The sequence below is a fragment of the Streptomyces sp. NPDC050658 genome (assembly GCF_044457025.1).
Taxonomy (GTDB): domain Bacteria; phylum Actinomycetota; class Actinomycetes; order Streptomycetales; family Streptomycetaceae; genus Streptomyces.
The window spans coordinates 54,199-109,354 of sequence record NZ_JBITGM010000004.1 but is presented as its reverse complement, the minus strand read 5'-3'; the positions used below and the strand labels follow the sequence as shown (position 1 = coordinate 109,354).

The window sequence follows — 55,156 nt, the reverse complement described above, 5'->3', positions numbered from 1 at the left end:
GAGTCGGTGCATCCGACCTCCGGGCGGCGCACGCGCGTCGACGAGGACAACGCGGAGGAGTTCGAACCGGGGGCCGTCATGTTCTACCGGCCGCTGCCGGACCGGCCGTTGACGCCGTTGGGCCTGTTCCGCTTCTCGCTGCGGGGCACCGGCACCGACGTACGCAATCTGGCGATCGCGGGTCTGGTGACGGTCGCGATCGGGGCGCTGGTGCCGATCGCGACGGGTCAGGTGCTCGGCGTGTACGTCCCGAACGCCGAGAAGAGCCTCATCGTCCAGGTCTCCCTCGCCGTGATGATCACCAGCATCGTCTCGGCGGCCTTCATGCTGCTGCAGAACCTCACCATCCTGCGGATGGAGGGACGCATGGAGAGCGCCCTGCAACCGGCCGTCTGGGACCGCCTGTTGAGGCTGCCGACCCGCTTCTTCGCCTCCCGCTCCACCGGCGAACTGGCGAGCGCGGCGATGGGCGTCAGCGCGATCCGCCGGGTCCTCTCGGGCATCGGCCCCGTGGCGCTCCAGTCGGGCACGGTCGGCGCGATGAACCTCGTCCTGCTGCTCTGCTACAGCGTCCCCCTCGCCCTGGCCGCGCTCGGCATGCTGGCCGTGATCGCCGCGGTGTTCCTCTCCCTGGGCCTGTGGGAACTGCGCTGGCAGCGGCGCCTGGTCGAACTCGGCAACAAGCTCAACAACCAGGCGTTCCAGACCCTGCGCGGACTGCCCAAGCTGCGCGTCGCGGGTGCGGAGAGCTTCGCGTACGCCGCGTGGGCGGGGGAGTTCGCGCACAGCCGCGAGCTGCAGCAGCGCGCGGGCCGCATCAAGAACCTGACGACCGTCCTCAACGCCGTCTATCTGCCGCTCTGCACGCTGATCATGTTCGTGCTCCTCGCGGGCCCGGCGCGCGGCAGCCTCACGGCGGGGGAGTTCCTCACCTTCAGCACCGCCGTGACGATGCTCCTCACCTCCGTCACCCAGCTCACCGGGGCGCTGATCTCGGCGGCCGCGGTCCTCCCCATGTTCGAGCAGATCAAGCCGGTGCTCGACGAGGCCCCGGAGGTGCGCGGCGCGAGCACCCAGCCCGGCGAACTCCAGGGCGAGATCGAGGCGCGCGGCGTCTCCTTCCGGTACACCGACGACGGCCCCCTGGTCCTCGACGACGTCTCCGTGGCGATCCGGCCCGGCGAGTTCGTGGCGATCGTCGGCCCGAGCGGCTGCGGCAAGTCGACGCTGCTCCGCCTGCTCATCGGCTTCGACAAGCCCGTCGCGGGCAGTGTTCTGTACGACGGCCAGGACCTCGCCGCCCTCGACCAGGCCGCCGTACGCCGCCAGTGCGGAGTCGTTCTGCAGAACGCGCAGCCGCTCACCGGCTCCATCCTGGACTGCATCTGCGGCGCCGAGACGTTCACGCAGGAGGAGGCCTGGGAGGCGGCGGCCATGGCGGGCCTCGCCGAGGACATCAAGCGCATGCCGATGGGCCTGCACACGATGATCTCCGGCGGGGGAGCGGTCTCGGGCGGTCAGCGCCAGCGGCTGATGATCGCCCAGGCGCTGATCCGCCGCCCGCGTGTGCTCTTCTTCGACGAGGCGACCAGCGCCCTGGACAACGAGACACAGCGCACGGTCATCGACAGCACCCGCGCCCTGAACGCCACCAGGGTCGTCATCGCCCACCGCCTGTCCACCGTCCTGGACGCGGACCGGGTGATCGTCATGTCCGAAGGGCGTGTCGTCCAACAGGGGCCGCCCGCACAGTTGTTGGCGGACACGGGGGGACGGCTGCATGAGCTGGTGCGCCGTCAGCTGAGCTGACGCGCTCCCGCAGGCGTGTGCCTCAGCCGCTCACCGCCTGCACGAAACGCCGAAGGTGCCCCCGCACGGCCTCCGGCCGCTCCAGCCAGGGCTCGTGCCCGGCGTCCGTGATCCGCGTCAGCGGCAGCGCGAGCCGGTGCGCCAACGCCTCGAGCGCCGCCAGTGGCCGGGGATCGTCGGCCCCGCCGAGCAGCTCCGTGTGCGCGGGCAGGCAGGCGCGCAGCTCCGCGAGGCGCGCGTCGAGCGGGTCCGCGTGCAGCTCCGCGCCCAGCTCGCCGTTCATGGCCCAGTTGACGGGGCGCCGCCGCCGGGCGTCCCGCGCGGCCCACTGCCACCCGCGCCCCGGATCGGAGTGGTCGGTGAACCAGGACAGCGCGAGCAGCTCGATCTCCTGCTCCTCCGTACGGTGCAAAACCTCCTGAAGGGCCCGGCGCCGCTCCTGCTGCGCCGCCGACATGCGCCGGCCGCGCTCCGCCCGGTACCCGGCACGCCAGTCGCCCACGAACGGCCCGCACATGAGCAGCGCCCCGGCAACCCGGTCGGCGTGCGCGAGGCAGAACCGGCTCGCCAGGTCGGCGCCGTACGAGTGCCCGATCAGCACGGCCTCGGGCGCCTGCCACGCGTCGAGCAGCTCGGCGAGATCGGCGACATGCCGGGCGAGCGAATGGCGGCCCCGCCACCCGGACCGGCCCGTGCCCCGCTGGTCGTACCGGTACACGGGCGTCAGGTCCGCGATCATGGGGGCGACATCGCCGAGATGGTCCGGCAGTCCCGGACCGCCGTGCAGCAGGACCACCGGTGGCCGCCGCGTCGCCGTGTCCCCCAGCGCCGTCCAGTGCAGCTCCGCCCCGTCGCTCGTCGTGGCGAGGCCCTGTGTCTCCATCAGCGCGCCGCTCGGTCGGCGTCCTTGGCCGCCTGCTCCAGGCGGTCCCGGTGCTTCTGCCACCACGCGGGGTCGTCCGAGGGCATGTTGTCGTTGCCGTCGTTCATCCCCACGGCGCCGTCCATGAGTTCCCTGATGATGTCGGCGTGCCCGGCATGGCGGTGCGTGTCGGCGATCACGCGGACCACGGCATGGTGCAACGTGATCTCGGCCTTGCCGGCGGGCCACCACGGCACCCTGCCGACCGTCTCCAGGTGCAGTGCGTCGAGCGTCGCGTCCGCGTGCGCCCAAGCCCTGCGGTACAGCCCCACGATCTGCTCGCGCGATTCGTCGGCGGTGACCCACATGTCCGCGTTGGCCTCGGCGTCCGGCCCGACCCAGGGGAGCGACTCCCCGGAGGGGCGACCGAAGGTGTCGCCGAGGTAGCCGAGTTCTACGGTCGCCACATGCTTCACCAGGCCGAGGAGATTGGTGCCGGTCGGCGTGTGCGGGCGGCGGACGTCGTACTCGCAGAGCCCTTCGAGCTTCCAGAGCAGGGCATCACGGGCGGACTGCAGATAGCGGTGCAGGTCGGCCTTGGGATCCAGTTCGTTCATGGCGTCAGTGTGCCTCTCGCGTGATCTTTTGGGGGATGCGCTCCAGGACACCGCCCGCGAAGACGTCGTACAACGGCAGCGTCTCCAGGTGCACATAGCCGATGTGGCAGTCGCACACGGCGAGCGGGCAGGCGCGCGGCTCCAGCGCGCGGCGGTACGAACCGTCGTACAGATTGCCCAGTTCGGCGCGGACGAAATGGCAGCGGCGGACCGTGCCGTCGCCGTCCACGGAGACGACCGATTCGCCGGTACGACAGGGCAGTCCCGCCGAGCGGTGCGGGTGCCGGCTGTAGGGGAACAGCGGGTCGATCGCCGTCCACCGGTCGGCCTCGGCGTCCGTGTAGGTGTGCCCCTCCGCCGCGTTCACCCAGAGGTAGACCTCCCCGGGCAGCGCGGACCGCAGCCTGCGGGCGTCGTCGAGATGCTCCGCCATGCCGACCACGCCGACACTGAACCGCACGCCCCGCTCGGCCAGTTGACGCGTCTTGGCGAGGAAGCGGTCGTACGGTGTCTGGCCCGGGTGGTACGTGCACCACAGCGCTACCGTGTCCAGATCGGCGTCCGCCAGCCAGTCCGTGCGGCAGCTGAGATTGGTCTGGACGGCCACCCGGTCGATGTGCCGCTCATGGGACAGCTCGACCAGCGCCCGCCGGTACCAGGAGCGGACCAGACCCTCGCCCCACGGGGTGAACAGGACGGAGAGCCGGTCCTCCGTCTGCTCCTTCGCCCAGCCCGAGAAGCGCTCCAGGGCCGCGCGGTCGGCGCGCAACTGGGCCGCGCTGTCACGGCGCTTGGCGAACGGGCAGTACGGACAGTCGTAGTCGCACGACGCCAGCGGGCCGCGGTACAGGATCGTCAGGTCCATGGCCGCCCGCTCACTTCAGCTCGTACGCGGCCATCGCGGCCCGCACCTCGGGGGAGAACAGCTCGGGGCCGATCGCGTCGGAGTGCGCGAGGCCCTCCGGGGTCAGCCGCAGCAGCTCCGGGGTCTGCTCCAGCCAGCCCCGGTCGGCGAAGCCCTTGAGCTCGGCGGGGAAGTCGTCGCCGGGATCGGCGCCGAACCGCTCGCGGTACTCCTCCAGGGCCATGCCGTCGGCCTGCAGCAGCGACTGGAGCAGATGGCGGCGCCGGGCCTCCGCCCCGTCCACCCGACGGCCGTGCACCGCGCGGGTGAAGTCCTCGGTGGCGGTGTACTCGTCGATGATCGTGCGGATCTCGCGGAGGTCGACCGCGTAGTCGAAGGAGTAGTGCAGCGTCGAGGTGTACGAACGGGCCCCGCACCCCAGGCCGATCATGCCGTCGGTCTGGCACGCGTAGTCGTCCGCGCCCTGCGGCGGCGCGTCCGCCCGGCGGAACATCCGCATCGACACCTGGACGTACCCCTCGGCGAGCAGATGGTCGCGGCCCTGCCGGTACAGCCGCAGCCGCTGCTCGTCCCACTCCTGGTCCGTGAGCGCCGCCCGGTGCTTGCCCAGACCCGTCAACGGGCGTACGTACAGCGGGTAGAGGTACAGCTCCTCGGGCCGCCAGGCCAGCGCCGCGTCCAGGGAGGTGCGCCAGCTGTCCGCGGTCTGGCCCTCGATTCCGTAGATCAGGTCGATGTTCAGCACCGGGATCCGGGCGTCGCGCACCCGGCCGAGCGCCGCCTCGACGTCCGCGCGGCGCTGCGGCCGCACGGCCGCCCTGGCCTCGGAGTCGACGAAGCTCTGCACGCCCAGGCTCAGCCGAGTCGCCCCGCGCTCGGCGAGCACCGTCAGCCGGTCGGCGGTGGCGGTCGCCGGGGACGCCTCGACGGACAGCGGAATCGCCCGCAGATCGGCGCCCATGCGCAGCTCGGCGATGTCGCACAGCCGCTCCAGCTCGGCCGCCTCCAGATAGGTCGGGGTGCCGCCGCCGAACGCCGCGTTGGCGAACCGGACGGGCGCCGCCGCCGTGCCCTGCTCGCCGAGCGCGTCCCGCACGGCGGTCGCCTGCCGGTCGAGGGCGTCCAGATAGCGGGTGGTCAGTTCGCCTGGGGCGCCGATCCGGGTGAACAGATTGCAGAAGCCGCAGCGGACCTCGCAGAACGGTATGTGCAGATACAGCGAGAGCGCGTCCTTCGGCTCCGCCGCCCACAGCGTGCACAGCTCGGGGCGGTCGTGGAGCGGGCGGTACGCCGTCTTGTGCGGGTAGGCGTAGACGTAACTCTGGTACGGGCGCGGGGTGCTCATGCGGACGGCTCCAGGAAGAAGTGGGCGTACGGCACCGTCCACACGGCCTCGTGTCCCAGGCGGTGGCCGGTGTAGCCGTCGTCTCCATAGGTCGTGCCGTGGTCGGAGCAGACGATCGCGAAGCAGCGGCGGCGCGAACTCAGCGCGGCGAAGAGCCGCCCGATGTGCCGGTCGATGTACTCCAGGGCGGCCGCGTGCGTGGCCCGGCTGTCGCCCGTCTCGCGGGTGGCGCCGGGCAGGTGGAACCAGTTCGGCTGGTGCAGCGCGGCGGCGTTGAGGAAGAGGAAAAGGCGCTGCTCGCGGGGGAGTCCGGCCACGACACGCTCGGCGCACGCCACCTGCTCCGCGAAGGAGGTCGGCGAGGCGACACCGAACTCCGGCTCCCAGTGGCTCTCCTGGAAGAGCCCCGGCAGTACGTCGCCCAGCGCGCCCTGCTTGTTGAAGAAGCCGACGCCGCCGATACAGACCGTGCGGTAACCGGCGTCCGCGAGGCCGGACACCAGGTCGGGGGTGTCGAAGACGTAGGTGCGCCCGGCGGTCGTCTCACTGCCCGCGAAGCGGGCGGCGAAGAGCCGCGGATGCGGGCCCGGCGCGGCGGGCGTGGGCAGGAACCCGGCGAACATCGCCTGATGCGAGGCATAGGTGAAGCTGCCCGGCGCGTGCCGCTTCTCCCAGGCCCCGCCCGGCAGATGCCGGGCCAGGTTCGGGATGCGGCCCGCGGCGGCCAGCTCGACGGCGACGTCGTACCGGAGGGTGTCGAGAGTGAGGAGCAGCAGGTCGTCACGGCCGACGACCTCGTTCATGTCGGGCTCGGTGGGCGCGGCCGGTGCGATGGGGACGTCAGGCGCTTGCATGGTGGTTCCTTGCGGGGTGGTTCGTCGGAGCGGGGTGGTTCGTGGTGCCGGTCTGCCGCCGTACGGCGGCGACCTGCGCGGCATAGGTGTCGAGGCCCTCGGCTCCGCTGTCCGGCAGCCCCGTGAGCCGCGGCAGCAGGTCCCCGAAGGCGTTGACCTCGCCGACGGCGAAGCGCCGCCAGCGGAGAGCGGGCAGCAGGTCGACGCCGACACAGAGCGTGCCGGGGAAACAGGCCGCCGCGCGCTCGCAGATGTCCAGGGCGTCGGCCCAGTGGCCGCCCGCGGCCTCGACGGCTGCGGCCAACTCGCCGCGTGCGCCGCCCAGATGCAGATTGGTCAGGGGCGAGCGGCTGGTCCGTACGACGGCGTGCGTGGCCCGGCCGCCGACGACCACGACCCGCAGGTCGGCCACCCGCCCCCGCAGCGACGCCTTCGGCAGCCAGCGCTCGACGTGCAGCCCGTCCGGCGCGAGCCCGTCGACGATCGCGGCGATCTCCCGCTCGTCCCGGTAGCGGCGCACCTGGAGGGAGTTGTGCAGCAGACCCCCTGACAGCTCGACGGACGTGGTCGCCTGGACGCGGCCCGCGCCCGCCGTCTCGACGGCGAGCACCCCCGACGCCGAAGACCCGTGGGCGAGCTTGACGAACACGCGGGGCATGCGGTGCTCACGCATCAACGCCCGTACGTCGTCCCAGCCGCGCACCGCCGTCGCCGCCCCCGACGTGGGCGAGGGCGGCACCGGAACACCCGCCCGGGAGAGCACGTCATGGCAGCGCCGCTTGTCGAAGAGCACGCCGAGCTCCGTGGGGTCGTCGAGCCGCATGCCGCCGCGCAACGAGCCGACGGCCGCGGTGAACCGCCCGTACCAGCGCGCGCTGCCCTCCACCCGCGTGGGATCGTCCGTCCCCCGGAGCAGCCGGTCGACCTCGCCGTTCTCACCCGGCGAATCGAGCCGCACCGTCTCGTCCGGGGCGAAGGCGGCGCCCCCCTCGCGCAGCACGTCCCGCCACGGCACGACACGGGGAGCCGGCAGCCCGGCCTCCCGTACGGCCGTGGTGAAGAGTCCCACCCGGCGGTTCTCCGGATTGCCGACGACCGCGAACCGGGGGCCCGCGCGGTGCCTACTCTCCGACGGCGACATAGCGGGACTCCGTCTGTCGGCGGCCCGCACCGAAGCGAATGAGGTTCACGTCGACCCCGTGCGGCTCCAGCGTGGCGCGGATACGCTGCGCCATCGGCGCGGAGAGGAAGTGGTGGTGCAGATCGAGCGTCCGAAGATGCGTCAACGGCTGCCCGTCGAGCAGCGCGGCACCGCCCTCGTCGCTCAACGCCCCCATGCACAGGGCGAGGGAGTCCAGCTGCGGGACCACGGGAGCGCCCGCCACCGCCGCCGCGATCTCGTCCTGGATGTCGCTGTTCTGGAGACCGAGATGGCGCAGCGAGGGCAGCCGGGCGCCCGGCGCGAGGAGCGGCGACACGTCCTCAACGGAGGCATCGCCCCCGTACCAGCTGGTCCCGAGCCACAGCTCCAGATGGTCGAGCGCGGGGAACTCGCAGGCGCCGAGCGCGCGGACCGGAGCCGCGGGCAGACCGCCGGACTCGAACCGCAGAGTGCGCAGGGAGTGATGGCGCAGCGGCTCCAGGGTCAGCCCCTCGCCGCCGCGCGCCCCGAGCTTCTCCAGGAGCGGGAACGCCTTCAGCAGCGGCGTCAGATCACCCAGCTTGATCCAGGAGATCTCGGACTCCTCGGAGAGCACGTCGCCGAGGAACAGCGCCCGCAGCCCGGTGAGCCGGTCCCGCTCGGCGCACAGCAGCTCGACGATCGGGCCGATGCCCACCTCGTCGTACTCCATCCACCAGGGCCCGAAGATCAGCGCGCGCACCTTCTCCGGCCGTACGGCGGCCAGGAACTCCTGCCACTGCGACTCGACCGTCCGCTCGCCGGCGTGGGTGTCGAACCGCCAGGCGACCGACTCCGGTGTGGGCAGCCCCCCTTCGAAGCCGGCACCCTCGTACGGATAGGTGAAGACCGGAAGCCCGTGAAAATACTTGAGATGCTCAGCCGCGTACCCCATGGCGTTCCCCCCTGCTCTCGGTCGTCCGCTACTCGCCCACCGCCACGTAGCGCCAGACCTCGCCGTCGTCCTCGTCCTCGTCCGCTTCGTCCGCGTCGAGGTCCACCTCGACGCCCGCCGGGACCAGCGAGTCGTGCACGCGCGTGCGCAGCGCCTCGCTCAGGTAGTTGTGGTGCAGGTCGAGCTTCTTCAGGTGGGTGAGCGGCTGCCCGGCGAGCAGCGCGGTTGCCCCCTCGTCCGTCAGGACACCCATGGACAGGTCGAGGACCTCCAGACGGGCCACCACCGGCGCGGACGCCATGGCCGCGGCGATCTCGTCCTGGATCTCGCTGTTGCGCAGGGCCAGTTCCCGCAGACGGGGCAGGCGGGTGCCCGCGAAGAAAGGCTCCAGGTCGCCGAGGACCGCGTCGCCGCCGTACTCGGACGTGCCCAGCCACAGGTCGAGCCGCTCGAGGGCGGGCAGATCGCTGGCCGCGACACCGCGCACCGCCTCCGCGGGCATGCCGCCCGTCTCGACGGTGAGGGTGCGCAGCCGCTCGTGCCGCACGGCCGGGAACGTGAGGCCTGTGCCGCCGCGTACGCCGAACTCCGCCAACTCGGGGAACGCGTCGAGGAGCGGGGTCACGCACGTCTGGTTGATCCAGGAGATCTCGCACTCCTCCATCACCATGTCGCCCAGGAACAGCGCCCGCAGGGCCGGCAGCTTCGCCCGCGCGCCGATCAGCGCCTCCAGCACCTCCTCGGGCCCGCTGTCGTACGCGTCGCTCCACGAGCCCACGACGATCGCCCGCACCCGCGAGAGATCGACGCTGTCCGCGAACCGGGCGAAGGCGTCCTCCCACTCCTCCTCGCTCTCGTACGAGTCGACGGAGATCCGCCAGGCCACGGAATCGGCCGCAGGCAGGCCGCGCGCCGCCTTCTCGTCCGCCTGCGGGAAGTCATGGGTGGGCAGACCGTGCAGCTCCGCCAGGTGGTTACCGATGGTCATGTCCGCCCGCTCCTGATGTCCTGAGCGCCGGTGCCGACGCTCGACTGCGGCGATCGCCTGTTCGCGGTGATCGACCGATGTGCTGAATTTCTACCAAGCGGCACTGACAACGCCCGCCGCAGGGCCGCGTGAAGCCGCCTCCCCGGCCGCCGGTCGACGGCCGTTGTCAGACCCGGCCCGTACGGTCGGTTCTCATGGGCGGCGCACGGTGTGCCGCGGGGAGGGGAACACCCATGTACCGGCAGGGAGATGTGCTGATCGTGCCCGTGGCGGAGTCGGCACTGCCCGCGCACGTCGCTGATGCGCCGAGGGAGCCGAGGGACGGCCGGGGCAGGCTCGTGCTCGCCCTCGGCGAGGTGACCGGGCACGCGCACGCCGTCGTCGGACCGGGGCAATTGATCCGCGAACCCGGCCCGTTCGGCCCGATGCTGCTGCATCTGCCCGACGGCGGACGCGTGGTCCACGAGGAGCACGCCGCCATTCCGCTGCCGAAGGGCTGGTACCGCGTGGTGCGCCAGCGCGAGTACGTCCCGGGGTCGGTCCGCATCGTGGCCGACTGAGCCCGCGCGGGCGGGAGGGGGAGCAGGAAGCAGTGAGCGGGATCGACAAGCAGGCGAACGGGGACGGGACATGGGGACGACGTACGACATGACGACGGTGAAGCAGACGGGACCGAAGCAGCCGGGGCCGGACGTGGCGCACTGGCGGCGGGTGACGGCGGCGACCGGCCCCGCGGACCGCGTCGCGGCCGAGGCCGGGGTGCGCCTCGCCTACCGCAGGGCCGGACTCCCCGAACCGGACCGCGTCCGCTGGGCGGCCTCGCCCCGCGAGGCGGTGCGGCTCGTGACGGCGGAGCGGGAAACGCTCGGCAGGAGCGTGCGCGACGCCGTCCGCAGTCACCCCTGGGCGGCCGAACGCGACCGTCTGCACGGTGAGTTGGGCCCGGCCGGATGGGGCGAGCGGTGGAATGCGTCGGGTGCCCGCCTCTGGGAGACGACCCAGGCGCTCACCTCCCGGATCCGCACCGGCGTGGTGGAGGAACTCGCGGACGAGAGCGGCGAGGGGCCCGTTCGCCTCGCCCTCCTGGACGCCGTGCTCGGCCAGCACGACGCGGCGTGGCTGTGCGCCTTCGACACATCGGGGGGCAGCCCTCTGGAAGGCCTCGCCGCCGTCGCCCGCGCGGCGGGCTGGTGGTGGCCCTTCGAGCGCGAGGCGATCGTCTGCGAACGCCCCACGGAACTCCACCGCGACGAGGCGGGACGCCTGGACCGCGGCGACGGCCCCGCGCTCGCCTTCCCCGACGGATTCGCCCTGCACGCCTGGCGCGGCATGCCCGTACCGAGCGAGTTCCTCGACGAACTCGGCGCGCTCACCCCCGAACGCATCCGCGCCGAGGAGAACGCGGAACTGCGCCGCGTCATGCTGGAGCACTACGGCTACGACCGCTACCTGGACGAGTCGGGCGCGGTCCCCGTGCACCGCGACGAGACGGGCGTGCTCTGGCGCATCGAACTCGTCGGCGACGAGGACGTGGTGATGGTCGAGGTGGTCAACTCGACCCCGGAACCGGACGGCACGAGCCGCACCTACTGGCTGCGCGTCCCACCCACGACGCGCACGGCGAAGGAGGGCGTGGCCTGGACGTTCGGCCTGCACGCGGACGCGTACGAGCCGGAGCGGCAGACGTGATCCAAGGAGGCGGGGCATCCTGCGCACGGAAGCGTGGTGGCAAACACATTCGGCCGCGGGCCGCACAGCCTGGACCTGGCCAACAGCGGTACGGCGGTCTTCATCGACGCGCTCACGCTCGCGGTGTCCGATCTGGCCGACGAGGAGTGGGACTTCCGGTTCGCGGCCCTGCTGACGCTGCAGAACCAAGAGGTCATGGGGCGGGGCGCGGTCGGGTTCGACCTCGAGGACATCGAATGGGGTGGCACACCGCAGGAGCGTTCCCGGGCCAGGGACTTCGTGCTGCGCGCCACCGAGCTGGCCATGAGCGGCCACCGCTGGAGCGAGCTGGACTACGAATCGCCCACGGTTCATGGCTATCTGCGGCAGTTCAGGGCGATGGTGGAGGAATTCACCCCGGCCGAACGCACCGACTCCGTGGGTGTGTTCCCGCGCCCCGCCGAGCGAGCGGTGGCGTCCTGCGCCCGGCATCGGATCCTGACGGCGCTGCCGTACTGGGACGGATGCTTCCTGTGCACGCGGCTGCCGTCGGAGCAGGGGTGACCCCGCCCCCGTACCGTGATCGACGTACCCTTGCCGCGTGACCATGCACCAGGGCGGTGTCGGCTTGAGTGTCGACGCGATGATCGAGGACCTCAGGACGCTCGTCGAGATCGAGTCTCCCTCGCGCGATGTCGAGGCTCTGACGGCCTCGGCCAAAGCTGTCGCGGCGGTCGTCGAGCGCCGTCTCGGCGGGCAGGCCGTCCTCGTGGAGAGCCCGGCCGGACCGCATGTCCACTGGTCGGGCGGTGGCGAGCCGAAGGTCCTGATCCTCGGGCACCACGACACGGTGTTCCCGTTGGGCACCCTGGAGCGCCGTCCGTTCACGGTCGCCGACGGGCGGGCGACCGGCCCCGGAGTGTTCGACATGCTCGGCGGTCTGGTGCAGGCCGTCCATGGCATCGCGGCGCTCGACGACCGTACGGGCGTCGAGATCCTGGTGACCGCCGACGAGGAGGTCGGCTCGCGAGCCTCCCGTGCCCTCATCGAAGAGCGGGCCCTGGCCTGCGGCGCTGTCCTCGTCTTCGAGGGCGCCGCCGACGGCGGGGGTCTGAAGACCGGACGCAAGGGCTGCGGCACGTTCGAGGTCACCGTCACCGGCCGGGCATCCCACGCGGGCCTGGAACCGGCGGCCGGTGTGAACGCCCTGATCGAAGCGGCGCACCAGGTCCTGGACATCGCGGCGCTCGGCCGCCCCGACATCGGCACGACCGTCACGCCGACGGTCGCCACGGCGGGAACCCTCGACAACGTCGTCCCGGCGGAGGCGACCGTCGTCGTCGACGTCCGCGTCGAGTCGGCCGCGGAGAAGCAGCGCGTCGAAGCCGCCTTCGCGGCACTGACCCCGCGTCTGGCCGATGCGGAGATCACGGTCGAGGGTTCGGTCGGCCGCCCCCCGATGCCCGAGTCGGCGTCGGCGGGGCTCTTCGCGGTGGCGCAGGGACTGCTCCCCGGCATCGAGGGCGTGGCCGTCGGCGGCGGAAGCGACGGCAACTTCACGGCGGCGCTGGGCGTGCCGACACTCGACGGCCTGGGCGCGGTCGGGGGCGGTGCGCACGCGGATCACGAGTACGTGGTGATCGACGCGATGGCCGAGCGGGCGCGCCTCGCGGCGGGCCTGGTGAGCGCGATCCGGCAGAAGTAGAAGCAGAAGAAGCAGTGGGTGGGTGACCGGTGGGTGACCGTCATCCGGCAGCAGCACCCCGCCTCGTGAGCAAGATCCCCACCCCGCCGCATAACATGCCGGCATGTCTGGCGAAACCGACCTCAAGACGCTCCTGAGCGGCATGCGGCCCCAGCTCAATCCGGGGCGCTACGTCTTCACCGTCGCCACGGGGCGCACCGTCCCCGACGGCGTCGAGCCCGTCGTCACGGTCCTGGAGGCGGAGGGGCTCACCCTCGTCGTGCGCCAGGAGGAGGCGGACAACGCCGGTCTCCCGTACGACTATGTGGCGGGCTGGATCACCCTCCGCGTCCACTCCGCGCTGGAAGCCGTCGGCCTCACCGCCGCGATCGCCACCGAACTGGCGGGCGCCGACCTGAGCTGCAATGTCGTGGCCGGTTTCCACCACGATCACCTCTTCGTGCCCCACGAGCGGGCGCAGGAAGCCGTCCGCCTCCTGGAAGCCATGTCCATGCGCTGAGCGACGGCGCCGTACCCGACCTCCGGAACCCGATCACCCGTCACCGCGTCGTAGCAGGGGTGGAACGGATCAACTGGCCGCGCTGGGGCAAGGAAGCGACCGGCACTTCACCCTGGGCGCGCGGCAAACTGCTCGCAGCCCTCGCCGTGCTGACCGCGGGCCTGCTGGCGTTCCACTCCGCGGTTCCGAACGCCGTCGCCCGCATCGGCAGTCTCCTGGAGACGTTCCTTCCGTGGCTCGGCCTGGCCGTCCCGCTGCTCCTCGTCCTGGCCCTGCTGCGCCGCTCGGCACTCGCGCTGGTGGCGCTGTTGGCGCCCGCAGCGGTCTGGGGGTTCCTCTTCGGCGGGCGGCTGGCCGCCGACAGCCGTGGCGCGCACGACCTCACCGCGGTCCAGCACAACGTCAGCGACGTGAACGCGGACCCGGCGGCCACGGCGCGCACCCTGACGGAGTCCGACCCCGACCTCCTAGCCCTGGAGGAACTGACGCCCGCCGCCCTGCCGGGATACGAGAGGGCGCTGGCATCGGCGTACCCCTATCGCGCGGTGCACGGCACGGTCGGACTCTGGTCCAAGCAACCCCTGTCGGACGTCCGGTCGTTGGACATCAAACCGCAGGGCATCGAGGAGGACTGGAACCGCGGAGTCCGCGCGAAGCTGCGTACGGGAAAGGGGGAAATCGCCGTGTACGTAGTCCACTTGCCCTCCGTCCGCGTCCGCTGGAACGGCTTCAGCTCGGGCCGACGGGACGAGAGCGCCCGCCTGCTGGGCGCGGTCCTCGCCGCCGAGAAGCTGGACAGGGTGATCCTGCTGGGCGACCTCAACGGCACGACGGACGACCGTGGTCTCGCCCCCGTCACCTCACGGATGGACTCGCTGGGGGAGGGCTTCGCCTTCAGCTGGCCCGCCGCCTTCCCCGTGTCCCGCATCGACCACGTCATGACCCGCTCGGCGACGGTCACCGGCATCCGCACCCTGCCGGCGACCGACAGCGATCATCTGCCGGTCGCCGCCGACATCGAACTCCGGGGCTGAACAGTTCGATCGACGCGGACCATGCCCTACCGCTTGGTGCGGAACAGCAGATACAGGAAGTACGGCGTCCCGACCACGGCCGTCATCAGGCCCGCGCCCAGCTGCGCCGGCGCGATCACCGTGCGGCCCAGCAGATCCGCGACGCCGACGAGTACCGCGCCGAGCAGCATCGCCACCGGCAGCACCCGGACATGGCGGCGGCCCACGAGGGCCCGTGCCGCGTGCGGTGCCACCAGGCCGACGAAGCCGATGGTGCCCGCGGCGGCGACCGCCGTGGCGCTCAGGAGCACGCTCAGGAGGAGGAAGCCGAAACGGCCGCGGGAAAGACGCAGGCCGAGGAGGCGCGGAGTGTCGTCGTCCAGGGACACCAGGTCCAGTTCCGTACGCCGGACGAAGGCCACCACGACGCCGATCGCGAGGACGACGGCGACGGGAGCGATGTCGGTGAAGGTCCGCCCGTAGGTGGAACCCGACAGCCACGTCAGCGCCTTCGTCGCGTTGAACGGGTCGGTGAGGACGATCAGGAGGCTGATGAGCGCGGTCGTTCCCGTCGACACGGCCATGCCGACCAGGACGAGCCGGTTCTGCTGGAACCCGCTGCGCGCCGCGAGGCCGAAGACGAGCCCGGCGGCGATCAGCGCGCCGGCGAACGCCGCACCGGCGACGCCCCACGTTCCGACGGCCGGCACCGTCGTCACCAGCAGCACCGCGCCGAGCGCGCCGCCGCCGGAGACACCCAGGGTGCCGGGCTCCGCGAGCGGATTGCGGGTCACGGCCTGGACGAGGGTGCCGGACAGGGCGAGTGCCGCGCCCGCGCTGAGTGCGGCGACGACCCGGGGCACGCGGGTGTCGAGGACGAAGGAGACCGTCTGGCCCGCCTGCCCTTGCACCCAGTTCGCCACGTCTCCGAGCAGCAGCTTGGCGTCACCGAGGAGCACCGCGGCGATCGTCAGGCCGACCAGTACGGCGAGCAGGGCGGCCAGCGTGATCAGGAACGCGGTCCGGCCCGGGATGCGCAGCCGGTCCGTCGCCGCCGCGCCGCCGGTGTCCCGGACACGTACGGCCATCACCATCAGGAACACCGCACCCACCAGGCTCGTCACGACACCCGTGGGCACCGCGACCGCCGACTGGGCGCTGATCAGGGAGCGCAGCAGCACGTCCGAGCCGAGGACGAGCGCCGCGCCGACCAGACCGGCGAGCGGCACCATGCCGCGCGACCGGACGAACAGCTTGAACCTGCGGCCGAGTGGCCGTACGAGCGCCGGGGCGCAGAGCCCGACGAACCCGATGGGCCCGGCCAGCGTCACCGACGCCGCGGAGAGCAGCGCCGCGAGGACGACCGCCGTGACGCGGGTCGAACGGACCGGCACGCCGAGCCCGCGCGCGGCGTCGTCCCCCAGGGCGAGCGCGTCCACGCGGCGCCCGATCAGCAGCAGGCCGACGAGACCGGCGACCGCGATGGGCGCCATCTGCAGGACGCCGTTGAAGCCGTTCTGCGCGATGCTGCCCTGGTTCCACTGGTAGAGGCCGTCCGTCTCCTGGGGGAACAGGAGGAGCAGCCCGTCGGTCACGGAGTGCAGGCCCAGGGTGAGCGCGCTGCCGGCGAGCACGAGGCGGACGGTGCCGGTGCCGAGCCCGGAGAGGCCGAGCACGATCGCGGCGGCGACGAGCCCGCCGACGAACGCGACTCCGGAGGAGGCGAGCAGCGGCAGCGAGACGCCGGTGGCGGCGAGCAGCCCGAGCCCGAGGTAGGAACCGGCGTTCACGGCGAGGGTGTCCGGCGCGGCGAGCACATTGCGGCTGACGGCCTGCAGCGCCGCGCCCGCCATGCCCAGGCTGACGCCGACGAGCAGTCCCGCCGCCATCCGGGGCAGGCGTGACGCGATGACGACGGAGGCGTCGCCCGCGTCGGCCTGACCGGTGAGCGCCTTGGCGACCTCGCCCATGCCGACGTCGGCGGTGCCCTGTGTGACGTCGACGACGGCGAGGACCGCGACCAGGAGCAGCAGTCCGGCCGTCACCGCGGCCGCGCCCGTCCTGGACGCCGTCGGGATCCGGGGCGCGGTGGTCGTTGCGGTGACGGTCATGGCGCTACTTCTTCAGGGCGTCGACGACGGCGTCGATGTACGCCTCCATCGACTCGGGGCCGCCGAACATCCAGATGCCGTCGGGCAGCTGGTGCACGTCGCCGGCCTTCACGAACGGCAGGGACTTCCAGACGGAGTTCTTGGGGAGGTCCTTGGCGAACGGGTTGCGGTCGCCGCTGCTCTCGCCGCCGATGTAGGCGAACTGGACGCCCTTGCCGAGGCCCGTGAGCCCCTCGACGTCGGTGGTGGCGAGGCCGTAGTCCTTGTCGCCCTTGACCTTCCAGGCGTTCTTCAGGCCGATTTCCTTGTTGACGGCGCCGATGAGCGAGCCGTCGGTGTAGGCGCGGATCGAGACCTGGTTGGAGGCGACGTACCCGTCGGCGAAGGCGATCTCCGTCCCGGCGTGACCGGCCTCGGCGAGCGCCTTCTTGCCCTCGGCGACCTTCGCCTCGAACGACTTCTTGACGGCGGCGGCCTTCTTCTCGGTACCCGTCGCCTTGGCTATCAGGTCGAGGTTCTCCGTCATCTGCCCGACCGGGTCGGACGCGTCGGCCGACTGGATCTGCAGGACGGGGGCGACCTTCCGCAGCTGCTTCATCGCGGAGGCCGAGAGGTCGGACGAGGCGACGATGAGGTCGGGGTTGAGCGAGGCGATGGTGTCCATGCTCGGCTCGCCGCGCGTGCCGATGTCCTTCGGCGTGTTCTTCAGCGGGACGACGGAGTCCCAGGTCTTGTACCCCTTCACATCGGCGACGCCGACCGGGTCGACGCCGAGCGACACGAGGCTCTCGACCTCGTTCCACTCCGTGCCGACGACCCGCTTGGCGGGGCCGTCGAGCGTCACCTTGGCGCCGGACGCGTCGGTCAGCTCGATCTTCTTGGCGGACTTGTCCTTGCCGTCGTCGGCGGACTCGGTCGTTCCGCAGGCGGTGAGGGAGAGGGCCGCGGCGGTGGCGGCGGCAGCGATGACGAGGTGGCGTCTCATGAGGTGGTGCGGAGCCCTTCGGTACGGGTGTGATGCCGGCCGATGGCGCGGGTGCGCAGCCGGCCGGTCAGCGGGTCGGTGTCGACATCGATGCGGATGCCGTACGTGTCGGTGAGGCGTTCCGGTGTCAGTACGTCCTCGGGGGCGCCGTCGGCGATGATCCGCCCGGCGTGCAGGAGGGCGATCCGGTCGGCGACGGCCGCCGCCTGGTCGAGGTCGTGCAGCACGACGCCGACGGCGATGGCGTGGTCGTCCGCCAGATCACGGATGAGGTCGAGGAGTTCGACCTGGTAGCGCAGGTCGAGATAGGTCGTGGGCTCGTCGAGGAGGAGTACGCCGGTCTCCTGGGCCAGGCAGCTCGCGAGCCAGACGCGCTGGAGCTGCCCGCCGGAGAGCTGGTCGGCGCCACGCCCCGCGAGGTCGTCGACACCCGTCATGCGCAGCGCCCGGTCCACCGCGTCGCGGCCGCCGGGATCGGCGCCGCCCCACCGGCCGCGGTGCGGATAGCGCCCGAACTCGACGACGTCCCGCACGGTCAGACCGCTGGGCGTGGGGCGTGCCTGGGTGAGCAGCGCGACGCGCCGCGCGAACTGGCGGGAGGTCAGGGCGAGGCCGTCGGTGGCGGTGTCGCCCGCCCCGTCGATCGTCAGCGTGCCCGTGCGCGCGCTCTGCAGCCGCGCGAGCGTCCGCAGCAGCGTCGACTTGCCGCTGCCGTTGGGTCCCGCGAGCGCGGTCACTTCACCGGGCTTGAGCGAGACGGCAGCGCCGTGCACGACGTCGACACCGTCGTAGGCCACGGTCACGTCTTCGGCAGTCAGTTCATGCCCACGCGTACGGTCGTGCCCCCGCTGACGGGGGACGCCGACTTCATGATCACCAGCTTTCACAAAGGCAAGGTTAGCCTAACCTTAACGTGCTGGACCCCGGGGGTACCGGGATCGCTCCCGGCCGGCCCAGGGACCGCCAACGGAGGCGAAGACCGTCGGAGTGCCCGGCCCCTGTCGGGGGTTCCCGCTACCGTGGCCGGATGGCCACCATCAACGCCAACGGAGTCGCCCTGGGCGTCGAGTCCTTCGGCGACGACGACGCACCCCTGATCCTGCTCGCGGGCGGGACGACGATGCTCTCCTGGCCCGACGCGCTCTGCGAGCGGCTCGCCGCGGGCGGGCGCCGCGTGGTCCGCTACGACCTGCGGGACAGCGGCGAGTCGACGACGGCCGACCCGGACGCGCCCGCCTACACCCTTCGCGACCTCGCCGCCGACGCGGCGGCCCTCGTGGCGGAGCTGGGCGGCGGACCCGCGCACCTCGCGGGGATCGGTGTCGGCGGCATGGTCGCCCAGGTGGCCGCGCTCGACCATCCGGCCGCGTTCTCGGCGCTCACCCTGGCCGGGACCCGCGCGGTCGCGCCCGGTCCGGCCGACGACGACCTCCCGGAGCACGACCAGGCGGTGATGGGCCGGCTCTTCGCGCGGCCGATGCCCGACTGGACCGACCGCGAGGCGATCGCGGAGTTCGCCGCGGCCGGCGCGGAGGTACTCGGCAACGACCCCGCCGCCGCGCGGGCGGCCGCCGCACGTGTCTGGGACCGCACACCCGGCACCACCCCCGCGGTCCAGGCGGCCAACCAGCTCGGCATGGTCTTCTCCAAGCTCGACTGCAGGCCCCGCTGGCGCGAGCGGCTGCCCGGGATCGCGCTCCCGACGCTCGTCGTGCACGGCCGCCGCGACCCGTTCTTCCCCGTCGGCAACGCCGAGGCCATCGCCCGCGAGATCCCCGGAGCGCGGTTGCTCGTCCTGGCGGAGGCCTCCACCGCGATCCCCGGGGCGGCGGTCGACGAGGTCGCCGCGGCGATGCTCGCGCTCGGCTAGCGGACGCCCTCACGCAGGGGGAGCTGTCGGCACACAGGGGGAGCGGTCGGCGCCGGGCCGAGTGTCGTCGTGCCGGGGGCCGCCGCGTGGCCGAGGCCCGTGCGGTAGGTGTCCAGGGCCTCCTCCACCCGGCCCAGGCGGCGCAGCAGGTCACCCAGGAGGCGGCAGAGGTCCGCCAAGTCCCCTGCCGCGTCGGCCTGTTGGAGGAGGGGGAGCGCGGACCGGTAATGCCGCTCGGCGGCTTCGGTGTCGCCGTCGTCCTCGGCGATCAGGCCCAGCAGCCGGTGTGCCCCGGCCGCGTGCACCGCGCCGCGCCCCGCCCGCAGGGAACCGGCCTTCTCGTCCGCGTGCAGCAGCGGATGCAGCAGCGCCCGCGCCTCGTCCGTCCTGCCGCGCCGCCGCAGCACATCCGCCAGCTCCACCTCGACCTGCTCGGTGAAGAGCGCGGCCCGCTTCGACGCCAGCATCTCGCGCGCCATGCGCAGCTCGTGCTCGGCGCGTTCGAGGTTGCCGTCCTGTGCGTGCACATAGCCCCGCATCCAGTGGCAGTGCGCCAGGTCGGTGCGGATCTGGAGCTGGCGGTAGAGGTCCTGCGCCTTGGCCAGCGACGCGTCGGCCTCGGCGATCCGGCCCTCGGTGATGAGGGTGCGGGCGACGCCGCGGTGCATCGCGGCGACGAGCGCCGGATCGCTGACGCGGGGCGCGAGCGCCAGGGCGAGTTCGGCGGCGTGTGCCGCGCGGGCGTGGGCTCCCATGTCCATGTACGGCGCGATGGCCGCCGTGTAGAGGAGCAGCAGGGAGTCGGGGTCGGGCAGGCCCGAGGCGTTGAGTTCGTCGAGTGTGGACTCCAGGAGGTAGCAGGCGTACCGGAGTTCACCGGTCAGCAGGTGGACGGTGGCGCGGCCGCGGACGGCGGGGACGCGGCGGGGCAGCGGCTCGTCCGCCAGGAGCCGCTCGACCGCGGCGAACTGGTCACGGGCTTCGGTGAGTTCGCCGCACTCCAGCAGACAGTCGCCGAGGCCGAGGAGCGCGGCGGCCTGTTCGTCCACCAACTCCTCTTGTGCGGCTTCGGTGTGCAGCCGGCGGAAGAGTGCGGCGGCGTCCGCGGGATCGCCGGTGGCCAGGGCCAGCCGGGCGTCGGTGAGGCGAAGCCGCAGATCGGCGGCCACGTGCGGCGGGCGGCCCGTGGCCAGCTCCTCGAAGTCGATGCCGAGGCGCCCCGCGAGGTGCCGGAGCGCCGCCTCTGAGGGCCGCACCTTCCCGGACTCCAGCGTGGACACGTACGCGGGCGTGTAGGCGGGCTCGGCCAACTCCCGTTGGGTGAGGCCGCGTTCCCTGCGCATCCGCTGGACGCGGCGGCCGATCGCGGCCGGGGTGTCGGTCACCGGGCCCTGCGGGCTCTTGCGTTCCACTGCTGCCCCTTTGTCGGTTCTGCCGGACGCGGCGTGAACTCACCCGCCCCTGGCGCCACATCTGGCATGCCCATTGCCAAACGCCCCATGAGTCCCTACGTTGAGCCACGCCTTAACTCGACTTAACCCCCCACTTATACACCGGACTTCGGGAGGCGCACCCCCATGCGCAGACACACGTCAAGGCACGCGTCCAGGCACCCCTCCGCCGCCCGCGGACGCATCCGCGTCGCCCTCGGCGTCGGAGTCACCGCGGCCCTCGCCCTCGCCGCAACCGGCGGAGCGAACGCCGTGGGCACGGACGGGGCCCCGAGCCCCGAACCCACCCAGCGGGTCGAGCACTTCACCGGCCCGGACGGCCACCCCCGCCACACCGAGATACCCGCCGCGGCCCCGCTCTCCCCGAGGGAGAAGTCCACGATCAAGGGTGACGGCGACGTCACGCCCATCGTCGAGAACGGCCCCGTGGACAAGAAGGTGGACGTCGTCTTCATAGGAGACGGCTACGACGCGGCGCAGCAGGAGGACTTCCACGCCGACGCCCGCGCCAAATGGGAGAAGGTCTCCGCGGTCGAGCCCTACGCCTCGTACAAGGACCTCTTCAACGTCTGGACGGTCGACGCGGTCTCTCAGGACTCCGGCGTCTCCGGCGATCCGACCAGCGACGTCGTCAAGAACACCGCCCTCGGCTCGTACTTCTTCTGCGACGACATCGAGCGGCTGCTGTGCGTCGACGAGAACAAGGTCGAGGCGTACGCGTCGAAGGCCGCCGACCCCGACCTCGTCATCGTCCTCGGCAACTCCACCAAGTACGGGGGAGCGGGCTACAACGCCATCAGCTCCCCGTCCGGCTACGACGGCATCGCCACCGCGTCGTCGGACAACGCCGAGTCCGACCAGGTCGTCGTGCACGAGACGGGCCACTCCTTCGGCAAGCTCGCCGACGAGTACTGGTACGACGAGACCAGCACCTATCCGGGGGCCGAGCCCGGCGAGGCCAACCTCAGCAAGCTGTCGGCCGACGAGATGTCGGCGCAGCAGAAGAAGTGGTACCGCTGGATCGGCGAGAGTTCGCCGGACGGCGGCACGGTCGGGGCGTACGAGGGCGGCGGCTACTACGCGCACGGCCTCAACCGGCCCACCGACGACTCGATCATGCGCACCCTCGGCCGTGAGTTCAATCTGCCGGGGCGCGAGGCGATGATCGCGGGCTTCCACCGGCACGCGCCCGTGCTCGTCGGCGCCACCTCCACGGACCGCGAAGTCCGCCGCGACCAGAGGATCAGCGTGCGGGCGGCGCACGGTGTCCAGTTGCGCTGGTCCGTGGACGGCCGCCCCGTGAAGTCCGCTGCCGGCGAAGCGAGTCGACCGACGCCGCGTGCGCTCGGTGTGCCCGCCGACGGCCGCGCGCACACCGTCTCGGTGCGCGCCACCGACCCGACGGACGCGGTGCGGGACCCCGCGCTGCGTGCCCTCCTGACGGAGACACGCACCTGGCGGGTCGCCCGCTGACCCTCGGCCGGCAGCCGGCCCGGCATCCGGAACGCCGTCCCGTATGCACCCGCCGGGTGCTCCGGGGCGGCGTTGTCAGTGGCGCCCCGTACGGTCGACTCATGGTTGATCGGAACCCCGCCGTGCCTTCGGTCCACGACTTCGCGACCTGGGGGCCGGTACTGGAGCTCATGCTGGCCGCCAAGTCGGAGCGGCCGACTGCCGCGCCCACCCGCCTGGCCGGGCGCATCGGCCGGGACAGCTGGAATCTCGCCCTGCGGCGCGAGGCGACGCCGCAGGAGCTGAAGACCGTGGAGCGGGTGCGGAGCGCCGTGGCCGACACCGGTGTCGACGACGTCTGGTTCACGGCGAAGATCGAACCCACCGGGGAGACCGCGCTCCGTCTTCGCGGGCCAAGCCCGGCCGTGGTGTCCGGGACGGGCAACTCGCATCCGGGGACGCTGATCCTGGTCGAGGGCGCCCTCTCCGAGCCCTGGCGCCGCCTCCCCGATCCGGCGCCCGGCGCGGTCAAGGCCCCTTCCGCGGACCCGGAGTTGCTCGAGCGGACGCTCCGGGAGCGGCTGCCGGACGCCATCGGCGCCACGGAGGACGAGCTGGCGCAGGTCGAAGCACGCCTCGGCTTCGCACTGCCCGAGGAGCTGCGCGTGCTCTACGGAGTGACGCGGGGCCGGTGGTGGGAGGACTGTGACGACGGCGAGACGGCCGACCGCTTCTGCGAGGCGGTCGGCTGCGAACTCGCCCCCGTGGACCGGCTGTACGTCGCCGGCTCCTCGACCCGCGACCACCACTGGGAGTTCGCGGCCACGGAGGCGGTCGACACCCCGCCCCACGCCGCCGTACAGGGCCTGGCCGGCTCGCCCGGTTGGATCGTCTTCGGGGAGAACGGCGGCGGCGACGGGCTGGCCGTCGATCTGACACCGGGCCCGCGCGGCCACATAGGGCAGATCATCCTGATCGGCCATGAGGGGAACATCGGCGCCGAACTCATCGCCGACTCCCTCACGGACCTGGTCCTGAACAGGGAGAGGGAGGAAGAGCACCGCCCCGCTCACGGGGAGCCGCCGCTGGTGGCCAGGGTCAACGCAGCCAGTCTCCAGAGCATCGCGGAGGCCGCTCACCCCGGTCTGGAAGTCCTGTGCGTCGGCGTGTGGGAGGCGGCGCCCCTCAGCCTCGCCCCCGTCGCCGGACTGCCCCGACTGCGTACGCTCACCGCCTACCCCGACACCCTCGCCGACCCGCTGGAGATAGCCGGCCTGCCGCACCTGGAGTTCCTGCAACTCGGCCCCCGCGAATGGCGCGTCCTCCTCGACGCCGAGGCCGTTCCCCGCTCCCTCTTGGCGGCAGCCATCACCCTGCGGGGCGAGGAGGACCCCGCACCGAGCGTGGCCGTCGCGGGCGAACTCCTCGCCCTGTGGGGCAGGCCCCAGATCATCCGGACGCGCCTGGAGGGAACCCTCGCGCCTGCCGAAGGCTTGGCGCGCCGGCCGAGGGCCGCCCGCCGGCCCCTCAGCGGCTGACCACCGTCTCCCGCTCGACCCATGACAGCTTCTCCGGGTTGCGTACGGCGTAGAGGCCCGTGATGAGGCCGTCGTCGATGCGCAGGGCCAGGACCGTGTTGATCTTGCCGTCGAGGCGGAGGATCAGGGCCGGGCAGCCGTTGACCTGGGCCGGGGTCAGGGAGGCCGCGGTGCCGAACTTGGTGAGGCCCGCCACCAAGGGGGCGACCTCGGACACGCCGACCACCGGGCGCAGTACCGCCTGGACGACCCCGCCGCCGTCGCCCAGCAGGACGACGTCCGGGGCGAGGATGTCGACCAGCCGCTGCAAGTCGCCCGTCTCGACGGCCCGTTGGAAGGCGTCGAGCGCGTCTTTGGCCTCGGCGGGGGAGACGCCTCCGCGCGGGCGCCGCGCCGCGACATGGGCGCGCGCCCGGTGGGCGATCTGGCGGACCGCGGCCGGGGTCTTGTCGACGGCTTCCGCGATGTCGTCGTAGTCCAGGTCGAACACCTCGCGCAGCACGAACACCGCCCGCTCGGTCGGGCCGAGCGTCTCAAGCACCAGCAGCATCGCCATCGAGACGCTGTCCGCGAGCTCGACGTCCTCGGCGACATCGGGCGCGGTCAGCAGCGGCTCGGGCAGCCAGGGTCCGACGTACGACTCCTTGCGCCTGCGGAGCGTACGCAAGCGCATCAGCGCCTGGCGTGTGGTGACCCGGACCAGGAACGCGCGCGGTTCGCGTATGGATTCGAGGTCGACGCCCGCCCAGCGCAGCCAGGTCTCCTGGAGGACGTCCTCCGCGTCCGCGGCCGAGCCCAGCATCTCGTAGGCGACGGTGAACAGCAGATTGCGGTGCGCGACGAACGCCTCGGTGGCGGAGTCCATGCGGTCCCGCTCGTTTCCCTCGCCCATGGCCGGCTCCCGTCTGTTCGCGATGGATCGGTGCACACGCACAAGATGCCGGGCGCCGATGCCGTGTGACATCTCGCTTCGGTGGCGCACGTCACATGGCGGCCCCTGTCACGGGGAGCGGGGCACCGGCATCTCGTGTTCGTCAGTGAGCAACAGCGAGTGAGCAACAACGAGCATGAGTGAGGACCACGCCATGGAACCCCGTTTCAACCTGATGACGAACGAGCTCGGCGCCAAGGTCGGCAAGCGCTTCTACGCCGTCGGACAGCCGATCCGTGAATCGACGCTGCCCAGGGCCCTCCAGGAGATCGTGGAGCTGCGCGCCAGCCAGATCAACGGCTGCGGCTGGTGCGTCGACGTACACACCAAGGAGGCCGCGAACGCAGGCGAGACCTCGCTGCGGCTCAATCTGGTCGCCGCCTGGCGCGAGTCCACGGTGTTCACCGAGGCCGAGCGCGCCGCGCTGGCGCTCGCCGAGGAGGGCACGCGGCTCGCCGACGCCCACCAGGGCGTGTCCGACGAGACCTGGGAGCAGGTGACCAAGCACTTCGACGAGAACGAGGTCGCCGCGCTGGTCTGCCTGGTCGCCATGATCAACGCCGCCAACCGTTTCGGTGTGATCGCCCGCATGCGGGGCGGCTCCTACGACCCCGGGATGTTCGCCGACCTCTAGGGCAGGTCCTGCGTCCGCCTTCAGCCGGCAGCCCCGAGGTCCCCGAAGTTCCAGGCGCCGACATCGCCGTACCGGATCGGGCCCGGACCGCGGCCGGTGTTGCTGGCGACCAGGTGGAGTCGCTCGGCCCGCCAGGGGCGGCCGGTGAAGTCGGCGAGGCCGTCCGCGGCCCGTACCGCGCACGAGGGTGTGTCCCGGCGGGCGCGGGCCAGCGTCAGGTGCGGGCGGAACGGCCGGTCCGTGTGGGTGAGGCCGCAGTCCGTGACCACGGCACGCACCTCGCTCGCGAGCAGGTGCAGCTCGTCGAGATCCCCGCCGATGCCGCTCCACAGCACCCGCTCGTCGAAATGCCCGCCGCCGCGCAGCGTCAACGTGAGCGGGCTCCGGGCGGCGGCGAGGCGCGCGAGCGGCGTACGCAGGAGTGCCACGGCCGCGACGGGGACCTCGCCGAGGAAGGCCAGGGTGATGTGCCAGTCCTCGATGCGGTTCCACCGCATCCGCGGATGCGCGTCGTAGGCCGGACCGAGCGCCTGTGCCAGTTCCAGCTTCGCGTCGTCGGGCGGGGCGAGCGCGATGAAGACGCGCACGGTCGCGGGCTGGTTCTGTCCGTTCGCAGAAGGCTTCTCGTTCGCATCGATCACATCGTTCGCATCGTTCACAGAAGACTTCGTATCGCATCCGGGTACGACGACAGCGCTCAGCCCCGGCCGGCACCCGCCCCGAGCAGATCAGCGCCCAGTTGCGTCAGTATGTGCCTGACCTGCTGGCGCACCCGCACGCTGGCCACGAGTCCGGCCCGGCGCAGGACCGCCGCGTGCTCGCTGGCCGACGACAGCGAGACCCCTGCGTACTGCGCAAGCTCGGTGGTGGTGCGGGGTTCCTGGAGCGTTTCCAGTACGGCGGCACGCGTGTGCCCCAGGAGCGGCGCCAGCCTGGAGTGCGGCGTGGCCGCCTCTTCCGGGACGGGCAGCCGGGCGGGGTAGACCAGGACCGGCAGCAACTGCTCGTCCAGGAGGGCGACCGGCGTACGACGACAGAAGTACGACGGGACGAGCAGCAGCCCACGCCCGTTGAGATGAACGTCCCTGTCAACGGGGTAGTGGGCGGTCAGCACCGACGGCTGCCAGCGCAGCATCGGCCCGAACGTGTGCAGCATCGCCTCGGTCCCGGCGCGGCACTGCACCGACGTGCGGTGCTGCCGGTCCGCCTCGACGCGGGCCGCGATGCCCGGCCACCGGGGTCCCAGGACGGACTCGTGGTAGTCGCGCAGGGCGCGGCCCAGCCAGTGCAGCGTGTCGCTGTCGCCGTCGGCGAGGAGCCGGGTCCAGGAAGGCAGTGTGTTCTGCTCTGCGAGCAGCGAGAGTTCGCCCCGCAGCCGCTGCTTCGGAGTGGACAGCACGGCGTCGATCCCGCTCTCGAGCCCGCCCGACGCCGCCCCCGGCGTAAGGAAGTCCGGGAAGTAGCCGCGGGACGGCATCAGCGGGGTCAGCATCCGCAACGCCCGTGTGCGGTCAGGACACGGGCGGACCGGGGCGCCGGTCCGCGCCGTCCGCCTTCTCTCATGGAGCTGATGCATGCTCAGGACGATTTCCCAGAGCGGGTCAGGCCCGTCGGCGACTCTGGTGCGCGACAGATCTCCCACAGTGAAGTGCATACGCAGCAAGGCTTTCCCCCGAATAGTCCGCTACGGCGTTCCCCTCCACGCTAGAAGCCGCCGCGCCCCGGAACCAATGTGCACGGTGCTCAATTCCGGGCCCGGGTTGTGCACGCTGCTCAGATGTCGCGGGCCGCGGCGATGCGCAGGGCGTGCACCACGTCATGCGTGCCGTTGCTCGTGGTCAGCAGGTCGAGCCCGAGGGCGGCCTCGGCGGTCCGCAGATGCGCGCGGACCGTGTTGCGGCTGATGTCCATGCGGTGAGCGGCTTCCTGGGCGTCGGCGTTGGCGTCGATCCACGCCTGGAGCGTGCGCCGGTGCCGGGCCTGGAGGGGGCGCAGGATCGCGCGGGCCCAGGCGGCGGCCTGCTCGGTGCTCAGCAAGTCGTCCAGGGCGGGCGGCTGTTGGGGCTGGGGGTCGAGGCCCTCGCGGGAGCCGCTGAGCGTGAGGGCGAGGTGGACCGCGGCGCGGGTGCGGACGTCGGCGAGGTCCTGGCCGAGGGCTTGCTGCGCGTGCCGCAGATGCGCGGTGACGGTGTTGCGGCTGAGGCCGAGCAGCCGGGCCACGCCGGAGCGGGGCATCGTTATGGCGAGCCGGGTGATGTCGGCGCTGGCCTTCGGGGCGGAGTCCAGGGGCTGCAGGAAGGCGCGGGCCCAGGCGATGGCGGGCTGCGCGGGAAGGATGTCCGTCAGGGGCGACTTGCCGTGGTGGAAGGCGACGCGGTCGGGAGTGGTGCGGGCGGCGGCGAGCGCGTGGGTGGCCTGGGTGTAGGCCTCGGCGGTCGCGTGCAGAGGCTGGACGTCGCTGATGCCCAGCGCGTAGCGGGGATTGTCGCGGACCAGGCGACGGAGGGTCGCGCCCACACCCTGGGGCGGGCCGCCGCCGTGGCCGTCCGTGCCGTCGTCCTCCGCGACGAGGCAGATCAAGTGGTCCTTGAACACCGGGCAGTGCACCATCAGGGCCGTGCCGTGATAGCCCGACGGATCCTGATGGGCCTGCGTGATCCGGTCGCGGTCGGCGGACGGACAGCGCAGCAGATGGATGCGGAGCCGATCGGCGTCGAGCAGCGGGGGCACGGTCCCGGTCGTCATCCGGCGGGCCAGCAGCGGCCCGCCCGCGAGCAGCCCGTGCAGCACGGCGAACCGCAACTGCCGCGCCTTGTCGTGGTACTCGTGTCGGGCCCGGTCGCTGTGCGCGGCACGGCGCAGCAGGGCCAGCACGCTGCCGGTGTGCGAGATCAGCGCGACGGTCTGGGAGGTCGGCTCCGACCGGGCCACCACCACGAGCACCGGCCGGGGCGCGTGCGGCCCGAGCGCCTCGCAGCGCACATGCAGCGACCCGGCCTGGGTGGCGGCCGCGGCCAGTTGCCCACCGGACAGGCGCGCGAGCAGCCCGCCCAGCCGAGCCGGCGCCTCCCGCGGAAAGTCCGCCGTGCACGACTCCACCGCGCCGTCCGCGACGACGGCGGCGTCGACGCCGGTCTGCCGGTGCAGCCAGCACAGCAAATCGCCGACGTCCGCGCCGGTTTCGCACGAAGCCTGGCGTCTCACCTCACGCAGCAGCCCGCCCAGACGGACGTCCTGCCCATGCTCCCGATCGCATTCCACGGCCCTGTCCCTCTGCCGAGTACCCGTACTGCCTTCTTCTCCGTACGCTGCTCAACGCCCCCGGCAGCCCAGGGGCTACGCGCCGGCTCCACCGCCCCAGTGGTGTGTGCTCAGCTTCCCATCGGCCGATGGCGCCGGGGGATGCGGAATCTGGCCGGGCTGGGGCCGGTCCTGCGCCTGCGCCGGGTCCCGGCGTGCAGCAGCGCGTCCCGGTGAGCGCCCGTTCCCTCCGCCGCCACGACGGCGGTGGCGATGCCCTCGCGAGCGGGGTCCGCGGCGCCCCGGGGGTGTCGAACCGGCGGCGTGAAGGCCGGGAGGTCTTGAACCGGCCGGTGCTCGCAACGCTCAGCCCGCTTTGCATCCAGGGCATACGATGTTGCCTATGGAGCAAGACAATGGCGATCTGGACAGCCTCGTACGCAAGCGCATCCGCGCCCTGCGGGTCGCGCAGGGCTGGTCCCTGGACGAGCTGGCCACCCGCGCGAACCTGAGCCAGTCCTCGCTCAGCCGCATCGAGAACGGGCAGCGCCGCCTCGCCCTGGACCAGCTCGTCACGCTTGCCCGTGCCCTGGACACGACTCTGGACCAGCTCGTGGAGACGGCCTCCGACGACGTCGTGACCAGTCCCGTGATCGACGGCGCCCACGGCCTGATGCGCTGGCCGATCAAGGGAGAGCCGGGGATGAGTGTGGTCCGTCAGCGGATGACCGAGCCGCCGCCGGACAACCCCGCCCGCATGCGCGCCCACCCCGGCCGCGAATGGCTCGTCGTCCTGTCCGGTACGGCGATCCTGATGCTGGGTCACCGCCGCTTCCGTGTGGAGACCAATCAGGCCGCCGAGTTCCCCACGATGCTGCCGCACGCCATCGGTGCTGAGGGCGGCCCCTGCGAGATCCTCGGCATCTTCGACCGTGATGCCCGCAGGGGACACCAGCGGGACACCGAAGGCTGAACTACCGCGCGGTGCGCGCGCGGACGTGGGCCCGCTCGCCCTGCGGGCCGAACAGGACGAGTGTCTCCACCGCCTTGCCGTCAGCCGATCCGAGCCAGTGCGGCAACGCGGTGTCGAACTCGGCGGCCTCTCCCGCGGACAGGACGATGTCGCGGTCGCCGACCAGCAGGCGGAGCCGCCCGTTGAGGACGTACACCCATTCGTAGCCGTCGTGGGTCTGCGGCGTCGGCTCCGCCGGTTCCGGGCGGCTCGGGAGCAGCATCTTGAACGCCTGGACGCCGCCGGCCCGGCGGGTGAGCGGGATGAACGTCATGCCGTGGCGGCGGATCGGCTTCAGGTGGATGCGCGGGTCTCCGGTGCGCGGGGCGCCGACGAGATCGTCGAGCGGGACCCCGTAGACACGGGCCAGCGGCAGCAGCAGTTCCAGCGTCGGCCGCCGTCCGCCGCCTTCGAGCCGGGACAAGGTGCTCTCCGAAGTGCCGGTCGCCGCCGACACCTCGGCCAGTGTCAGTCCGCGCTGCTTGCGCAGGGCGCGCAGTCGGGGGCCTACCGCCTCAAGGACCGGATCCGTGTCGTCAGCCACGACGCCGAGCATGCCACAACGGCAAGTTTCCGTGCCGTTCGCGGCGGCTGGCGCGAGGGTGGGGCCCGTACGGACCGAACGACTTCCTGCGAGGACACCATGAGCACTCAAGATCGAGCCGCCGCAGATCGAGCCTCCGTCTTCTGGGACGAGATCTACGGCCGACGCGCCCCGGAAGCACCGGCGGCGAGGGTGAACCCGCGCCTCGCCGAGATCGCGGGCCCGCTGCCGCCCGGCACCGCGCTGGACCTCGGCTGCGGGCCGGGCGGCGACGCGCTGTGGCTCGCCGGCCGGGGCTGGCGCGCGACCGCCGTCGACATCTCCGCGGAAGCCGTGCGCGCGCTGCAACAGCGGGCCGACCGGATCGGCGCATCCGTCACGGCACGCCGCTTCGACCTCTCCGCGGACTTCCCCACCGGCACCTTCGACCTGATCTCCGCGCAGTACCTGCACACCCCGTTCGCCCTCGACCGCGCGCACGTGCTGCGGACCGCGGCCGCGTCCCTGAACGCGGGCGGCCTGCTCGCCGTCGTCGACCATGGCTCCACCGCGCCCTGGTCCTGGAACCAGGACCCCGACGTCCGCCACCCGACGCCCCGCGAAGTGGCCGAGGAGTTGGCGCTCGACCCCGCCGAGTGGTCCATCGAGCGCGCCGACGCCCCCGAGCGGCAGGCCACCGGCCCCGGCGGCCGCACGGCGACCGTCGTCGACCACGTTCTGGTCATCCGGCGGGCTGCAACGGCAGATCGGGGGGTACGGCGATGAGCGCGGGGCGCAAGCGCGACGCGGGCCCACCGTCCACCGGCCCCGGCGAGAAGGACGTACTCGTCGGCTTCCTCGACTACCTCCGTGCCTCTGTCGCGGCCAAGGCGCGGGGCGTGCCGGAAGCGGAGGCCCGCGCCCCCGGCGTACCGTCGGGGACGAATCTGCTCGGCCTGGTCCGGCACCTCACCCACGTGGAGCGCCACTGGCTGCTCGGCCACGAGGTCACCGACTGGAAGGCCACGTTCCACGCCGCCCCGGACGACACCGCGCAGCACGTCGTCGCCGTGTACCGGGAGACCAACGCGGCGGCGAACGAGAGGATCGCCCTCTGGGACGACCTCACCGAGCCGGGCCCCCGCCCGGCCGGGCACGGCGGCGGTCAAGGCCCGTCCCGCCGTTGGACGTTGACCCATCTCATCGAGGAAACCGCACGGCACGCGGGCCACGCGGACATCCTGCGGGAACTGGCCGACGGCGCGACCGGACGCTGACGCCCGCCCCCCCGCCTCCCTCAGTGGCCGTGCCCCTGCCGGCCGAGGGTCTCCACGGGCGTGGCGCCCGGCCGGGTCCACTGCGGCACTGGCCGGCTGGTCGGGCCCCACATCGCGTGCCCGTCCGCGTCAGAGTGCCAGGACCAGCACGGGGCGAGCCCCAGTACGGCACGATCCGCCGGCACCGGGAGCAGTCCTGTCCCGGCCGGGTCAGCGGCACGGCCCCCGGCAATCCGGACTTCGCCGCGTACGCCCGTGCCTTCGGCGCCCACGGCGAAACCGTCACCGCCACCGAGGAGTTCGAGCCTGCCCTGGAACGGGCCCTGGCCAGCGGCAAGGCCGCCCTGCTTGAGTTGAAGGTGACCGAAGGACGGCTCGCCCCCGGCGTCACCGTCTCTTCCGTGCGCAAGGAGAGCGCCCATGTCTGACCTCACCCTCCACAACATCGTCGACGGCCGCGCCGTCGAGGTCGCGGACCGCATGGAGCTGACCGATCCGGCGACCGAGGAGTTCTACGGCACCGCCCCCCGCTCGTCGGCCGCCGAGGTCGGCGCGGCCGTCACGGCGGCCCGCCGCGCCCTGCCCGCCTGGCGCCGCAGCACCCCGGCGCGCCGACAGGCGGCGCTGCTGCGGCTCGCCGACCTCGTCGTGGCGCACGCCGATCGGCTCCTCGACGCCGAAGTGCGCAGCACGGGCAAGCCGCGCGAGACCACCCGGACCGTCGAAATCCTGCGCGGAGCCGACCAGCTGAGGTTCTTCGCGGGAGCGGCCCGCGTCCTGGACGGCATCGGTGCGGCGGAGTACGCGGAGGGGCACACCTCCTACGTCCGCCGTGAGCCCGTCGGGGTCGTAGCCCAGGTCACGCCCTGGAACTACCCGTTCATGATGGCCGTATGGAAGCTCGGCCCCGCCCTCGCCGCCGGCAACACCGTCGTCCTCAAGCCGTCCGACACGACCCCCTGGTCGACCGTGCTGCTCGGCGAACTCGCCCAGGAGGCCTTCCCGCCGGGCGTCGTGAACATCGTCTGCGGCGACCGTGACACGGGGCGGGCGCTCATCGCCCACCCGGACGTCGACATGGTCGCCATCACCGGCAGCACCCGTGCCGGTTCCGAGGTGATGGCCGAGGCGGCGCGCGACGTCAAGAACGTCCACCTGGAGCTGGGCGGCAAGGCTCCGGCGATCGTCTTCGCGGACGTCGACCCCGCGCGCACAGCCCGCGCCCTCGCCGACGCGGCGTTCTTCAACGCGGGACAGGACTGCACGGCGCTCACCCGCGTCCTGGTCCAACGCGAGGCGCACGACGCCCTGTTGGCGTCACTCGTCGAGGCGGCACGCGACACACGGCCCGGCGCACCCGACGAGGAGGGCGTTTTCCACGGCCCGCTCAACAGCGCGGCGCACACGGCCCGCGTCGCGTCCGTCGTGACGAACCTCCCCGCGCACGCGAGGATCGAGACCGGCGGCGCCCGCCTGGACCGCCCTGGATACTTCTTCCCGCCCACCGTCGTCTCCGGGGTCCGGCAGGACGACGACGTGGTGCAGCGGGAGACCTTCGGCCCGGTCGTCACGGTCCAGCCGTTCGACACGGAGGAGGAGGCGATCGAGCTCGCCAACGGCGTCGACTTCGGCCTCGCCTCCAGCATCTGGACCACCGACCTCGGCCGCTCCATGCGGCTGACCACCGAACTCGACTTCGGCTGCGTATGGCTGAACTGCCATCAGGTGATCCCCGCGGAAACACCGCACGGCGGCTACAAGCAGTCGGGCATGGGCCGCGACCTGAGTCGATACGGGGTCGATGACTACATGCGGGTCAAGCACGTCATGGCGGCGCACACCGCGCCCTGAGGGCGGGGCACGGGGGTGCGGGGCCGGTCCAGGAGGTGCCCCCGAGCTGTCGCGAGAAGCGCCCCCATTGCACGCGAATGAATGTTCGCGTTACAACGAAGAGATGACGCAGCGCAGCGAGGTCCGCGAACTCCGCCGCTTCCCCAGCCGTTTCCGGGAGGCGGAGGAGCGCGGCCACGGCATCGCCCGCAAGATGTTCCTCTTCGCCGACATCGGCAAGGACGTCGACGAGGCCCTGATGGAACGGGTCGGGGCCGCTCTCCTCCAACGCGACGAACCGGGCGCCGAGTTGGCGGCGGCGATGCGCCGGCCGAGCGGCGACCCCGGCCGCGTCACGCACGCCGGGATCGCAGAGGCGCTGCGCGCGGCCCCGGACGTGGCCCCTGAACTGCCGCCTGCGCTCAAGGAGTTGCTCGTCCACTCCACGACCGTCCCCGACTGGGTGGACTGGGACCGGGTCGAACGGGGCGCGGCGGTATTCCGCTCCATGGGCCGCAACGCGGGCGACGTGCTCACCCTGCTCTCGCTGGTCGGCGGCTACCGCTTCGGCGGACCTGCCGACCTGCTGGTCCTGACCGGCGCCCTGTCCGGCGGCGAGGCGCTGCGACGGCTCGGCGAGACACAGAAATGGACCCACGCCGTCACCCGCCCCGGAGGCCTCCGCCCCGGCGCCGAGGGCTGGCGCCTCACGGTCCATGTGCGCATCATGCACGCCCTGGTGAACGCCCGCTTCGCCGACCGCTGGGACACCGACCGCTGGGGCCACCCGATCAACCAGGCCGACCAGGCGGGCACGTTGGGGCTCTTCGACACGACGGTGATCGTCGGCTGCCTGGGGCTCGGCGTGCCCCTCACCCGCCGGCAGCGCGACGACCTCATGCACCTGTGGCGGTACGTCGGCCGGCTCATGGGAGTCTCACCGGACTGGCTGACCGACGTGGAGAACGTCAGGCACCGCTGGAACTACCACATCCTGCTGGCCGCGGCCGACCAGACCGAGGCCGGCCGAGCGCTGGCGAGCCGCACCCTGGACGCGGAGGCGGAACGCGACTTCGGCCACCGCAGTCCCGCCGTCGAACGGCTCCACCAGCGCTACGAACGGGCCCGCAAGTCGAGCATCCTGACGGCCTTCATCGGCGTAACAGGCATGCGCGAACTGGGACTTCGCCCCCGGATCCCCTGGGCCCTGCTCCTCGCGCTGGTCAGCAACACCGTCCACCACCGGATCCTCGCCGCCCTGCCGGGCGGACGGAGGCGGCTCGAGGAGCGGGGTGCGCGGGAGCAGGACAGGGGTCTCGCCTCGATGTTCCCCGACCGTCGCATCGAGGTGGGGCGGCTGCCTTCGGCCTCCTGGAACGAGGCCTCCTGGAAGGCTCAGTAGCAGTTGCGGATCTTCCAGACCGGGTTCCAGTTGTAGGGGTACTTGTGGCCGCCGATGGGGACGGTCTTCAGCTTGTTCCCGGACTGGCCGTAGAACGTGGCGGTGGCCCGGCTACCGGTCTGCTTGTTGTAGTAGGCGCCGTTGCCCTTCCAGTGCGACAGCGAGTACGTGCGGCACTTGTAGAGCTTGTACACCTTCCACTTGTCCTTGCGGCTGTCCCACGCGGCCGCGCAGAAGTTCCCCTTCTTGCAGGTCGTCGCCTGCCCTCGGGGCACGTACACGTACGGAGCGGACGGAGAGACCGTCGGCGAGGCAGCGGCGGCGGCCTCGGCCCCGGCCGGTGCGGTCTTGGGCAGGACGAACCTGGTGTCCGCGCCGCTGTCGCCCTGCGGCCGGGCGTCCGCCGCACCGGCCGAAAGGCCCGCGGTCAGCAGTCCCGCCGCGGCAGCCGCACCGAGGAACCTGTGCTTGGTACGCATGTGCAATTCCCCCTGTTTTCTCTGGTCTGTTGCCGACTGGAACGCTAGGCCGCCCCCGTGCCCGCGAACCATGCGTTTCGGCCGTGCCCGAAAGGCCCACCCCGCGTCCGCCCGGTCGCTCGTGCGGCGACTTGATCACTCCATCGACTGACACCCCCTTTCCGGTCTCGTTCGTTATGCGGACGTGAAAGGGGCTGGAGAAAGGATTCTTCCGCCAACCGGCGACGTACCTGCCGTACGTGGGTTGACCGGTGGCGGAAGCATTTTCGGCCTGTCGGATGATGTTTCAACGAGATCAGGACGATGCATGGACGACTGGTACAGCAACGGGCAGCACTCCTACGGCCCGCGATACGCGCGCAGTCCGGAGCCCGGCACGGTCGACCCGTACGGCGGTGTCCCCATCCCCGCCCAGCAGACCTGGGGTGCAGGCGGCCCGGACACCACGCTGACCCGCCGGGACCTGGAGGAGGAGCTGGCCGAGATGCTGGCCGCGGCATCGGGCCCCGAGCCGTCCGCCGGACCCGCGCAGGAACCGCCGTCACGCGTCGACCGCAGGCGTACGCGGCGCAAGCCGCCGTTCCTCGTGGCCGCCCGGCGGATCAGCCAGGTGACGGTCCTGTTCGCCGCGATCGCGGTGTGCGCGGCCTGCCTGCTGGCCTGGTCCATCACGTACACCTATGGCCAGCTCCGTACGATCGCCGAGTACATCCTGCCGACGGAGCTGGCCCAGTGGTGGCCGCTGACCGTGTACGGACCGTGGTTCGTGGCGGCGCTCTCGATTCTGCGGGCGACCGTCCAGCACCAGCCCGCGCGACGCTCCTGGGGCGTCCTCCTGGTGACGTCCGCCATGGCGGTGGCCCTGTGCGTCAGTCACTCGTCGCATTCGGCGCTGGCTTTCGTGACCCTCGGCGTTCCGCCGATCACCGCGCTGGTGTGCTTCTGGGAACTCGTCGGCCAGGTCGCCTCCAAGCACCGCTCCCGCCGGGGCTCGCATGCGCAGCAGCGTTCCAGGGCTTAGGGACAGGACTTAGGGAGAAAGGTTTCTGCCATGCTGCACCGCACCCCCTCCGGTCCACCGCTCGACACCTCCGGGACGACGACTGGGGCGAGGCCGGCCGCGCCGGTGACCTTCGACGCGCTGTACGTCTCCGCGGCCCCCGCCCTGGTCCAACAGGCCTATGTGCTCACCGGCTGCCGCCGCCTCGCCTTCGAGTCCGCGGAGCAGGCCTTCCACCGGGCCTGGGAACGCTGGCCCGAGGTGGCACGCGATCCCGACCCGGCGGGCTGGGTGAGGGCACAGGCCCACGAGTACGCGCTCTCGCCCTGGCACCGGTTCAGACACGTCCCGACCCGTCCCCGCCCGCTGCCCGCCGACACCTTCCACCGTGTGCTCCTGGAGCTTCCGCCGTGGCAGCGGCGAGCGGTGCTGCTGTGTGACGGTCTCGGCCTGAGCGTGACCGAGGCCGCCACCGAGACGGAGGCCACCACCGCCGCCACGGACAGCAGACTGCGCCACGCCCGCGAGGTCCTGACCCTGCTTCAGCCGGACGCGCCCCACGACACGTTGAAGACGCGGATCAAGAGCGCGTCGGCCGCGACGATCGCCCAGCCCTGGTCGGTCCGCGCGTCCGCCGAACGGCGCGCCCGCGTCTGTACGCGCGTGGTGTTCGCGGCGACGGCGACCCTCATCGGCCTCGTCACCGTCACCATCGCCACCACCCCGGCCCGCGCCGAACCCGCCGACAGCCATGGCCCCCGACACCAATCCGCGCTCACAGAGCCGCAGTTCACCCTCCTTGCAGAACGGCGGTTCAGCCGGCCGGAGTCGGCCCGCCCGGACGGAAGCGCTCCACCCCGACGATGTGCCGCACCTTGAGCGGGCGCACGACCACCGCGACCCGCTGCTCACCCGGCATGATCCACTCGAACCGCTCGCTGCCCAGGTACTTGCGGGCCAGCTGGTCCATGCGGTCGTGCGCCTCCTGGCCCTCGATGAAGCGGGCCACCTCGCCGCTGATCTGCACCCGGTCAAAGGGGTTGGTCGCGTCCGCGTGGGAGAGATAGACGCGCGGGTCATGGCGCAGGTTCTCCTCCTTCACCCGCCCGACCGAGGTGTTGAACATCAGCTCCCCGTCACCCTCCAGGTCCACCCACATCGGGCTGACCTGCGGCGCTCCGTCGGTGAACACGGTGCCGACGTACCAGATGTTGGGGGCCTGCAGCCGGGCACGGACGACATCATCGAAGATCGCAGTCATGTCGGCGAGGCTATCAACCAAGATCACGACGCCGATCGGGGGTGTGCCCCGGGCCTCGGCCCGGGGGCCTACCCCTCCCTCAGGTCCGGGGGTGTGCCCCAGTGCGGCCGGTGTCCCTCCCGCTCCAGGCTGAACTCACACCACATCAGCCGGACTTGAGGGAGAAGAAGGCGCCATGCCAACCGCTGCAACCCCGCACCGCCACCGCCACGGCCGCCGCCGAGTCACCACCGCCACCGCAGTGGCCGTCGCGCTTCTTGCCGGGGCGGGCGCAGCCGTCGCCGGTGCCGAGACGCGGACGCCCGCCGCGCCCGCGTCCAAGGACACCGCCGAGCGCGGCACCCTGCTCTCCGCCGAGTTGCTCTACACCCTCGGGTCGCGCAAGGAGTCCGCGGCCGAACTCACCGCCGCCGGATATGACGCCTCCGCGGCTCGCCATGGCGTGGACGCGTACCGCCTCGTCTACCGCACCGTCGACACAAAGGGCCGCCCCATCACCGCCAGCGGCCTGTTCACCGTCCCGCTCGGGGTCGAAGGGAGCCTGCGCACCGTCTCGTTCGCCCACGGCACCGGAGTGCACCGCATCGACGCGCCCTCGATGCAGCGGAAGGCGTTCCTGACCGGCCCCTCCGTCACATACGCGTCCGCGGGCTTCGCCACCGTCGCACCGGACTACCTCGGCATGGGCACGGGCCCGGGCAAGCACCCCTGGATGGACGTCCCCTCCGAGACCACGGCCTCCCTCGACCTGCTCCGCGCCGCCCGCCGGTTCGCCCCGCGCACCGAACGCACCCTGGACCGCGATGTCCTGGTCACCGGATTCTCCCAGGGCGCGTCGGCCGCGCTCGGGCTCGGCAGGGCCCTCCAGGCGGGCGAGGACCGTCACTTCAGGCTCGGCGCGCTCGCCCCGATCAGCGGGGCGTACGACTTCGGGGGCGCGGAGATCCCGGCGCTGCTCGCGGCCGACGGAGAGCTGGACCCGAAGTCGAGCATGGCATACGCCGCGTACACCCTGGTCGCCTTCGACCGCGTCCACGACGTGTACGACGACCCGTCCGAGGTGTTCCGCGACCCCGCGGTGGAGGACCTGTTCGACGGCGTGCACACCGGCCCGCAGATGATCGCCGCGCTGCCCCGCACACTGGACGAACTCCTGACCCCGCACGGCCGCGACCTGCTGACCCACCCGAAGGGCGGCCTCGCGGCCGGACTTCGGGCGACCGACGGCGTATGCAAGGGCTGGAAGCCGAAGATCCCGGTCCGGCTCTACATGGCGCGGGGAGACGAGCAGGCGACGGTCCGGAACACGGCCAACTGCGCCGCGGCCTTCCGGAAGAGCGGGACTGAGGTGCCGGTGGTCGACCTCGGCGCCGTCGACCACCAGAAGTCCCGGCACCTCGGCTCGAACGTGCGGGCCACGGCGGAGCTGGTGGACTGGTTCAGCACGCTCCGGTGACCCGTTCCCTCAAGCCGGCTGCGGCGTGAGGCGGCGCAGGCCCCTTCGGTCGTAGTAGTGGGTCATCGCCAGGCCGAACGCCACCGCCAGTGCCGCACCGACCGCGATCATGATCCAGGCGCGGGTCAGGCCCGCGTCGGCGCGGGCGTCGAAGTAGAGGATGGAGCGAACGCCCGAGCTGAGCTGGTGCATCGGCTCGAACGTGCTGAGGAAGCGGTAGAAGCCGGGCGTCGCCTCCAGCGGGACGGTGGCACCCGACGAGGGCAGGGCAAGGGCGATGAAGACGAACATGGAGACGAGCTGGCCGATGCCGCCGAACGCGGCGTTGATGGCCTGCACGCCCAGGCCGACGGCGACCGTCGCGCAGTAGGAGAAGATCCACAGGAGCGGCAGATGGCTCGCGTCCATGCCCAGGATGCCCACCGTCGCCACCATGACGAGCGACGTGGTCACCACCGAGATGCCCGCAGTCATCAGCATCTTCAGTACGAGCGTCTGCGTGCGGCTGATGGGCAGCGTCGGCCTGCGGGTGTGCCACGGGCCGATCTCGCTGTCGGCATAGCCGAGCGCGGTGTCGACGCCGCTGTGCAGGAGGTTGCCGCCGATGAAGCCGCCGAGGACGAGCAGCAGCGTGTAGTAGAAGGCGGTGAGTCCCAGGCCGCTGTGTCGGCCGATCGGGTGGCCCACACCGGTCGTGACGGCCACCGGGTCGGTCAGCAGAAGGCGGGTCGTCGAGGCGTTCGCCGTACCGGAGAGCTGCTCGCCGATCTTCTGCGAGGCCTGGTGCGCCGCCTTCTGGCTGATCTGCGAGGCGAGGGAGGAGCCCAGGCTTCCGACACCGGGATTGGTGAGGACGGTGAGCGTCGGCCGGACCTTCGCCCGATCGGTGGTCAGGGCGGCCACGGACGCGGTGAAGTCCTTCGGGACGACCAGCGCGCCGTACACCTTGCCCGCGGCCAGCTCGTCCTGGGCCGCCGCCCGGTCGAGCCTGTGCCAGGTGACGGAGTCCTGCGCGGCGTCCGACGCGGCGATCGAGTCGGTGATCTGCCGGCCCAGGTTCTCGCGCTGCCCGGGCAGCGGGCGGCCCTGGTCCTCGTCGACGAGGGCGATGGGCAGCCGGTGCAGGCTGTCGCTCGGGTTGAGGATGCCGCCCATGTACAGGAGCGAGAGGAGCAGGGCGACCAGCGAGCTGAGTACGGTCGGTACGAGCCACAGCTTGCCGTGGCGCACAAGGGCGCCGGCCCTGGCCTGCGGACCGGGCGGGTGCGGGGGGATCTCGGAGGTCATGGGGCTCCGTGAACGGGGGAGGAGTGTGGAGGCGGAAGCGCGGACCGGTGTGACTGACTTGATCGTCGGTGCACAGCCCCGGCCGCGCGACCGCTGCGGCATCGCGCCCGCTCCGTTTGCGGGGGCGCGGGCCTCGCGTTTGAGTGGTGAGGACCCCACATGCGGCGCCCGCCGACGGCACCCGCTCACGGCACCCGCCCGTGGCCCACCCATGGCGCCCACCCTTGGCCCCCTCAGGAGCTGGCATGTCGATGGCGTTCGGTTCACCTTTCGGTTCCTCCGACCCGTTCAGCGACATGTTGAACCGGTTCTTCGGCATGTCACCGGCCTCGTCGCCCCCGGCGGTGCAGCGCGTGCCCATCGGGCGGCTGCTGACCGAGGCCTCACACGAACTCCTCAGCACCGCCGCCCAGCGGGCGGTCGAGGACGGTACGTCCGACCTCGACACGGAGCACCTGCTGTGGGCGGCCACCCAGGTCGACCCCACGCGCAGGCTGCTCGCCCAGGCGGGTGTGGACCCGGAGGCGCTCGCCGCGCAGATCGGGAAGGTGCTGCCCCGGGAGAGCGGTGAGCCGTCCTCGGAGCCCGGCCTGACACCGGCCGCGAAGCGGACCCTGGCCGCCGCGTACGCGGGTTCGCAGGCGGCGGGCGTGTCCTACATCGGCCCCGAGCACATCCTCGGCGCGCTCCTGGAGGACGCCGACTCGGGGGCCACCCGGTTCCTGCGGGCGGAGGACCAGGACGTACAGAAGCTGCGCGGCCTCACCGACCAGGCGGGACGCCCCGAGGGTGCCGCCGCCGTGGGGAAGCCGCCCGCCACGACCCTGGACGAGTTCGGCAGGGACCTGACGGAGGAGGCGAAGGCGGGCAAGCTCGACCCGGTGGTCGGGCGGGCCGAGCAGATCGAGCAGACCGTCGAGATCCTCTCGCGCAGGTCCAAGAACAACCCGGTGCTCATCGGCGAGCCCGGCGTCGGCAAGACCGCCATCGTGGAGGGCCTGGCCCAGCGCATCGTGGCGGGCGAGGTCCCGGAGACGCTGAAGAACAAGCGGGTCGTGTCGCTCGACCTGTCCAGCATGGTCGCGGGGGCGCAGTACCGCGGGCAGTTCGAGGAGCGACTGAAGAAGGTCATCGAGGACGTCCAGGCGGCCGGCGGCGAGATCATCCTGTTCATCGACGAGCTGCACACGGTCGTCGGCGCGGGCGCCACCGGCGAGGGCTCGATGGACGCGGGCAACATGCTCAAGCCGGCCCTCGCCCGTGGCGAGCTGCACGTGGTCGGCGCGACGACGATCGACGAGTACCGCAAGCACGTCGAGAAGGACGCGGCCCTGGAGCGGCGCTTCCAGCCCGTCCTGGTCCCGGAGCCCACGGTCGAGGAGACGGTGCAGATCCTGGAGGGGCTGCGGGACCCGTACGAGGCCCACCACCAGGTCCGGTTCGCCGACGGCGCGCTCGCCGCGGCGGCGGAGCTCTCGGACCGCTACATCAGCGACCGGTTCCTGCCCGACAAGGCCATCGACCTGATGGACACCGCGGGCGCGCGGGTACGGCTGCGCAGCGCGGGCCGCTCCACCGAGGTGATCAGCCGCGAGGACCGCCTCGCGAAGCTGCGGCGCGAGAAGGACCAGGCCGTCGCGGGCGAGGAGTTCGAGAAGGCCTCGGAGCTGAAGCGGCAGATCGCCGAGGCGGAGGGCGAGCTGGCGGGGATCGAGGAGCGGCGCGAGGGCGTCGTCTCGGTCACGGCCTCCGACATCGCCGACATCGTCTCGCGCCGCACGGGCATCCCGGTCTCCCAGCTCACCGCCAGCGAGAAGGAGAAGCTCCTCAAGCTGGAGGAGGAGATGCACTCCAGGATCGTCGGCCAGGACGAGGCGGTCACGGCCGTGTCCGAGGCGGTACGCCGCAACCGCGCGGGCATGGGCGACCCGGACCGTCCCGTCGGCTCGTTCCTCTTCCTCGGCCCCACCGGGGTCGGCAAGACCGAACTGGCCAAGACGCTCGCCGAGTTGCTGTTCGGCGACGACGACCGCATGATCCGGTTCGACATGAGCGAGTTCCAGGAGAAGCACATGGTCGCCCGGCTCGTCGGCGCCCCTCCCGGATACGTCGGCTATGAGGAGGCGGGGCAGCTCACCGAGAAGGTCCGCCGCCAGCCCTACAGCGTGGTCCTGTTCGACGAGGTGGAGAAGGCGCACTCCGACATCTTCAACACGCTGCTGCAGATCCTCGACGACGGACGCCTGACGGACGGTCAGGGCCGCACGGTCGACTTCCGGCACTGCGTCGTCATCATGACGTCCAACATCGGCGCCCACCGCATCCTCGCCCACGAGGGCGACGCCGCCGAACTCAAGGACGAGCTGATGGAGGATCTGCGGGCACGCTTCCTGCCCGAGTTCCTCAACCGCATCGACGACATCATCGTCTTCCACAGCCTCACCGAGGACGACCTGTCGAAGATCCTCGACCATCTCCTGGACCGCAGCAAGCACCGCGTCCACGGCCAGGGCATGACGCTGGAGGTCACCGAGGCGGCGAAGAAGCTCCTGGTCGCGCACGGCTACCAGCCGGAGTTCGGCGCCCGCCCACTGCGCCGCACCATCCAGACGGAACTCGACAACCGCGTCGCCTCCCTGCTGCTCGGCGGCGAGGCGTCGCCCGGCGACACCATCGTCGCCGACGTCCAGAACGACACGCTCCACTGCACCGTGCGCAAGGGCGAGCCCGAAGCCGCCGACGACGGTGACGCCGCCTAGGGACCGATCCGCGGGCCAACCGCCCATCCCTCACCTACCTCGGGAGCCGCCTGGTGGTATCGCAGCCCGTCGTCACCCCGCCCTCCCGGGCGGCGGTCTTCCTGGTCCTCACCGTCACCCCCGGCGGCGAGAGCGCCGTACGCGAAGGACTCCAGGATCTGGCGGGGCTCACCCGCTCGGTGGCGTTCCGTGCCCCCGACGACCGGCTCAGCTGCGTCGTCGGCATCGGCTCCGACGGCTGGGACCGCATGGTCGGCGGGCCGCGACCGCGCGAGCTGCATCCGTTCAAGCCGCTGCGGGGCCCGCGCCACCGGGCCCCGGCCACACCGGGCGACCTGCTCTTCCACCTGCGCGCCCGGCGCATGGACCTCTGCTTCGAGCTGGCCAGGCTGATCGTCGAACACCTCGGCGCCGCCGTGACGGTGGTCGACGAGGTGCACGGCTTCAAGTACTTCGACGAGCGCGACCTGCTCGGCTTCGTCGACGGCAGCGAGAACCCGGAGGGCCCGGAGGCCGGCGACGCCGTGTACATCGGCGACGACGACCCCGCCTTCCGCGGCGGCAGCTATGTCGTCGTACAGAAGTACGTGCACGACATGGCGGCCTGGTCGTCGCTCACCGTCGAGCAGCAGGAAGCCGTCATCGGGCGTACCAAGAGCGCCAACGTCGAGCTGCCCGACGACGTCAAGCCCGCGGACTCGCACGTCGCGCTCAACACGATCGTCGACGACGCCGGCGTCGAGCAGAAGATCGTGCGCGAGAACATGCCGTTCGGGCAGATCGGCCGCGGCGAGTTCGGCACCTACTTCATCGGCTACGCGCGCACGCCCGCCGTCACCGAGCAGATGCTGCGCCATATGTTCATCGGCGAGCCGCCCGGCACCACCGACCGCATCCTCGACTTCTCCACGGCCGTCACGGGCGGCCTCTTCTTCGTGCCGAGCGCCGATCTGCTCGACGACCTCCCCGCCCCGTCCGCCGACGTCTCCCACGCGGGGGACTCGCTGGGCATCGGCGGCCTGAAAGGAGCCCGACGGTCATGACGAGCACCGCCGACACCAACAATCTGCACCGCGAACTCGCCCCCATCACCCCCGCGGCCTGGGCCGAGATCGAGGAAGAGGCCCGCCGCACCTTCCGCCGCCATGTCGCGGGCCGCCGCGTCGTCGACGTCCCGGACCCCGAGGGACCCGGCCTCGCGGCCGTCGGCACCGGGCATCTCGCCGAGATCGCACCGCCCGCCCCCGGTGTCGCCGCCCGGCTGCGCGAGGCGAGGCCGGTCGTCGAACTGCGGGTGCCGTTCACCGTCGAGCGGTCCGCCGTGGACGACGTCGAGCGCGGCTCGAAGGACTCCGACTGGCAGCCCGTCAAGGACGCGGCACGCGCCATGGCGTACGTCGAGGACCGGACGGTCTTCGACGGGTACGCGGCGGCCGGAGTCGAGGGACTGCGCACCCGCTCGTCCAACCCGGTGGTCACCCTGCCCGTCGAACCGAGCGACTACCCCGACGCGGTGAGCCGGGCCCTGACGGCACTGCGCCTGGCCGGAGTCGACGGGCCGTACGCACTGCTGCTCGGCGCCGACGAGTACCGCGCGGTGAGCGAGACCTCCGACCACGGCTATCCGATCGCGGCCCATCTGGCACGGATGCTGGACGGCGCCCCGATCTGGGCCCCGGCGCTCAGCGGCGGCTTCGTGCTCTCCACCCGCGGCGGCGACTTCGAGCTGCGTCTCGGACAGGACGTGGCGATCGGCTACACGCGGCACGACGCGCACGGCATCGAGCTGTACTTCCACGAGACGCTGACGTTCCTGGCCTACACGGACGAGGCCGTCGTCGTCCTGGACGCCTGAGAGCCGCCATGAAGCACTGGTCGGAGCTGTCCGCCGTTCCCCGTCTCGCCGCCGCCGCGTTCGTGGGGGCGGCGATCGGGGCGCTCGTCGCCGTACTGGCCGACGTGCCCCTCGGCGTGCTCGCCGGCATCGCCGCGACGGAGACGCTCTTCGTCGCGGAGGGGTGGATCGCCCTGTGGCCCATGGACGCCGCCACGACCCACCGCAACGTCCGGCGCGAGGAGTTCCGGCCGTTCGTCGAGGAACTCGTCGTCGTCGCGACCGCGTCGTGCGGCCTGGTCGCCATCGTGGTGCTGCTCCTGGCCGGCGACTCGGAGCTGATCCACGCCTCGGCGGCGACGGCGCTGTGCGGTGTCTTCATGGCCTGGGCCGCGCTCCACCTGATGTACGCGACCCGTTACGCGTACCTGTACTGCCTGAGCCCCGGGGGCGGGATCGACTTCAACTCCGAAGACCCGCCGAAATACAGCGACTTCCTCTACTTCAGCTACAACCTCGGCATGACCTATCAGGTCTCCGACACCAATGTCTCCAGCGCCACGATCCGCGCGGTCGCCCTGCGGCACTGCCTGCTGTCCTACGTCTTCGGCGCCAGCATCCTGGCCACGACGATCAATCTCGTCACCGGGATCGTCACGGGCTGAACCCCGCCGCCCTCCTTCTCCCCGCAGAAGTCGATCGCTCCCCAAGGCTTCCAGCGGAATGTGATGTGTGAAATTGTACTGCCGATCGCGCGGGCGTGCTCACGTCAAACCGCCCGCGACAGGCAGTCAATCCCCCACAGGAGACCGCAATGAGGCGGAACGCACGAAGAACCTCCTTACGCGCACACATCATCAGGGCGGCAGGCGCGGGCGCCCTGACCCTCGCACTCGCCGCGGGCACGGCCCAGGCGGTACCCGATGCGCCGCGATCGCAACAGGCATCGCAGGGGCATCAGGCGCAACAGAGACAGCAGTCCGTCCCCGCCGACGACGGAACCGGCCCGCAACCCGCCGTCGCCGCGGCAGAGGCCGAGCATGTGCGGGCCGAGCGCCTCGCCGTCGAGGACCGGGCACCGCTGCCCGCCGCCCAGGACGCGCTGCGGCAGGACTACGACACCCCGACGACCGCTCCCGCGCACAAGCGGCCCTCGATGGTGGCGGCGGCGAAGGAGGGCATGGCCGAGGAGGCGTGCTCGCCGGGCGACTTCGCGCAGACCGGCGACGCGCTGATACGGCAGATCACCTCGTCCACCACCGACTGCGTCAACACCCTCTTCGCCCTCACCGGCGGGGACGCGCGCGGCGCGTTCCGCGAGGAGCAGATGGTCACCGTCGCGAACGCGCTGCGCGACGGCTCCGCCGCCTACCCCGGCGACGGCAGCACCGGAATGCCGCAGCTCGTGCTCTTCCTGCGGGCCGGCTACTACGTGCACTGGTACCACGGGCCGGACGTGGGCGAGTACGGGCCCGCGCTCAAGTCCGCGATCCGGGGCGGCCTGGACGCGTTCTTCGCCTCGTCGCACTCGAACGACGTGACGGACGCCAACGGCGAGACCCTCGCGGAGGCGATCACGCTCATCGACAGCGCGGAGGAGAACGCCCGCTATCTCGGCGTCGTCAAGCGCATGCTGAACGGCTACGACAGCTCGTACGACGACAAGTGGTGGATGCTCAACGCCGTCAACAACGTCTACACGGTGCTCTGGCGCGGCCATCAGATGCCGGACTTCGTCCAGGCCGTGCAGGCGGACCCGAGCGTCCTCGACACGCTGCACACGTTCGCCAGGAACCATCTCGACCTGCTCGGCGGCGAGCGCTCCTACCTCACCTCCAACGCGGGCCGCGAGATGGGCCGTTTCGTGCAGCACGCCGCGCTGCGGGACAAGGTGCGCCCGCTGATGAAGGACCTGCTCGGCGTGAGCGAGATGACCGGCAGGACGGCCCGGCTGTGGGTCGGCGTGGCCGAGATGGCCGACGGATACGACAAGGCGAACTGCTCGTACTACGGCGTCTGCGACCTCCGACAGCGCCTGAAGGAAGCGGTCCTGACGGACCGCGACGCGTGCAGCGGCAGCATCTCGGTCGCCGCCCAGGACATGGACGCGGGCAACTTCTCCGCCGCCTGCCAGAGCCTGAACGGCCAGGACGCCTACTTCCACCAGGTGGCCAAGGACAACGGTCCGGTGCAGGACGACAAGAACACGAAGATCGAGGTCGTGGTCTTCGACTCCAGCGCGGACTACCAGACGTACGCCGGAGTGATCTACGGGATCGACACCAACAACGGCGGCATGTACCTGGAGGGCGACCCGTCGGCGGACGGCAACCTTCCGCGCTTCATCGCCTACGAGGCGGACTGGCTGCGGCCCGACTTCCAGATCTGGAACCTCAACCACGAGTACACGCACTACCTCGACGGCCGCTTCAACATGTACGGCGACTTCGAGGCGGGCATCTCCACCCCGACCGTCTGGTGGATCGAGGGGTTCGCCGAGTACGTCTCCTACTCGTACCGCGAGCTGTCCTACGACGAGGCGATCAAGGAGGCGGGCAAGAAGACCTATCCGCTGAGCCAGCTGTTCGACACGACGTACCAGAACACGAACACCACCCGGACCTATCGCTGGGGCTATCTGGCCGTGCGCTACATGCTGGAGAAGCACCCGGACGACGTGGCCACCGTGCTCGGCTCCTACCGCACGGGCGACTGGAACGCCGCCCGTGACCATCTGACACGGAACATCGGCTCGCGCTACGACCAGGACTGGTACGCCTGGCTCGACGCCTGCGCCGCCGGTTCCTGCTGACCGTCCGCGCCATGCCGTGGCCCCGGCCATTCGGTCGGGGGCACGGTGCGTCTAAGCCGAGGGCTTGGTGAGGAAGACCCGCTCCAGGAGTGCCGCGAGCGCGGCCCGCTCCTCGTCGTCGAGCCGGTCCAGGCCCTCCTGCGTGTCGCGCATCCGTGCGCGGATCGCGTCGGCTACGCGCTCGCCCTCGGCCGTGAGGACGACGTTCTTGACCCGCCGGTCGGAGGGGCTGGGCTCGCGGCGCACCAGGTCGCGCTTCTCGAGACGGTCGACGATCCCGGTCATGTTCGAGGCGTCGCACGTCAGCGTGTCCGCGAGCGACCGCATCGCCGCGGGGCCCCGGCGCAGCACGGTCAGCGCCTTGCCCTGGCTCGCCGTGAGGTTCTCGCTCGCCGCCGCGAGCGTGAAGTCGCCGTAGTAGGCGCCGAGCGACTTCGAGAGCAGCTCCATGAGCTGGTCCGTGCCGACGCGGGGGGGTGCTGTCATGAGAGTCACTTTACCTCGTGAAAGTTGACTATCTCAAATATCAGTGTTTACCGTCTCCTCATTGCTTGAAGTTCTCAAGCATCAAGGTTGTCAAGTATGTGATGAGAGAGAAACGCCGTGTCCCACGTACATCGCGCCGCGCCCGAACGGGCCTCTGGGCAGACCCTGCTCGTCCTGGCGCTCGGCCTCGCCGCCATGGTCGTCTCGATGATGCAGACCCTGGTCGTCCCGGTCCTGAGCATCATCCAGGCGGACCTGAACGCGACCACCGCGAACGTCAGCTGGGTCACCACGGCCGCGCTCCTGTCCGCCGCCGTCTTCACCCCGCTGCTCGGCCGCTTCGGCGACCAGCACGGCAAGAAGCCCACCCTTGTCGGCGTCCTCCTGGTGATGATCGCGGGCTCGGTGCTCGCCGCCACCACCACCTCGCTGACCTGGCTGATCGTCGGACGCGTGATGCAGGGAGCCGCCACCGCGATCTTCCCGCTCGCCCTCTCCGTACTCCGTGAAGAGATCAGGCCCGCCAAGCTGCCGGGCGCGATGGCCCTGGTCAGCGGCACGCTCGCGTTCGGCAGCGGACTCGCGCTCGTCGGCGCCGGACTCCTCACCCAGGGCTCCGAACCCGACTACCACCGGGTGTTCTGGCTCGCCGTCGCGCTCGCCGTGGTGGCCCTGGCCGGTGTGCTGTTCGTGGTGCCCGCGTCCCGCGCGAAGACCGGCGGACGCACCGACTGGCTGGGCGCGCTCACCCTCGCGACGCTGCTCGTCCTGCTGCTCCTGCCCATCTCACAGGGCCACGAGTGGGGCTGGACGTCCGGCCGCACGATCGGCGCCTTCGCCGGCGCGGTCGTCATGGCGGCGGTGTGGGTCGCGGTCGAGCGCCGGGTCAGGGAACCGATGGTGGACATGGCGATGTTCGTCCACCGGCCCGTCCTCTTCACCAACCTGGCCGGACTGCTGCTCGGCTTCGCGATGTTCGCGCAGTTCATCGGCGTCTCCTACCTCGTGCAGATGCCCGAGAGCCTCGCGGGCTACGGATTCGGCGCCTCGGTGCTCGCCGCGGCCGTCGTGTACCTGCTGCCCACCACCCTCGTCTCGCTCGTCGGCGCCCAGATCGGCGGCGTGCTCGTCCGCCGGATCGGCGCGCGCCTCACGCTGGCCGCCGGTGCCGTCTTCGGCGTGATCGGCTTCGGCTGGCTGACCGCCGCGCACGGCACCAGTGCCTCGGTGATCGGCGCGGGCATGGTGATCGGCCTCGCGATCAGCTTCGGCTACGCCTCCATGCCGGCGCTCATCGTCGCGGGCGTCCCGGCCCACCAGACGGGCATCGCCAACGGCATCAACTCCATCTCCCGGTCGGTCGGCAGCGCCGTCGCGAGCGCGATGATCACCTCGCTCCTCGCGTCGAAGACCATCGCCCTGCCGGACGGGATGCCGGCGCTGCCCCAGGAGAGCCAGTTCACGCTGAGCTTCGCCATCGCCGGAGCGGCCTTCGCGCTGGTCGTGGTCGTCGCACTCCTCGGGCTCAAGGCGGCGCACGCGCCTCGCGCATCCGAGGTGAGCACCCGGGTCGCGGAGCCCGAACCGGCCGCCGAACTCGTGTGACACGGCGCGGTCCCCGCACGGTGTTCACGCCGCTCACACGCGCTCCCTACATCTTTTGACCGGTGTCGAGAACCGCAACTACGTTCGGCGCGCCCGGCAGCACGCCGAACTAGTGAGTGGAGCCTTACCCGTGTCACCCACCGACGCGCCCGCGTCGTCCCTCCTCGCCGAAAGCGCCACCGCAAGCGCCACCGAAAGCGCCACCGGCGGACCGATCGCCGCCCCCGGTTGGCTCGAGGACAACCTCGGCACCGTCATAGGCGTCCCGCTGCGCATCCTCGTGATCGTCGCGGCGGCGATGCTGGTCCGCGCCCTCGCCAAGCGGGCCATCACCCGCGTCGTGGAGCGCATCCTGCAGCCCGCCGACGCGGAGAGCACGCCGCGTCGGTCCGGCCGCGGCCCCGCCGTGCTGCAGCGTGACCCGTCACGGGCCGACGAGCGGCGCGAGCAGCGGGCGCGGACCATCGGCTCGGTGCTCAGCAGCGTCGTCACCGTCGTCATCGCCGTCATGGGCCTGGCCATGATCCTCGACCAGATCGGCATCGCGCTCGGCCCGCTGCTCGCCAGCGCGGGCGTGGTGGGCCTGGCGATCGGCTTCGGCGCCCAGAGCCTGGTCGCGGACTACCTGTCCGGGATGCTCATCATGGTCGAGGACCAGTACGGCGTCGGCGACTCCGTCGACCTCGGGGAAGCCGTCGGCGAGGTCGAACACGTCGGCCTGCGCCTCACCCAGGTCCGCGACATCAACGGCGGCCTGTGGCACATCCGCAACGGCGAGATCCTGCGGGTGCGCAACGACAGCCAGGACTGGGCCCGCGCGGTCCTCGACGTCTCCGTCGCCTACGACACCAACCTGGAGACCGTCTTCGGCGTCCTGGAGGAGACCGGCCACGCCCTGCGCGAGGACCCGGCGTTCAAGGACGTACTCCTGGACGACCCCGAGGTGTGGGGCGTGCAGTCCCTGACCCCCGACGGCGTCGTCGTACGCCTCGTCGTCAAGACCGCCCCGCTCAAGCAGTGGTCGGTCACCCGCGAACTGCGCCGCCGCGTCAAGGATTCCCTAGGCGCCGCGGGCATCGAGATCCCGTTCCCGCAGCGCACGGTGTGGATGCGTACGCAGGACAGCGCGGCGGAGTCCAAGAGCAGGACCGCGGTTTCCTAGAACACCGAAAGGCCCGTCAGCGTCGTGAACCGGTCGAGCGCGGCGACTCCCGCCACGGAGTTGCCGCGCCGGTCGAGGCCGGGACTCCACACACAGAGCGTGCAGCGTCCGGGCACGACGGCGATGATGCCGCCGCCGACACCGCTCTTGCCGGGCAGCCCGACCCGGTAGGCGAAGTCGCCCGCGGCGTCGTACGTGCCGCAGGTCAGCATGATCGCGTTGATCTGCTTGGCCTGGCTGCGGCTGAGCAGCCGGGAGCCGTCGGCGCGGATGCCGTGCCGGGCGAGGAAGCCGGTCGCGAGCGCCAGGTCGGCGCAGGACGCCTCGACGGAGCACTGCCGGAAGTACTGGTCGAGCAGTACCGGCACCGCGTTGTCGATGTTCTCGTACGACGCCATGAGATGGCCGAGCGCGGCATTGCGGTCGCCGTGGGCCGACTCGGAGTCGGCGACCTCCTGATTGATGGCGAGCCCCGCGTTGCCGCTCTCGGCTCGCAGGAAGTCGAGCAGCGTGCCCGCCGCGTCCCCCGTCTGGGTCTGCAGCCGGTCGGTGACGACGAGCGCGCCCGCGTTGATGAACGGATTGCGCGGGATGCCGTTCTCGTACTCCAGCTGCACCAGCGAGTTGAAGGGGTTGCCGGACGGCTCGCGCCCCACGTGTTCCCACAGCGCGTCGCCCTCGCGCGCCAGGTCGAGCGCGAGGGTGAACACCTTGGTGATGGACTGCGTCGAGAACGGCTGCCGCCAGTCGCCCACCCCGTACACCGTGCCGTCCAGCTCCGCGACGGCCATCCCGAAGCGATACGGGTCGCAGGCCGCGAGCGCCGGAATGTACCCGGCGGACCGGCCGCGCCCAGGCGTCTTCTCGATCTCGGCGGCGATGCGGTCCAGGACCGGCTGGAAGGTGAGGGACGAGGTCATGATCGCCATTCTGCTACGGGGCGGGCCGCACCTCATCCGGGCTCAGTCGCCCCGTGCCCCCGCGAGCACCTCGGGCCGCAGCAGCTCGGCCAGCCGCTCCGCCGGCAACAGGCCCTGCTCCAGGACGAGTTCCGCGACGCCGCGCCCGGTGGAGAGGGCCTCCTTGGCGATGGCGGTGGCGGCCTCGTACCCGATGTGGGGGTTCAGGGCGGTCACCAGGCCGATGGAGTTCTCCACCGTCGCCCGCAGCGCCTCCGTGTTGGCCGTGATCCCGGTGACGCAGCGCTCGGCCAGCGTCAGGCAGGCGGCGCGCAGATGCGTGATGCTCTCGGAGAGGGAGTGCAGGATGACGGGCTCGAAGGCGTTCAGCTGGAGCTGGCCGGCCTCCGCGGCCATGGTGATCGTGACGTCGTTGCCGATCACCTCGAAGGCGACCTGGTTGACGACCTCGGGGATCACCGGGTTCACCTTGCCGGGCATGATGCTCGAACCGGCCTGCACCGGCGGCAGGTTGATCTCGCCGAGGCCCGCGCGCGGACCGGACGAGAGCAGCCGCAGATCGTTGCAGCTCTTGGAGAGCTTCACCGCGATCCGCTTCAGCACGCCGGACATCTGGACGAACGCGCCGCAGTCCTGCGTGGCCTCGACCAGATTCGCCGCGGTGACCAGTTCAAGGCCGGTGATGTCCGCCAGATGCCGGCGCGCGGACTCGGCGTACCCGGCGGGTGCGTTGAGACCCGTCCCGATGGCCGTCGCGCCCAGATTGATCTCGTGGATCAGCTCGACGGCCTCGGCGAGCCGGCTGCGGTCCTCGTCGACCATCACCGCGTACGCCGAGAACTCCTGGCCCAGCGTCATCGGCACCGCGTCCTGCAGCTGCGTACGCCCCATCTTCAGGACGTCGCGGAACTCGACGGCCTTGGCGGCGAAGGCGTCCTGCAGCACGGCCATGGCGTCGAGCAGCCCGCGCACCGCGAAGACCGTGGCGATCTTGACGGCCGTCGGGTAGACGTCGTTGGTGGACTGGCCGAGGTTCACGTCCTCGTTGGGGTGCAAGGCCGCGTAGTCGCCCTTGGCGTGCCCGAGCAGTTCGAGCGCGCGGTTCGCGACGACCTCGTTGGCGTTCATGTTGGTCGAGGTCCCGGCCCCGCCCTGGATGACGTCCACGACGAACTGGTCGTGCAGCTTCCCGCCCCGGATCTCCCGGCAGGCGGCGACGATGGCGGCGGCCTTGCGCGGTTCGAGCAGACCGAGGTCCTCGTTGGCGCGGGCGGCGGCCTCCTTGACGGCGGCGAGGGCCTCGATCAGGTGCGGGTAGGCGGAGATCGGCGTCCCGGTGATGGGGAAGTTCTCCGTGGCGCGGAGCGTGTGGACACCCCAGTACGCCTCGGCGGGGACGTCACGGTCGCCGAGCAGGTCGTGCTCGCTGCGGACGGTCATGGTGGTGCGGGTCCTTCTCTTGGGGGGAGTGGGGCGGGGAGCGCGGTCAGGCGTACTCGGGTGTCGCCGCCAGCGGCTCCAGTGCTCGTGCCGGGCGTATCGCGCCGACCACCGCACCGCCGCCGAGCAGGGGCGCCCCGGCGAACTCGGCGAGCGCCGCCGGGTCGACGCCGCAGCGCGCGAGGGCCGCCGCGGTGACCGGGACGCGTGCGCGGTCCGCGCCGTCCGCGATCTTCACGGCGACGGCGCGGCCGTCCGGAAGCGCCGCCACCTGCACCCCTTCGAAGCCGTCCTTGGTGAGCAGCCCCGGCACGGCCCGCATCAGCGCGGCGACGTCGCGGTGCGCGCCCGACACCATCTCGGCGTGCCCGCGCATCGCGTCGGCCACCCGAGCCTCGGGCGTGCCGGACGGGGCCGTGGTGATCCGGGCGGCGGCCCGCGCGAGGCCGTGCAGGGAGACGGAGAACAGCGGCGCCCCGCAGCCGTCGACCGTCACCTGCGCGACGGCCTGCCCGGTGAGGTCCGCCACGGTCTTTGCGATCGTCCGCTGCAACGGATGCGCGGGATCGAGATAGTCGTCGAGGGACCAGCCGCGCAGCAACGCGGTGTAGAGCATCGCCGCGTGCTTGCCCGAGCAGTTCTGCGCCAGCTGCGACGCAGGCCGTCCAGCGCGTATCCACTCGTCGCGGACGACCGGGTCGTACGGCAGATCGGCGATGTTGCGCAGGGCGTCCTCGGGGAGCCCGGCCAGCTCCAGGATGCGCCGGGTGCCCGCGAGGTGCCGCTCCTCGCCGGAGTGGCTGGCCGCGGTCAGCGCGAGCAGCTCGCCGTCCAGCGGCAGACCGGCCCGCAGCAGCGCCACGGCCTGCAGCGGCTTGAGCGCGGAGCGCGGATAGAACGCCGCCTCGATGTCACCGAGCTGGAGATCCACGCTGCCGTCGGCGGCCAGCACCACCACCGAGCCGTAGTGGATGCCCTCGATGACGCCACCGCGTACCAGACGGGCGACGGGCGCGTGCAGCGGCTCACGCACCGCGGGCGCTCCGGCGGGCGAACTCCCGCATACGGAAGGGGTGTTGCTGCGGGTCACGCGTCCTCCACGGACTTGGGTGCCGCGTGCGGGCGCGCCGGGCGCACGATCGCGGTGAGGGTGGTCTCGACGCGGTCGAGATGGTGGGTCATGGCGTCCGTGGCGTCCCGCTCGCTGCCGTCGACGAGAGCCTCGACGATCGCGCGGTGCTCACGGTTGGACTGCTCGCGGCGGCCGCCGAGCTCGTTGAGGAACGCCGACTGGCGGGCCAGCGCGTCCCGGATCTCCTCGATGACACGGCGGAAGACCGGATTCTGGGCGGCCTGCGCGACCGCGAGATGGAAGAGCGTGTCCATGGCGACCCACGCGGTGGTGTCGGTCTCGCGCTCCATCCGCTCCAGGAGATGGGCGAGGTGGTCGAGGTCCTCGGGCGTGCGGCGCGCCGCCGCGTACCCGGCGACGGGGATCTCCACGTGCCGCCGTACTTCGAGGAGGTCGCTGGCCGCGTAGTCGCCGAAGGTGGGGTCCTCGCTCGGCCCGTTCGACACGACGAACGTGCCCTTGCCGGTCCGGGAGACGGTGAGACCCATGGTCTGCAGGGCCCGCAGGGCCTCCCGCAGCACGGGCCTGCTGACCTCCAGGCGACGGCAGAGCTCCGCCTCGGAGGGCAGCTTGTCGCCCACGGCGTACTCGCCGCGCTCGATGGCTGTGCGCAGATGGCCGAGCACCGCTTCCATCGCGCTCACGCGCCGGGGTATCGGACCACCTGTCTGGCTGTCTGACAGGTTCACGGAGGTGATCCTGCGGGGCGAGGGGAGCGGCTGTCAAGCGAGCCGGTGGTCGGCGCCCCCGCCGGCCCGGGCGGCGCCGACCTGCCGCCTGGAGGAACTAGAGGAAGCTCACGTTCTGGGCGAGGGCGAGCCGGCCGGAGTAGTTGACCGTGTTCGTGGCCGGGCGCATATACGCCCGCCACGCGTCGGAGCCGGACTCCCGGCCGCCCCCGGTCTCCTTCTCGCCGCCGAACGCCCCGCCGATCTCCGCACCGGACGTGCCGATGTTCACGTTGGCG

At 71.8% G+C, this 55,156-nt stretch carries 53 protein-coding genes (2 of these 53 running past the window's edge); 27 read left to right on the top strand and 26 right to left on the bottom strand.

Annotated features, from left to right (window positions below):
* Positions 1–1,809, top strand: partial view of an NHLP bacteriocin export ABC transporter permease/ATPase subunit gene (locus ACIBKX_RS16105; protein WP_363274617.1) — the 3' portion only. 1,056 nt of this gene lie to the left of the window's left edge; the window shows 1,809 of its 2,865 coding nt (coding positions 1,057–2,865); the start codon falls outside the window, past its left edge; it ends in the stop codon at positions 1,807–1,809.
* Positions 1,810–1,831: 22 nt separating this feature from the next.
* Here the strand turns inward: ACIBKX_RS16105 and ACIBKX_RS16100 are convergent, their stop codons facing one another.
* From ACIBKX_RS16100 to ACIBKX_RS16065, 8 genes are read right to left on the bottom strand one after another with little or no spacing between them, the layout of a single operon-like run.
* Positions 1,832–2,692: an alpha/beta hydrolase gene (locus tag ACIBKX_RS16100; protein ID WP_363274618.1), complete on the bottom strand. Its 861-nt coding sequence runs from the start codon at positions 2,690–2,692 to the stop codon at positions 1,832–1,834.
* Positions 2,692–3,288, bottom strand: coding sequence for a DinB family protein (locus tag ACIBKX_RS16095; RefSeq protein ID WP_363274619.1), 597 nt, complete (start codon positions 3,286–3,288; stop codon positions 2,692–2,694). The genes ACIBKX_RS16100 and ACIBKX_RS16095 overlap by 1 nt, the downstream gene beginning before the upstream one ends.
* 4 nt (positions 3,289–3,292) lie before the next feature.
* Positions 3,293–4,153 (bottom strand): STM4011 family radical SAM protein, encoded by an 861-nt coding sequence (locus ACIBKX_RS16090; protein ID WP_363274620.1) that lies wholly within the window; start codon positions 4,151–4,153, stop codon positions 3,293–3,295.
* Positions 4,154–4,163: 10 nt separating this feature from the next.
* Positions 4,164–5,498: an STM4012 family radical SAM protein gene (locus ACIBKX_RS16085; RefSeq protein WP_363274621.1), complete on the bottom strand. Its 1,335-nt coding sequence runs from the start codon at positions 5,496–5,498 to the stop codon at positions 4,164–4,166.
* Complete coding sequence (locus ACIBKX_RS16080; RefSeq protein ID WP_363274740.1) at positions 5,495–6,301, bottom strand: STM4013/SEN3800 family hydrolase; 807 nt, start codon at positions 6,299–6,301, stop codon at positions 5,495–5,497. The genes ACIBKX_RS16085 and ACIBKX_RS16080 overlap by 4 nt, the downstream gene beginning before the upstream one ends.
* A 37-nt stretch (positions 6,302–6,338) precedes the next feature.
* Positions 6,339–7,493: an STM4014 family protein gene (locus ACIBKX_RS16075; protein WP_363274622.1), complete on the bottom strand. Its 1,155-nt coding sequence runs from the start codon at positions 7,491–7,493 to the stop codon at positions 6,339–6,341.
* Positions 7,474–8,427: an STM4015 family protein gene (locus ACIBKX_RS16070; protein WP_363274624.1), complete on the bottom strand. Its 954-nt coding sequence runs from the start codon at positions 8,425–8,427 to the stop codon at positions 7,474–7,476. The genes ACIBKX_RS16075 and ACIBKX_RS16070 overlap by 20 nt, the downstream gene beginning before the upstream one ends.
* 28 nt (positions 8,428–8,455) lie before the next feature.
* Entirely contained in the window at positions 8,456–9,415 is a 960-nt protein-coding gene (locus ACIBKX_RS16065) for an STM4015 family protein (RefSeq protein WP_363274625.1), read from the bottom strand.
* Between the two features lie 233 nt (positions 9,416–9,648).
* Here ACIBKX_RS16065 and ACIBKX_RS16060 point away from each other — a divergent pair, with 233 nt between their 5' ends.
* The 6 genes from ACIBKX_RS16060 (at position 9,649) to ACIBKX_RS16035 (ending at position 14,321) form a co-directional block, all read left to right on the top strand.
* A complete protein-coding gene (locus ACIBKX_RS16060; protein ID WP_363274626.1) occupies positions 9,649–9,975 on the top strand; it encodes a hypothetical protein in 327 nt (108 codons plus the stop codon).
* Positions 9,976–10,063: 88 nt separating this feature from the next.
* Entirely contained in the window at positions 10,064–11,104 is a 1,041-nt protein-coding gene (locus ACIBKX_RS16055) for a DUF6745 domain-containing protein (protein ID WP_363274741.1), read from the top strand.
* Between the two features lie 36 nt (positions 11,105–11,140).
* Positions 11,141–11,647 (top strand): hypothetical protein, encoded by a 507-nt coding sequence (locus ACIBKX_RS16050; protein WP_363274627.1) that lies wholly within the window; start codon positions 11,141–11,143, stop codon positions 11,645–11,647.
* Positions 11,648–11,690: 43 nt separating this feature from the next.
* Complete coding sequence (locus tag ACIBKX_RS16045) at positions 11,691–12,788, top strand: M20 family metallopeptidase (RefSeq protein ID WP_363274743.1); 1,098 nt, start codon at positions 11,691–11,693, stop codon at positions 12,786–12,788.
* 103 nt (positions 12,789–12,891) lie between these two features.
* The gene (locus tag ACIBKX_RS16040; RefSeq protein ID WP_363274628.1) at positions 12,892–13,287 is read left to right on the top strand and encodes an ACT domain-containing protein; all 396 of its coding nucleotides are present in this window, start codon (positions 12,892–12,894) and stop codon (positions 13,285–13,287) included.
* Positions 13,288–13,355: 68 nt separating this feature from the next.
* Positions 13,356–14,321: an endonuclease/exonuclease/phosphatase family protein gene (locus ACIBKX_RS16035; RefSeq protein WP_399375829.1), complete on the top strand. Its 966-nt coding sequence runs from the start codon at positions 13,356–13,358 to the stop codon at positions 14,319–14,321.
* Between the two features lie 26 nt (positions 14,322–14,347).
* On the opposite strand, the gene ACIBKX_RS16030 is transcribed toward ACIBKX_RS16035, so the two are convergent.
* The 3 genes from ACIBKX_RS16030 to ACIBKX_RS16020 are packed head-to-tail and all read right to left on the bottom strand — an operon-like array spanning position 14,348 to position 18,283.
* Positions 14,348–16,411 (bottom strand): iron ABC transporter permease, encoded by a 2,064-nt coding sequence (locus ACIBKX_RS16030; protein WP_363274630.1) that lies wholly within the window; start codon positions 16,409–16,411, stop codon positions 14,348–14,350.
* A 4-nt stretch (positions 16,412–16,415) separates the two neighbouring features.
* Entirely contained in the window at positions 16,416–17,396 is a 981-nt protein-coding gene (locus ACIBKX_RS16025) for an iron-siderophore ABC transporter substrate-binding protein (protein WP_363274632.1), read from the bottom strand.
* The gene (locus tag ACIBKX_RS16020; protein ID WP_399375798.1) at positions 17,393–18,283 is read right to left on the bottom strand and encodes an ABC transporter ATP-binding protein; all 891 of its coding nucleotides are present in this window, start codon (positions 18,281–18,283) and stop codon (positions 17,393–17,395) included. Before ACIBKX_RS16020 ends, ACIBKX_RS16025 begins: the two co-directional genes overlap by 4 nt.
* A 140-nt stretch (positions 18,284–18,423) precedes the next feature.
* On the opposite strand from ACIBKX_RS16020, the gene ACIBKX_RS16015 reads away from it, so the two are divergent.
* The gene (locus ACIBKX_RS16015) at positions 18,424–19,266 is read left to right on the top strand and encodes an alpha/beta hydrolase (protein ID WP_363274634.1); all 843 of its coding nucleotides are present in this window, start codon (positions 18,424–18,426) and stop codon (positions 19,264–19,266) included.
* Here ACIBKX_RS16015 and ACIBKX_RS16010 read toward each other — a convergent pair.
* Positions 19,263–20,609 (bottom strand): tetratricopeptide repeat protein, encoded by a 1,347-nt coding sequence (locus tag ACIBKX_RS16010; RefSeq protein ID WP_399375828.1) that lies wholly within the window; start codon positions 20,607–20,609, stop codon positions 19,263–19,265. The two genes, ACIBKX_RS16015 and ACIBKX_RS16010, sit on opposite strands and share 4 nt — an antisense overlap.
* A 234-nt stretch (positions 20,610–20,843) precedes the next feature.
* Between ACIBKX_RS16010 and ACIBKX_RS16005 the strand changes: the two genes are divergently transcribed.
* A complete protein-coding gene (locus ACIBKX_RS16005; protein WP_363274636.1) occupies positions 20,844–22,190 on the top strand; it encodes a M64 family metallopeptidase in 1,347 nt (448 codons plus the stop codon).
* Positions 22,191–22,291: 101 nt separating this feature from the next.
* A complete protein-coding gene (locus ACIBKX_RS16000; RefSeq protein ID WP_363274637.1) occupies positions 22,292–23,707 on the top strand; it encodes an SMI1/KNR4 family protein in 1,416 nt (471 codons plus the stop codon).
* Here the strand turns inward: ACIBKX_RS16000 and ACIBKX_RS15995 are convergent.
* Positions 23,697–24,599 carry an RNA polymerase sigma-70 factor gene (locus ACIBKX_RS15995; protein ID WP_363274638.1) on the bottom strand — a complete coding sequence of 301 codons (903 nt, stop codon included), beginning with the start codon at positions 24,597–24,599 and terminating at the stop codon, positions 23,697–23,699. The two genes, ACIBKX_RS16000 and ACIBKX_RS15995, sit on opposite strands and share 11 nt — an antisense overlap.
* Positions 24,600–24,792: 193 nt before the next feature.
* Between ACIBKX_RS15995 and ACIBKX_RS15990 the strand changes: the two genes are divergently transcribed.
* On the top strand, positions 24,793–25,272 hold the full coding sequence (locus ACIBKX_RS15990) for a carboxymuconolactone decarboxylase family protein (RefSeq protein WP_363274639.1): 480 nt from the start codon (positions 24,793–24,795) through the stop codon (positions 25,270–25,272).
* Positions 25,273–25,292: 20 nt separating this feature from the next.
* Here the strand turns inward: ACIBKX_RS15990 and thpR are convergent, their stop codons facing one another.
* The 3 genes from thpR to ACIBKX_RS15975 form a co-directional block, all read right to left on the bottom strand.
* The gene (thpR, locus tag ACIBKX_RS15985) at positions 25,293–25,913 is read right to left on the bottom strand and encodes an RNA 2',3'-cyclic phosphodiesterase (protein ID WP_363274745.1); all 621 of its coding nucleotides are present in this window, start codon (positions 25,911–25,913) and stop codon (positions 25,293–25,295) included.
* Positions 25,914–25,969: 56 nt separating this feature from the next.
* Entirely contained in the window at positions 25,970–26,764 is a 795-nt protein-coding gene (locus ACIBKX_RS15980; protein ID WP_363274640.1) for a DUF5937 family protein, read from the bottom strand.
* A 281-nt stretch (positions 26,765–27,045) separates the two neighbouring features.
* Complete coding sequence (locus ACIBKX_RS15975) at positions 27,046–28,476, bottom strand: helix-turn-helix domain-containing protein (RefSeq protein WP_363274641.1); 1,431 nt, start codon at positions 28,474–28,476, stop codon at positions 27,046–27,048.
* 439 nt (positions 28,477–28,915) lie between these two features.
* On the opposite strand from ACIBKX_RS15975, the gene ACIBKX_RS15970 reads away from it, so the two are divergent.
* On the top strand, positions 28,916–29,485 hold the full coding sequence (locus ACIBKX_RS15970) for a helix-turn-helix domain-containing protein (RefSeq protein WP_399375797.1): 570 nt from the start codon (positions 28,916–28,918) through the stop codon (positions 29,483–29,485).
* Position 29,486: 1 nt separating this feature from the next.
* Here ACIBKX_RS15970 and ACIBKX_RS15965 read toward each other — a convergent pair whose 3' ends face one another.
* On the bottom strand, positions 29,487–30,068 hold the full coding sequence (locus tag ACIBKX_RS15965) for a helix-turn-helix domain-containing protein (protein WP_399375796.1): 582 nt from the start codon (positions 30,066–30,068) through the stop codon (positions 29,487–29,489).
* 99 nt (positions 30,069–30,167) lie between these two features.
* Between ACIBKX_RS15965 and ACIBKX_RS15960 the strand changes: the two genes are divergently transcribed.
* The 5 genes from ACIBKX_RS15960 to ACIBKX_RS15940 all read left to right on the top strand — a co-directional run bounded on the left by ACIBKX_RS15960 (position 30,168) and on the right by ACIBKX_RS15940 (position 34,556).
* The gene (locus tag ACIBKX_RS15960) at positions 30,168–30,833 is read left to right on the top strand and encodes a class I SAM-dependent methyltransferase (RefSeq protein ID WP_363274644.1); all 666 of its coding nucleotides are present in this window, start codon (positions 30,168–30,170) and stop codon (positions 30,831–30,833) included.
* The gene (locus tag ACIBKX_RS15955; protein ID WP_363274645.1) at positions 30,830–31,324 is read left to right on the top strand and encodes a DinB family protein; all 495 of its coding nucleotides are present in this window, start codon (positions 30,830–30,832) and stop codon (positions 31,322–31,324) included. Before ACIBKX_RS15960 ends, ACIBKX_RS15955 begins: the two co-directional genes overlap by 4 nt.
* A 116-nt stretch (positions 31,325–31,440) precedes the next feature.
* Entirely contained in the window at positions 31,441–31,752 is a 312-nt protein-coding gene (locus tag ACIBKX_RS15950; RefSeq protein ID WP_399375795.1) for a thiamine pyrophosphate-dependent enzyme, read from the top strand.
* Positions 31,745–33,175 (top strand): gamma-aminobutyraldehyde dehydrogenase, encoded by a 1,431-nt coding sequence (locus ACIBKX_RS15945; protein WP_363274648.1) that lies wholly within the window; start codon positions 31,745–31,747, stop codon positions 33,173–33,175. Before ACIBKX_RS15950 ends, ACIBKX_RS15945 begins: the two co-directional genes overlap by 8 nt.
* A gap of 103 nt (positions 33,176–33,278) precedes the next feature.
* Positions 33,279–34,556: an oxygenase MpaB family protein gene (locus ACIBKX_RS15940; RefSeq protein WP_363274650.1), complete on the top strand. Its 1,278-nt coding sequence runs from the start codon at positions 33,279–33,281 to the stop codon at positions 34,554–34,556.
* On the opposite strand, the gene ACIBKX_RS15935 is transcribed toward ACIBKX_RS15940, so the two are convergent.
* Positions 34,550–35,035: a hypothetical protein gene (locus tag ACIBKX_RS15935; protein WP_363274651.1), complete on the bottom strand. Its 486-nt coding sequence runs from the start codon at positions 35,033–35,035 to the stop codon at positions 34,550–34,552. The two genes, ACIBKX_RS15940 and ACIBKX_RS15935, sit on opposite strands and share 7 nt — an antisense overlap.
* A 307-nt stretch (positions 35,036–35,342) precedes the next feature.
* Between ACIBKX_RS15935 and ACIBKX_RS15930 the strand changes: the two genes are divergently transcribed.
* Positions 35,343–36,056 carry a DUF2637 domain-containing protein gene (locus ACIBKX_RS15930; protein WP_363274652.1) on the top strand — a complete coding sequence of 238 codons (714 nt, stop codon included), beginning with the start codon at positions 35,343–35,345 and terminating at the stop codon, positions 36,054–36,056.
* Positions 36,057–36,086: 30 nt separating this feature from the next.
* A complete protein-coding gene (locus ACIBKX_RS15925) occupies positions 36,087–36,914 on the top strand; it encodes a sigma factor-like helix-turn-helix DNA-binding protein (protein WP_363274653.1) in 828 nt (275 codons plus the stop codon).
* Here the strand turns inward: ACIBKX_RS15925 and ACIBKX_RS15920 are convergent.
* A complete protein-coding gene (locus ACIBKX_RS15920; RefSeq protein ID WP_363274654.1) occupies positions 36,850–37,296 on the bottom strand; it encodes a TIGR03618 family F420-dependent PPOX class oxidoreductase in 447 nt (148 codons plus the stop codon). The genes ACIBKX_RS15925 and ACIBKX_RS15920 overlap by 65 nt on opposite strands.
* A 175-nt stretch (positions 37,297–37,471) precedes the next feature.
* Here ACIBKX_RS15920 and ACIBKX_RS15915 point away from each other — a divergent pair, with 175 nt between their 5' ends.
* On the top strand, positions 37,472–38,752 hold the full coding sequence (locus tag ACIBKX_RS15915; RefSeq protein WP_363274655.1) for a lipase: 1,281 nt from the start codon (positions 37,472–37,474) through the stop codon (positions 38,750–38,752).
* A gap of 9 nt (positions 38,753–38,761) precedes the next feature.
* Here the strand turns inward: ACIBKX_RS15915 and ACIBKX_RS15910 are convergent, their stop codons facing one another.
* Positions 38,762–40,039, bottom strand: a complete 1,278-nt coding sequence (locus ACIBKX_RS15910; RefSeq protein ID WP_363274656.1) for a DUF3533 domain-containing protein — start codon at positions 40,037–40,039, stop codon at positions 38,762–38,764.
* Positions 40,040–40,284: 245 nt separating this feature from the next.
* Here ACIBKX_RS15910 and ACIBKX_RS15905 point away from each other — a divergent pair, with 245 nt between their 5' ends.
* The 5 genes from ACIBKX_RS15905 (at position 40,285) to ACIBKX_RS15885 (ending at position 47,444) form a co-directional block, all read left to right on the top strand.
* Positions 40,285–42,798, top strand: a complete 2,514-nt coding sequence (locus tag ACIBKX_RS15905) for an ATP-dependent Clp protease ATP-binding subunit (RefSeq protein ID WP_363274657.1) — start codon at positions 40,285–40,287, stop codon at positions 42,796–42,798.
* 50 nt (positions 42,799–42,848) lie between these two features.
* Positions 42,849–43,841 carry a Dyp-type peroxidase gene (locus tag ACIBKX_RS15900; RefSeq protein ID WP_363274746.1) on the top strand — a complete coding sequence of 331 codons (993 nt, stop codon included), beginning with the start codon at positions 42,849–42,851 and terminating at the stop codon, positions 43,839–43,841.
* Complete coding sequence (locus ACIBKX_RS15895) at positions 43,838–44,653, top strand: family 1 encapsulin nanocompartment shell protein (protein WP_363274658.1); 816 nt, start codon at positions 43,838–43,840, stop codon at positions 44,651–44,653. Before ACIBKX_RS15900 ends, ACIBKX_RS15895 begins: the two co-directional genes overlap by 4 nt.
* A gap of 8 nt (positions 44,654–44,661) precedes the next feature.
* The gene (locus tag ACIBKX_RS15890) at positions 44,662–45,297 is read left to right on the top strand and encodes a DUF1345 domain-containing protein (protein ID WP_363274659.1); all 636 of its coding nucleotides are present in this window, start codon (positions 44,662–44,664) and stop codon (positions 45,295–45,297) included.
* A 149-nt stretch (positions 45,298–45,446) separates the two neighbouring features.
* Positions 45,447–47,444, top strand: coding sequence for a collagenase (locus ACIBKX_RS15885; protein WP_399375794.1), 1,998 nt, complete (start codon positions 45,447–45,449; stop codon positions 47,442–47,444).
* Between the two features lie 51 nt (positions 47,445–47,495).
* Here ACIBKX_RS15885 and ACIBKX_RS15880 read toward each other — a convergent pair whose 3' ends face one another.
* Positions 47,496–47,930, bottom strand: coding sequence for a MarR family transcriptional regulator (locus ACIBKX_RS15880; RefSeq protein ID WP_363274660.1), 435 nt, complete (start codon positions 47,928–47,930; stop codon positions 47,496–47,498).
* A gap of 117 nt (positions 47,931–48,047) precedes the next feature.
* On the opposite strand from ACIBKX_RS15880, the gene ACIBKX_RS15875 reads away from it, so the two are divergent.
* Both ACIBKX_RS15875 and ACIBKX_RS15870 read left to right on the top strand, forming a co-directional pair.
* On the top strand, positions 48,048–49,535 hold the full coding sequence (locus tag ACIBKX_RS15875) for an MFS transporter (RefSeq protein WP_363274662.1): 1,488 nt from the start codon (positions 48,048–48,050) through the stop codon (positions 49,533–49,535).
* A 130-nt stretch (positions 49,536–49,665) separates the two neighbouring features.
* Positions 49,666–50,697, top strand: a complete 1,032-nt coding sequence (locus tag ACIBKX_RS15870) for a mechanosensitive ion channel family protein (protein WP_363274664.1) — start codon at positions 49,666–49,668, stop codon at positions 50,695–50,697.
* Here the strand turns inward: ACIBKX_RS15870 and ACIBKX_RS15865 are convergent.
* The 5 genes from ACIBKX_RS15865 to ACIBKX_RS15845 form a co-directional block, all read right to left on the bottom strand.
* Positions 50,694–51,626, bottom strand: coding sequence for a glutaminase (locus ACIBKX_RS15865; RefSeq protein ID WP_363274665.1), 933 nt, complete (start codon positions 51,624–51,626; stop codon positions 50,694–50,696). The genes ACIBKX_RS15870 and ACIBKX_RS15865 overlap by 4 nt on opposite strands.
* A gap of 33 nt (positions 51,627–51,659) precedes the next feature.
* On the bottom strand, positions 51,660–53,057 hold the full coding sequence (gene aspA / locus ACIBKX_RS15860) for an aspartate ammonia-lyase (RefSeq protein WP_363274666.1): 1,398 nt from the start codon (positions 53,055–53,057) through the stop codon (positions 51,660–51,662).
* A gap of 46 nt (positions 53,058–53,103) precedes the next feature.
* Positions 53,104–54,147 carry an asparaginase gene (locus tag ACIBKX_RS15855; RefSeq protein ID WP_363274667.1) on the bottom strand — a complete coding sequence of 348 codons (1,044 nt, stop codon included), beginning with the start codon at positions 54,145–54,147 and terminating at the stop codon, positions 53,104–53,106.
* A complete protein-coding gene (locus ACIBKX_RS15850; RefSeq protein ID WP_363274668.1) occupies positions 54,144–54,878 on the bottom strand; it encodes a FadR/GntR family transcriptional regulator in 735 nt (244 codons plus the stop codon). The genes ACIBKX_RS15855 and ACIBKX_RS15850 overlap by 4 nt, the downstream gene beginning before the upstream one ends.
* A gap of 97 nt (positions 54,879–54,975) precedes the next feature.
* Positions 54,976–55,156: the 3' end of an aldehyde dehydrogenase family protein gene (locus tag ACIBKX_RS15845; RefSeq protein WP_363274669.1), read on the bottom strand. It continues 1,352 nt past the right edge of the window; the window shows 181 of its 1,533 coding nt (coding positions 1,353–1,533); the start codon falls outside the window, past its right edge; the stop codon is at positions 54,976–54,978.

What these genes read in the sequence shown, in the direction of transcription:
- ACIBKX_RS16100 (WP_363274618.1), bottom strand. Translation starts at nt 2,692, where the DNA reads ATGGAGACACAGGGCCTCGCCACGACGAGCGACGGGGCGGAGCTGCAC.
- ACIBKX_RS16095 (WP_363274619.1), bottom strand. Translation starts at nt 3,288, where the DNA reads ATGAACGAACTGGATCCCAAGGCCGACCTGCACCGCTATCTGCAGTCC.
- ACIBKX_RS16090 (WP_363274620.1), bottom strand. Translation starts at nt 4,153, where the DNA reads ATGGACCTGACGATCCTGTACCGCGGCCCGCTGGCGTCGTGCGACTAC.
- ACIBKX_RS16085 (WP_363274621.1), bottom strand. Translation starts at nt 5,498, where the DNA reads ATGAGCACCCCGCGCCCGTACCAGAGTTACGTCTACGCCTACCCGCAC.
- ACIBKX_RS16080 (WP_363274740.1), bottom strand. Translation starts at nt 6,301, where the DNA reads ATGAACGAGGTCGTCGGCCGTGACGACCTGCTGCTCCTCACTCTCGAC.
- ACIBKX_RS16075 (WP_363274622.1), bottom strand. Translation starts at nt 7,493, where the DNA reads ATGTCGCCGTCGGAGAGTAGGCACCGCGCGGGCCCCCGGTTCGCGGTC.
- ACIBKX_RS16070 (WP_363274624.1), bottom strand. Translation starts at nt 8,427, where the DNA reads ATGGGGTACGCGGCTGAGCATCTCAAGTATTTTCACGGGCTTCCGGTC.
- ACIBKX_RS16065 (WP_363274625.1), bottom strand. Translation starts at nt 9,415, where the DNA reads ATGACCATCGGTAACCACCTGGCGGAGCTGCACGGTCTGCCCACCCAT.
- ACIBKX_RS16060 (WP_363274626.1), top strand. Translation starts at nt 9,649, where the DNA reads ATGTACCGGCAGGGAGATGTGCTGATCGTGCCCGTGGCGGAGTCGGCA.
- ACIBKX_RS16055 (WP_363274741.1), top strand. Translation starts at nt 10,064, where the DNA reads ATGACGACGGTGAAGCAGACGGGACCGAAGCAGCCGGGGCCGGACGTG.
- ACIBKX_RS16045 (WP_363274743.1), top strand. Translation starts at nt 11,691, where the DNA reads ATGCACCAGGGCGGTGTCGGCTTGAGTGTCGACGCGATGATCGAGGAC.
- ACIBKX_RS16040 (WP_363274628.1), top strand. Translation starts at nt 12,892, where the DNA reads ATGTCTGGCGAAACCGACCTCAAGACGCTCCTGAGCGGCATGCGGCCC.
- ACIBKX_RS16030 (WP_363274630.1), bottom strand. Translation starts at nt 16,411, where the DNA reads ATGACCGTCACCGCAACGACCACCGCGCCCCGGATCCCGACGGCGTCC.
- ACIBKX_RS16025 (WP_363274632.1), bottom strand. Translation starts at nt 17,396, where the DNA reads ATGAGACGCCACCTCGTCATCGCTGCCGCCGCCACCGCCGCGGCCCTC.
- ACIBKX_RS16015 (WP_363274634.1), top strand. Translation starts at nt 18,424, where the DNA reads ATGGCCACCATCAACGCCAACGGAGTCGCCCTGGGCGTCGAGTCCTTC.
- ACIBKX_RS16010 (WP_399375828.1), bottom strand. Translation starts at nt 20,609, where the DNA reads ATGCGCAGGGAACGCGGCCTCACCCAACGGGAGTTGGCCGAGCCCGCC.
- ACIBKX_RS16005 (WP_363274636.1), top strand. Translation starts at nt 20,844, where the DNA reads ATGCGCAGACACACGTCAAGGCACGCGTCCAGGCACCCCTCCGCCGCC.
- ACIBKX_RS16000 (WP_363274637.1), top strand. Translation starts at nt 22,292, where the DNA reads ATGGTTGATCGGAACCCCGCCGTGCCTTCGGTCCACGACTTCGCGACC.
- ACIBKX_RS15995 (WP_363274638.1), bottom strand. Translation starts at nt 24,599, where the DNA reads ATGGGCGAGGGAAACGAGCGGGACCGCATGGACTCCGCCACCGAGGCG.
- ACIBKX_RS15990 (WP_363274639.1), top strand. Translation starts at nt 24,793, where the DNA reads ATGGAACCCCGTTTCAACCTGATGACGAACGAGCTCGGCGCCAAGGTC.
- ACIBKX_RS15980 (WP_363274640.1), bottom strand. Translation starts at nt 26,764, where the DNA reads ATGCTGACCCCGCTGATGCCGTCCCGCGGCTACTTCCCGGACTTCCTT.
- ACIBKX_RS15970 (WP_399375797.1), top strand. Translation starts at nt 28,916, where the DNA reads ATGGAGCAAGACAATGGCGATCTGGACAGCCTCGTACGCAAGCGCATC.
- ACIBKX_RS15960 (WP_363274644.1), top strand. Translation starts at nt 30,168, where the DNA reads ATGAGCACTCAAGATCGAGCCGCCGCAGATCGAGCCTCCGTCTTCTGG.
- ACIBKX_RS15955 (WP_363274645.1), top strand. Translation starts at nt 30,830, where the DNA reads ATGAGCGCGGGGCGCAAGCGCGACGCGGGCCCACCGTCCACCGGCCCC.
- ACIBKX_RS15945 (WP_363274648.1), top strand. Translation starts at nt 31,745, where the DNA reads ATGTCTGACCTCACCCTCCACAACATCGTCGACGGCCGCGCCGTCGAG.
- ACIBKX_RS15940 (WP_363274650.1), top strand. Translation starts at nt 33,279, where the DNA reads ATGACGCAGCGCAGCGAGGTCCGCGAACTCCGCCGCTTCCCCAGCCGT.
- ACIBKX_RS15935 (WP_363274651.1), bottom strand. Translation starts at nt 35,035, where the DNA reads ATGCGTACCAAGCACAGGTTCCTCGGTGCGGCTGCCGCGGCGGGACTG.
- ACIBKX_RS15930 (WP_363274652.1), top strand. Translation starts at nt 35,343, where the DNA reads ATGGACGACTGGTACAGCAACGGGCAGCACTCCTACGGCCCGCGATAC.
- ACIBKX_RS15925 (WP_363274653.1), top strand. Translation starts at nt 36,087, where the DNA reads ATGCTGCACCGCACCCCCTCCGGTCCACCGCTCGACACCTCCGGGACG.
- ACIBKX_RS15920 (WP_363274654.1), bottom strand. Translation starts at nt 37,296, where the DNA reads ATGACTGCGATCTTCGATGATGTCGTCCGTGCCCGGCTGCAGGCCCCC.
- ACIBKX_RS15915 (WP_363274655.1), top strand. Translation starts at nt 37,472, where the DNA reads ATGCCAACCGCTGCAACCCCGCACCGCCACCGCCACGGCCGCCGCCGA.
- ACIBKX_RS15910 (WP_363274656.1), bottom strand. Translation starts at nt 40,039, where the DNA reads ATGACCTCCGAGATCCCCCCGCACCCGCCCGGTCCGCAGGCCAGGGCC.
- ACIBKX_RS15905 (WP_363274657.1), top strand. Translation starts at nt 40,285, where the DNA reads ATGTCGATGGCGTTCGGTTCACCTTTCGGTTCCTCCGACCCGTTCAGC.
- ACIBKX_RS15895 (WP_363274658.1), top strand. Translation starts at nt 43,838, where the DNA reads ATGACGAGCACCGCCGACACCAACAATCTGCACCGCGAACTCGCCCCC.
- ACIBKX_RS15890 (WP_363274659.1), top strand. Translation starts at nt 44,662, where the DNA reads ATGAAGCACTGGTCGGAGCTGTCCGCCGTTCCCCGTCTCGCCGCCGCC.
- ACIBKX_RS15885 (WP_399375794.1), top strand. Translation starts at nt 45,447, where the DNA reads ATGAGGCGGAACGCACGAAGAACCTCCTTACGCGCACACATCATCAGG.
- ACIBKX_RS15880 (WP_363274660.1), bottom strand. Translation starts at nt 47,930, where the DNA reads ATGACAGCACCCCCCCGCGTCGGCACGGACCAGCTCATGGAGCTGCTC.
- ACIBKX_RS15865 (WP_363274665.1), bottom strand. Translation starts at nt 51,626, where the DNA reads ATGGCGATCATGACCTCGTCCCTCACCTTCCAGCCGGTCCTGGACCGC.
- aspA (WP_363274666.1), bottom strand. Translation starts at nt 53,057, where the DNA reads ATGACCGTCCGCAGCGAGCACGACCTGCTCGGCGACCGTGACGTCCCC.